General features: G+C 64.2%; 59 protein-coding genes (2 of these 59 only partly in view). 39 read left to right on the top strand and 20 right to left on the bottom strand.

Features of this window, described 5'->3' with window-relative positions; translation table 11 throughout:
- Together LZ012_RS02980 and LZ012_RS02975 are read left to right on the top strand one after the other, a co-directional pair.
- Window positions 1-795: the 3' portion of an ABC transporter substrate-binding protein gene (locus LZ012_RS02980; protein WP_275707399.1), read on the top strand. It extends 108 nt beyond the left edge of the window; 795 of the gene's 903 nt are visible here — the last part of the coding sequence; its start codon lies off the left edge, out of view; its stop codon occupies window positions 793-795.
- Window positions 792-2,882, top strand: coding sequence for a diguanylate cyclase (locus tag LZ012_RS02975; protein WP_275707397.1), 2,091 nt, complete (start codon window positions 792-794; stop codon window positions 2,880-2,882). The genes LZ012_RS02980 and LZ012_RS02975 overlap by 4 nt, the downstream gene beginning before the upstream one ends.
- Before the next feature lie 14 nt (window positions 2,883-2,896).
- Here the strand turns inward: LZ012_RS02975 and LZ012_RS02970 are convergent, their stop codons facing one another.
- The 3 genes from LZ012_RS02970 to LZ012_RS02960 are packed head-to-tail and all read right to left on the bottom strand — an operon-like array spanning window position 2,897 to window position 5,825.
- Complete coding sequence (locus LZ012_RS02970) at window positions 2,897-4,975, bottom strand: TonB-dependent receptor plug domain-containing protein (RefSeq protein ID WP_275707395.1); 2,079 nt, start codon at window positions 4,973-4,975, stop codon at window positions 2,897-2,899.
- A complete protein-coding gene (locus tag LZ012_RS02965; RefSeq protein ID WP_275707393.1) occupies window positions 4,975-5,580 on the bottom strand; it encodes a PilZ domain-containing protein in 606 nt (201 codons plus the stop codon). The genes LZ012_RS02970 and LZ012_RS02965 overlap by 1 nt, the downstream gene beginning before the upstream one ends.
- Before the next feature lie 59 nt (window positions 5,581-5,639).
- The gene (locus tag LZ012_RS02960; protein WP_275707391.1) at window positions 5,640-5,825 is read right to left on the bottom strand and encodes a hypothetical protein; all 186 of its coding nucleotides are present in this window, start codon (window positions 5,823-5,825) and stop codon (window positions 5,640-5,642) included.
- Between LZ012_RS02960 and metX the strand changes: the two genes are divergently transcribed.
- The 3 genes from metX (at window position 5,824) to LZ012_RS02945 (ending at window position 9,081) form a co-directional block, all read left to right on the top strand.
- Window positions 5,824-6,954, top strand: coding sequence for a homoserine O-succinyltransferase MetX (gene metX, locus LZ012_RS02955; protein WP_275707389.1), 1,131 nt, complete (start codon window positions 5,824-5,826; stop codon window positions 6,952-6,954). The genes LZ012_RS02960 and metX overlap by 2 nt on opposite strands.
- Window positions 6,951-7,565 carry a methionine biosynthesis protein MetW gene (gene metW / locus LZ012_RS02950; protein ID WP_275707387.1) on the top strand — a complete coding sequence of 205 codons (615 nt, stop codon included), beginning with the start codon at window positions 6,951-6,953 and terminating at the stop codon, window positions 7,563-7,565. Before metX ends, metW begins: the two co-directional genes overlap by 4 nt.
- Before the next feature lie 235 nt (window positions 7,566-7,800).
- Window positions 7,801-9,081, top strand: coding sequence for an AmpG family muropeptide MFS transporter (locus LZ012_RS02945; protein WP_338033135.1), 1,281 nt, complete (start codon window positions 7,801-7,803; stop codon window positions 9,079-9,081).
- Here LZ012_RS02945 and LZ012_RS02940 read toward each other — a convergent pair.
- From LZ012_RS02940 to LZ012_RS02920, 5 genes are all read right to left on the bottom strand, one after another.
- The gene (locus LZ012_RS02940) at window positions 9,065-9,373 is read right to left on the bottom strand and encodes a hypothetical protein (protein ID WP_275707385.1); all 309 of its coding nucleotides are present in this window, start codon (window positions 9,371-9,373) and stop codon (window positions 9,065-9,067) included. The genes LZ012_RS02945 and LZ012_RS02940 overlap by 17 nt on opposite strands.
- Window positions 9,373-9,669, bottom strand: coding sequence for a YqjK-like family protein (locus tag LZ012_RS02935; protein WP_275707383.1), 297 nt, complete (start codon window positions 9,667-9,669; stop codon window positions 9,373-9,375). Before LZ012_RS02935 ends, LZ012_RS02940 begins: the two co-directional genes overlap by 1 nt.
- A complete protein-coding gene (locus tag LZ012_RS02930; protein WP_275707381.1) occupies window positions 9,666-10,061 on the bottom strand; it encodes a phage holin family protein in 396 nt (131 codons plus the stop codon). The genes LZ012_RS02935 and LZ012_RS02930 overlap by 4 nt, the downstream gene beginning before the upstream one ends.
- Window positions 10,062-10,065: 4 nt before the next feature.
- The gene (locus LZ012_RS02925; protein ID WP_275707379.1) at window positions 10,066-10,380 is read right to left on the bottom strand and encodes an ElaB/YgaM/YqjD family protein; all 315 of its coding nucleotides are present in this window, start codon (window positions 10,378-10,380) and stop codon (window positions 10,066-10,068) included.
- An 82-nt stretch (window positions 10,381-10,462) separates the two neighbouring features.
- A complete protein-coding gene (locus tag LZ012_RS02920; RefSeq protein ID WP_275707377.1) occupies window positions 10,463-11,242 on the bottom strand; it encodes an exodeoxyribonuclease III in 780 nt (259 codons plus the stop codon).
- A 45-nt stretch (window positions 11,243-11,287) separates the two neighbouring features.
- On the opposite strand from LZ012_RS02920, the gene pyrE reads away from it, so the two are divergent.
- The gene (gene pyrE, locus LZ012_RS02915; protein WP_275707375.1) at window positions 11,288-11,929 is read left to right on the top strand and encodes an orotate phosphoribosyltransferase; all 642 of its coding nucleotides are present in this window, start codon (window positions 11,288-11,290) and stop codon (window positions 11,927-11,929) included.
- A complete protein-coding gene (locus LZ012_RS02910; protein ID WP_275707373.1) occupies window positions 11,922-12,563 on the top strand; it encodes a hypothetical protein in 642 nt (213 codons plus the stop codon). The genes pyrE and LZ012_RS02910 overlap by 8 nt, the downstream gene beginning before the upstream one ends.
- Here LZ012_RS02910 and gatB read toward each other — a convergent pair whose 3' ends face one another.
- The 4 genes from gatB to gatC are packed head-to-tail and all read right to left on the bottom strand — an operon-like array spanning window position 12,564 to window position 16,309.
- A complete protein-coding gene (gene gatB, locus LZ012_RS02905; RefSeq protein ID WP_275707370.1) occupies window positions 12,564-14,018 on the bottom strand; it encodes an Asp-tRNA(Asn)/Glu-tRNA(Gln) amidotransferase subunit GatB in 1,455 nt (484 codons plus the stop codon).
- A 13-nt stretch (window positions 14,019-14,031) separates the two neighbouring features.
- Entirely contained in the window at window positions 14,032-14,565 is a 534-nt protein-coding gene (locus tag LZ012_RS02900) for a hypothetical protein (protein WP_275707368.1), read from the bottom strand.
- 2 nt (window positions 14,566-14,567) lie between these two features.
- Window positions 14,568-16,025 carry an Asp-tRNA(Asn)/Glu-tRNA(Gln) amidotransferase subunit GatA gene (gatA, locus tag LZ012_RS02895; RefSeq protein ID WP_275707366.1) on the bottom strand — a complete coding sequence of 486 codons (1,458 nt, stop codon included), beginning with the start codon at window positions 16,023-16,025 and terminating at the stop codon, window positions 14,568-14,570.
- Window positions 16,022-16,309 (bottom strand): Asp-tRNA(Asn)/Glu-tRNA(Gln) amidotransferase subunit GatC, encoded by a 288-nt coding sequence (gatC, locus tag LZ012_RS02890; RefSeq protein ID WP_275707364.1) that lies wholly within the window; start codon window positions 16,307-16,309, stop codon window positions 16,022-16,024. The genes gatA and gatC overlap by 4 nt, the downstream gene beginning before the upstream one ends.
- Before the next feature lie 104 nt (window positions 16,310-16,413).
- Between gatC and LZ012_RS02885 the strand changes: the two genes are divergently transcribed.
- The 6 genes from LZ012_RS02885 to LZ012_RS02860 are packed head-to-tail and all read left to right on the top strand — an operon-like array spanning window position 16,414 to window position 22,962.
- On the top strand, window positions 16,414-17,457 hold the full coding sequence (locus LZ012_RS02885; RefSeq protein WP_275707362.1) for a rod shape-determining protein: 1,044 nt from the start codon (window positions 16,414-16,416) through the stop codon (window positions 17,455-17,457).
- A gap of 30 nt (window positions 17,458-17,487) precedes the next feature.
- Window positions 17,488-18,414: a rod shape-determining protein MreC gene (gene mreC / locus LZ012_RS02880; RefSeq protein ID WP_275707360.1), complete on the top strand. Its 927-nt coding sequence runs from the start codon at window positions 17,488-17,490 to the stop codon at window positions 18,412-18,414.
- Window positions 18,414-18,935 carry a rod shape-determining protein MreD gene (gene mreD / locus LZ012_RS02875; RefSeq protein ID WP_275707358.1) on the top strand — a complete coding sequence of 174 codons (522 nt, stop codon included), beginning with the start codon at window positions 18,414-18,416 and terminating at the stop codon, window positions 18,933-18,935. Before mreC ends, mreD begins: the two co-directional genes overlap by 1 nt.
- A 12-nt stretch (window positions 18,936-18,947) precedes the next feature.
- Complete coding sequence (gene mrdA / locus LZ012_RS02870) at window positions 18,948-20,858, top strand: penicillin-binding protein 2 (protein WP_275707356.1); 1,911 nt, start codon at window positions 18,948-18,950, stop codon at window positions 20,856-20,858.
- Complete coding sequence (gene rodA, locus LZ012_RS02865) at window positions 20,855-21,967, top strand: rod shape-determining protein RodA (RefSeq protein WP_275707354.1); 1,113 nt, start codon at window positions 20,855-20,857, stop codon at window positions 21,965-21,967. Before mrdA ends, rodA begins: the two co-directional genes overlap by 4 nt.
- Window positions 21,964-22,962, top strand: coding sequence for a septal ring lytic transglycosylase RlpA family protein (locus LZ012_RS02860; protein WP_275707352.1), 999 nt, complete (start codon window positions 21,964-21,966; stop codon window positions 22,960-22,962). The genes rodA and LZ012_RS02860 overlap by 4 nt, the downstream gene beginning before the upstream one ends.
- Before the next feature lie 13 nt (window positions 22,963-22,975).
- Here LZ012_RS02860 and LZ012_RS02855 read toward each other — a convergent pair whose 3' ends face one another.
- Window positions 22,976-23,866 (bottom strand): ATP-binding response regulator, encoded by an 891-nt coding sequence (locus tag LZ012_RS02855; RefSeq protein ID WP_275707350.1) that lies wholly within the window; start codon window positions 23,864-23,866, stop codon window positions 22,976-22,978.
- 267 nt (window positions 23,867-24,133) lie between these two features.
- Between LZ012_RS02855 and ubiU the strand changes: the two genes are divergently transcribed.
- Genes ubiU through ubiT form a run of 3 tightly spaced genes read left to right on the top strand, consistent with a single transcriptional unit; the run spans window position 24,134 to window position 26,509 of the window.
- Window positions 24,134-25,141, top strand: coding sequence for a ubiquinone anaerobic biosynthesis protein UbiU (ubiU, locus tag LZ012_RS02850; RefSeq protein WP_275707348.1), 1,008 nt, complete (start codon window positions 24,134-24,136; stop codon window positions 25,139-25,141).
- A gap of 10 nt (window positions 25,142-25,151) precedes the next feature.
- The gene (locus LZ012_RS02845; protein ID WP_275707346.1) at window positions 25,152-26,054 is read left to right on the top strand and encodes a U32 family peptidase; all 903 of its coding nucleotides are present in this window, start codon (window positions 25,152-25,154) and stop codon (window positions 26,052-26,054) included.
- A 2-nt stretch (window positions 26,055-26,056) separates the two neighbouring features.
- Window positions 26,057-26,509: a ubiquinone anaerobic biosynthesis accessory factor UbiT gene (gene ubiT / locus LZ012_RS02840; RefSeq protein WP_275707344.1), complete on the top strand. Its 453-nt coding sequence runs from the start codon at window positions 26,057-26,059 to the stop codon at window positions 26,507-26,509.
- A gap of 48 nt (window positions 26,510-26,557) precedes the next feature.
- On the opposite strand, the gene LZ012_RS02835 is transcribed toward ubiT, so the two are convergent.
- The 3 genes from LZ012_RS02835 to LZ012_RS02825 form a co-directional block, all read right to left on the bottom strand.
- Window positions 26,558-26,911: a ubiquitin family protein gene (locus tag LZ012_RS02835; protein WP_275707341.1), complete on the bottom strand. Its 354-nt coding sequence runs from the start codon at window positions 26,909-26,911 to the stop codon at window positions 26,558-26,560.
- Between the two features lie 113 nt (window positions 26,912-27,024).
- Window positions 27,025-28,860 carry a PHA/PHB synthase family protein gene (locus LZ012_RS02830; RefSeq protein WP_275707339.1) on the bottom strand — a complete coding sequence of 612 codons (1,836 nt, stop codon included), beginning with the start codon at window positions 28,858-28,860 and terminating at the stop codon, window positions 27,025-27,027.
- Window positions 28,861-28,893: 33 nt separating this feature from the next.
- The gene (locus LZ012_RS02825; RefSeq protein ID WP_275707337.1) at window positions 28,894-29,919 is read right to left on the bottom strand and encodes an MBL fold metallo-hydrolase; all 1,026 of its coding nucleotides are present in this window, start codon (window positions 29,917-29,919) and stop codon (window positions 28,894-28,896) included.
- A 99-nt stretch (window positions 29,920-30,018) separates the two neighbouring features.
- On the opposite strand from LZ012_RS02825, the gene LZ012_RS02820 reads away from it, so the two are divergent.
- The gene (locus LZ012_RS02820) at window positions 30,019-30,411 is read left to right on the top strand and encodes a MerR family transcriptional regulator (protein WP_275707335.1); all 393 of its coding nucleotides are present in this window, start codon (window positions 30,019-30,021) and stop codon (window positions 30,409-30,411) included.
- 10 nt (window positions 30,412-30,421) lie between these two features.
- Here the strand turns inward: LZ012_RS02820 and LZ012_RS02815 are convergent, their stop codons facing one another.
- Window positions 30,422-31,900 (bottom strand): ATP-binding cassette domain-containing protein, encoded by a 1,479-nt coding sequence (locus LZ012_RS02815; protein WP_275707333.1) that lies wholly within the window; start codon window positions 31,898-31,900, stop codon window positions 30,422-30,424.
- Between the two features lie 249 nt (window positions 31,901-32,149).
- Here LZ012_RS02815 and LZ012_RS02810 point away from each other — a divergent pair, with 249 nt between their 5' ends.
- The 17 genes from LZ012_RS02810 to LZ012_RS02730 all read left to right on the top strand — a co-directional run bounded on the left by LZ012_RS02810 (window position 32,150) and on the right by LZ012_RS02730 (window position 48,813).
- Window positions 32,150-32,593, top strand: a complete 444-nt coding sequence (locus LZ012_RS02810; RefSeq protein WP_275707331.1) for a PaaI family thioesterase — start codon at window positions 32,150-32,152, stop codon at window positions 32,591-32,593.
- 86 nt (window positions 32,594-32,679) lie between these two features.
- Window positions 32,680-33,852, top strand: coding sequence for an isovaleryl-CoA dehydrogenase (locus LZ012_RS02805; RefSeq protein WP_275707329.1), 1,173 nt, complete (start codon window positions 32,680-32,682; stop codon window positions 33,850-33,852).
- A gap of 51 nt (window positions 33,853-33,903) precedes the next feature.
- A complete protein-coding gene (gene can / locus LZ012_RS02800) occupies window positions 33,904-35,061 on the top strand; it encodes a carbonate dehydratase (RefSeq protein WP_275707327.1) in 1,158 nt (385 codons plus the stop codon).
- 35 nt (window positions 35,062-35,096) lie between these two features.
- Window positions 35,097-36,287 (top strand): acetyl-CoA C-acyltransferase, encoded by a 1,191-nt coding sequence (locus LZ012_RS02795; protein WP_275707325.1) that lies wholly within the window; start codon window positions 35,097-35,099, stop codon window positions 36,285-36,287.
- The gene (locus LZ012_RS02790; RefSeq protein WP_275707323.1) at window positions 36,288-37,193 is read left to right on the top strand and encodes a DMT family transporter; all 906 of its coding nucleotides are present in this window, start codon (window positions 36,288-36,290) and stop codon (window positions 37,191-37,193) included. It begins immediately after the preceding gene.
- On the top strand, window positions 37,190-38,326 hold the full coding sequence (locus LZ012_RS02785; RefSeq protein WP_275707321.1) for an acyl-CoA dehydrogenase family protein: 1,137 nt from the start codon (window positions 37,190-37,192) through the stop codon (window positions 38,324-38,326). Before LZ012_RS02790 ends, LZ012_RS02785 begins: the two co-directional genes overlap by 4 nt.
- Before the next feature lie 71 nt (window positions 38,327-38,397).
- Complete coding sequence (locus tag LZ012_RS02780) at window positions 38,398-39,015, top strand: 2-hydroxychromene-2-carboxylate isomerase (protein WP_275707319.1); 618 nt, start codon at window positions 38,398-38,400, stop codon at window positions 39,013-39,015.
- 21 nt (window positions 39,016-39,036) lie between these two features.
- Complete coding sequence (locus tag LZ012_RS02775; protein WP_275707317.1) at window positions 39,037-39,636, top strand: LOG family protein; 600 nt, start codon at window positions 39,037-39,039, stop codon at window positions 39,634-39,636.
- Between the two features lie 52 nt (window positions 39,637-39,688).
- On the top strand, window positions 39,689-41,296 hold the full coding sequence (locus tag LZ012_RS02770) for a carboxyl transferase domain-containing protein (protein ID WP_275707315.1): 1,608 nt from the start codon (window positions 39,689-39,691) through the stop codon (window positions 41,294-41,296).
- 601 nt (window positions 41,297-41,897) lie between these two features.
- The gene (locus LZ012_RS02765) at window positions 41,898-42,686 is read left to right on the top strand and encodes an enoyl-CoA hydratase/isomerase family protein (protein ID WP_275707313.1); all 789 of its coding nucleotides are present in this window, start codon (window positions 41,898-41,900) and stop codon (window positions 42,684-42,686) included.
- Window positions 42,687-42,807: 121 nt separating this feature from the next.
- A complete protein-coding gene (locus LZ012_RS02760; RefSeq protein ID WP_275707311.1) occupies window positions 42,808-44,808 on the top strand; it encodes an acetyl/propionyl/methylcrotonyl-CoA carboxylase subunit alpha in 2,001 nt (666 codons plus the stop codon).
- Window positions 44,809-44,939: 131 nt separating this feature from the next.
- Window positions 44,940-45,575: a hypothetical protein gene (locus LZ012_RS02755; RefSeq protein WP_275707309.1), complete on the top strand. Its 636-nt coding sequence runs from the start codon at window positions 44,940-44,942 to the stop codon at window positions 45,573-45,575.
- An 18-nt stretch (window positions 45,576-45,593) separates the two neighbouring features.
- On the top strand, window positions 45,594-46,499 hold the full coding sequence (locus tag LZ012_RS02750; RefSeq protein ID WP_275707307.1) for a hydroxymethylglutaryl-CoA lyase: 906 nt from the start codon (window positions 45,594-45,596) through the stop codon (window positions 46,497-46,499).
- A 31-nt stretch (window positions 46,500-46,530) separates the two neighbouring features.
- Entirely contained in the window at window positions 46,531-47,520 is a 990-nt protein-coding gene (locus LZ012_RS02745; protein ID WP_275707305.1) for a hypothetical protein, read from the top strand.
- Window positions 47,520-47,726 carry a DUF1289 domain-containing protein gene (locus LZ012_RS02740; protein WP_420839463.1) on the top strand — a complete coding sequence of 69 codons (207 nt, stop codon included), beginning with the start codon at window positions 47,520-47,522 and terminating at the stop codon, window positions 47,724-47,726. Before LZ012_RS02745 ends, LZ012_RS02740 begins: the two co-directional genes overlap by 1 nt.
- Window positions 47,723-47,899, top strand: a complete 177-nt coding sequence (locus tag LZ012_RS02735; protein WP_275707303.1) for a DUF1289 domain-containing protein — start codon at window positions 47,723-47,725, stop codon at window positions 47,897-47,899. Before LZ012_RS02740 ends, LZ012_RS02735 begins: the two co-directional genes overlap by 4 nt.
- Window positions 47,896-48,813, top strand: a complete 918-nt coding sequence (locus LZ012_RS02730) for an MBL fold metallo-hydrolase (RefSeq protein WP_275707301.1) — start codon at window positions 47,896-47,898, stop codon at window positions 48,811-48,813. The genes LZ012_RS02735 and LZ012_RS02730 overlap by 4 nt, the downstream gene beginning before the upstream one ends.
- Before the next feature lie 58 nt (window positions 48,814-48,871).
- Here the strand turns inward: LZ012_RS02730 and LZ012_RS02725 are convergent, their stop codons facing one another.
- Window positions 48,872-50,041, bottom strand: coding sequence for a M20 aminoacylase family protein (locus LZ012_RS02725; protein ID WP_275707299.1), 1,170 nt, complete (start codon window positions 50,039-50,041; stop codon window positions 48,872-48,874).
- Between the two features lie 153 nt (window positions 50,042-50,194).
- Between LZ012_RS02725 and rapZ the strand changes: the two genes are divergently transcribed.
- The 5 genes from rapZ to LZ012_RS02700 all read left to right on the top strand — a co-directional run bounded on the left by rapZ (window position 50,195) and on the right by LZ012_RS02700 (window position 53,293).
- Complete coding sequence (gene rapZ, locus LZ012_RS02720) at window positions 50,195-51,040, top strand: RNase adapter RapZ (protein WP_275709609.1); 846 nt, start codon at window positions 50,195-50,197, stop codon at window positions 51,038-51,040.
- Window positions 51,041-51,081: 41 nt separating this feature from the next.
- On the top strand, window positions 51,082-51,414 hold the full coding sequence (locus LZ012_RS02715; RefSeq protein WP_275709607.1) for a NusG domain II-containing protein: 333 nt from the start codon (window positions 51,082-51,084) through the stop codon (window positions 51,412-51,414).
- A 160-nt stretch (window positions 51,415-51,574) separates the two neighbouring features.
- A complete protein-coding gene (locus LZ012_RS02710; RefSeq protein ID WP_275709605.1) occupies window positions 51,575-52,051 on the top strand; it encodes a Gx transporter family protein in 477 nt (158 codons plus the stop codon).
- Entirely contained in the window at window positions 52,048-52,659 is a 612-nt protein-coding gene (locus tag LZ012_RS02705; protein ID WP_275707297.1) for a flavin prenyltransferase UbiX, read from the top strand. The genes LZ012_RS02710 and LZ012_RS02705 overlap by 4 nt, the downstream gene beginning before the upstream one ends.
- 1 nt (window position 52,660) lies before the next feature.
- Window positions 52,661-53,293 carry an LON peptidase substrate-binding domain-containing protein gene (locus LZ012_RS02700; protein ID WP_275707295.1) on the top strand — a complete coding sequence of 211 codons (633 nt, stop codon included), beginning with the start codon at window positions 52,661-52,663 and terminating at the stop codon, window positions 53,291-53,293.
- A gap of 62 nt (window positions 53,294-53,355) precedes the next feature.
- Here LZ012_RS02700 and LZ012_RS02695 read toward each other — a convergent pair whose 3' ends face one another.
- Together LZ012_RS02695 and LZ012_RS02690 are read right to left on the bottom strand one after the other, a co-directional pair.
- Window positions 53,356-53,949: a nucleotidyltransferase family protein gene (locus tag LZ012_RS02695; protein ID WP_275707293.1), complete on the bottom strand. Its 594-nt coding sequence runs from the start codon at window positions 53,947-53,949 to the stop codon at window positions 53,356-53,358.
- A 5-nt stretch (window positions 53,950-53,954) separates the two neighbouring features.
- A protein-coding gene (locus LZ012_RS02690) for an XdhC family protein (RefSeq protein ID WP_275707291.1) crosses the window boundary here: on the bottom strand, window positions 53,955-54,256 show its 3' end. Its footprint extends 697 nt past the window's final position; 302 of the gene's 999 nt are visible here — the last part of the coding sequence; the start codon falls outside the window, past its right edge; it ends in the stop codon at window positions 53,955-53,957.

Here is a 54,256-nt window from a genome sequence, read left to right as displayed (position 1 = left end):
GAGTTTGCCGGCACCCTGGAAGAAACGCTGAGCGGTTCCAGCTGGAACATCGTGTCGACCACCCTGGCCGACGCCCCGCCATCTGTCCCCGCCCCGTCCGACCTCGTCGTCGCCGTCGGCAGCGAAGCCCTGCGCAAGGCCCTGAGCCGCGTCGATAGCCCGCCCATCATCGCCACGCTGATACCTCGCCAAAGCTACGAGCGCATCCTCGGCGAATATCGTCGGCCGAGCCGCATTACCGCCATTTATCTCGATCAGCCGGCCGCCCGGCAGGCGGCGTTTTTCCGCCAGCTGTTCCCCGACCAGAAGCGATTCGGCCTGCTCGCCAGCCCGGAAACTCGCGGCCAGCTGGGCCCGTACCGGCAAGCGTTCAGCAATGCCGGCCTGGTCCTTGATATCGAAGACGCCGATACCGACAAGGCGCTGCTGCCTGCCCTCAACGCCGTGCTCGACCGTTCGGCCGCCCTGCTCGCCCTGCCCGACAACACCATCTACCGGCGCAACAACATCAAGGCCATCCTGATCACGGCCTTCCGCCATCAGCGGCCGATCATCGGCTACTCGGCGGCCTTCGTCACGGCCGGCGCGCTGGCGGCGCTGCACACCACCCCACCGCAAATCGCCCGCCAGACGGCCGACCTGATTATCAGCAACGGGACCAATCTGCCGCCGCCGAGCGGCCCCCACCTGTTCGCTATCGCTATCAATCCCAATGTCGCTCAGGCATTGGGCCTCAAGATTCCTGACGAAGCCGCCATCCGGCGTGCCCTGCTCGCCGACCGGGAGAGCCGATGAACCGTCTCACCTTGCGCCATCGCCTGCTGCTCCTGACGCTGCTCCCCAGCGCCTTGATCGCCATCGCGCTGGTCGCCTATTTCACCTTCAGCGGCATCCGCACCCTGGAAGGCGAGCTGCGCGTCAAGGGGATGGCCACCGTGCGCTACCTTGCGCCGATCAGCGAATACGGCATCATCGCCGGCCAGGTCGAAAGCCTGCATGGCCTGGCCCAGGCCACCGTTCAGGAGTCCGGCGTCAAGGCTGCCGTGGTGGTCAATCAGAAAGGCCGGACGATCGCGGTCAGTGGTCGGGTTTCTCTGTCGGCCGAGGAACTCCGCCAGCAACTGGGCGAACCGCGGCAGGTCAGCGAGACGGATCAGTGGATCGCCTTCGGCGCACCGGTCAAGCGCTCGATGACCGAAACCGACCTGCTGTTCGAACCGACTTCGGCCACCAGCAAACCAAGCACCCCGGAAATCATCGGCTACATCTTCGTCGAATACGACAAGAGCGAACTGGCCGACAAGCAGCGCGAACTGGTGCAGCGCGGCCTGATGATCGTTCTCTTCGGGATGCTGGTCATCGCTGCTCTGGCTATCGCCATGGCCGACAACCTGGCGCGCCCGGTGATGCGGCTGGTCCAGGCCGTCAATGACATGTCCTCCGGCAAACTGGATACCCGCGTGCCGGCCAGTTCGAGCGGCGAACTTGGGGTCCTCGAAAACGGCTTCAACCAGATGGCTTCGCGCATCGAAGAAGTCCATCTGTCGATGCAGTCGCGCATCGAGGAAGCCACCGCCCAGCTCGCCTTCCAAGCCCGCCACGATGCACTGACCGGCCTGCTCAACCGGCGCGAATTCGAGCATCGCCTGGAAAAGGCGCTTGCCAGCGTACATGCCGGCGACGACGATTTCGCCGTCCTGTTCCTCGACCTTGACCGCTTCAAGCAGGTCAACGATACCTGCGGCTACCTGGCCGGTGACGAACTGCTACGCCAGATGGGGCTGCTGTTCCAGGGGCGCCTGCGCGACGAGGACACCCTGGCCCGCCTGGGCGGCGACGAATTCAGCATCATCCTGGCCAACTGCGGCGGCCCGCGCGCGCTGCAGGTGGCCGAGGACATCTGCGGCCTGGCCGCCGCCTACCGCTTCATCTGGCAGGACAAGGTCTTTGCCATCGGGGCCAGCATCGGCGTCACGACCGTCAGCCGCAAGGTGCACAACATCAACGAAATCCTCGCCGCCGGCGATGCCGCCTGCCATCGCGCCAAGGAAAGCGGCCGTAACCGGGTCTGCGAGTGCGAAGTCACCCCCGCCCAGGAACGCCGCCAGGAGAGCAGCAACTGGGCGAGCCGGATCGCCACTGCCCTGGCCGAAGATCGCCTGCTGGTCGAAGCCATTCCGCTACGCCCCCTGCAGACACCGAGCGGCGGCCATATGGCTGAATTGACTGCCCGCCTCGCCGAGCCGGGCCAATCTCCGGTCGCCCTGTCTGCCCTGATCGACGCCGCCGAACGCTACGATCTGGCGCCGGCCATCGACCGCCGCCTGATCGATGCCGCCATCAAGGCGCTGGCCCGTGCCAAGCAGCGGCAGCGCAACCTGTATTGCCTGGTGCCGCTGTCGCGTGGCTCGATCAGTAGCCGCGAAACGGTCGAATACATCGCCCGCAGCCTGAACAGCCACAATCTGTCCGGCGACAAGCTGTGTTTCGTCTTCTCGGAAGATATCCTGACCCACCTGACCAGCCAGGCCATGGATTTTTCGCGCCAGATGCGCACCCTCGGCTGCGAAATCGGTCTCGAGGACTTCGGCGGCGGGCTGTCGTCCTTCAGCCATCTGCGCAGCGTCTACCCTAGCCACGTCAAGCTCAGCCAAAGCCTGACCCGCGACCTCGGGGGCAGCCGGGCATCCACCGCCCTGCTCCGCGCCGTCCAGGAAATCACCGCCGACCAGAACATCCATTCCATCGCCGAGGACATCGACGATCTGGAAACGCTGGAGCAATTGCGCGACCTCGGTATCGACTACGCACAGGGCAAGGCCGTCGCTCCCAACGAGCCGTTCGAAGTGTGGTTCGAGGGAGCGGTGATGCGCTCGGCCTGAGCGGAACGATTACCTCAGAAATCGAGGCGCAGCGCCACCCACTGCCGGCGATCGACTATGCGCCCCGAACCGTCGGGGTCGGTACCGCTGCCGTCGTAGGTCTTGTATTCGCCATGGGCGCCGTTCAAGGACTGGACGACGTAGGCCACTTCGCCGCCGATCGCGCCCACCCGGAACGGGTAAGCCAGGCGGGCGTCGAAACGACGGTATTTGGCCGACCAGGAATTGGAGGTCCACTTCATCTTGTCCTGCCAGTAGCCGGCCAGCGAGAACTGCAGACCGTAAGGCAGACCCTGCATCCACAGCAATGACGTAGACCGGCGCGGTGCCGAGCGTTCGGTCAACTCGTCGACATTGCGATTGGCCGTCGCCTGGCTGAGCGTCCCGCGGGGGTAGGACAGCGCCGATGGCAGGTAATCACTGCTTATTCTCGGGAACGACTGGGTCAACACCAGACGGGTCGGCTCGAAGGGCTGCCACTTGAGCTGGTATTCCAGACCGTGGATATGCACGTCCTGAATCGGCGTCGTCAAGGACGGCACGGTGTCGCTATTCACGTTGCGGTCGATGGTATAGAGACGATCCTTGATTGTCTCATCGTACAGACGCACATCCAGGCTGGCCCGCCAGGCGCGCCAGTCGCCGAGGTAACCGAGTTCCCAGGTATCCAGTTGTTCCGGCTTCAGATCGCGGTCGGCCGCAAACAAGTAGCGGTCGTAGAGGACGATCGCGCCACTCTGCACGCGGAGCCGATAGTCGGCCCGGTAATCGTAGGTGCTGCCCGAGCGATACGCCCGGGAATAGCCCACCCGAACCGTGTTTTCAGGACTCAGGTGGAAATTGGTGCTGGCCCGCGGCGACCAATGGAAACCGGCCAGGGAATCGTTCTCGCCGGCCAGCCCGAGGTTGGTCGTCAGCCAGCTGGTCGGCTTGGCCTCCCAGTTGCCGAATATGCGCCCCGTGTCTCGATGTACCGTACCCTGCCCGGGCAGGACCCAGGCCGAGCGCATGGCGTCCTCGCGCCAGCTTGCCCCCCACGCCAGGCGGCCGGCCGAGGCAAGGTGAAGATTGTGCAGAAACTCGAATTCGTGACGGGTTCCCTCGTCGCCCGACTGGTTAATATGGAAAGTCTGCACCGGCACCAGCGGAACGACAATGTTGAAGGCATCATCGGAGCGGTCCGCGACGTAGGCATAGCGGATCTGGAAATCGTTCGTCGCCGAAACGACATGGCGCCAGGTAAGCTGGGCATAGGTATCCGTCTGCCGCATGCTGCGAATCGGGTTGGTCGACTGGCCGAAAAAACTACTGCTGCTGAGCCGCCCGACCCCACTGATACCTTCCGAACGGCCGGCGTTCACTTGCAGCGTATTTCTTTCATCCAGCGTTGCGTCGAAGCGCAAATCGAACAGGCGCGACCGGAAATCGTCTATCCAGTCATAGCGATTGGCCAGCGCATCGTCGTTCTGCTGGCGGTAGGTGAAGCGGAAATCGCCGATCTCGCCGACGCGCCCCCCGACGCGCAGGCCGTAGTCGCGGACGTTCTGGCTACCGTAGTTGGTCGACACGGAAACGCCGCGCGTCAGCGACGGATCGATCGTAATGATGTTGATAACGCCGAGGAAGGCGTTGCTACCGTAGGAAACGCTGTTGCTTCCGCGCACGACTTCGATGCGCTCGATGTCCTCCAGCGCTACCGGCAAGGTTGCCCAGTTGACCCCGTTGCCAAACAGCGGGGAATACATCGAGCGGCCGTCGATCAGCACCTGCACGCGCGGCGAGTAGTCCTCGTCGTTCAGGCCATGGTAGCTGACGCGGGCCGGCTCGGTGCTGTGCGGATAGGTCTGGAAACCGGGGACCAGGCGAAACACGTCGCTCAGTTCGCGCGCACCAGAGGCCTTAATCATGTCGCGATCGATCACCGTCACCGCCGTCGGCGCATCGGCCAGGCGCTGCGGCAGGCGGCTGACCGAGGCGACGACCGGCAGATCGCTGAAATACGCCCCCTCGTCAGCCGACCACGACTGAGCGCTCATGACCGCGAGCGTGGCGGCCGCCCACCAGGTCGGCGACAACTGCTGTACTTCGCTCATTACACCCCGGCTTCCATCCTCTCCAGGCCACCGGGCACGGCCAGTGCGGATTCCCAGGCCTCGGCGAAACACGAAGACTGCGCGCCAATCGCCACGCCGTGCCGCTTGGTCGCTACCAGGCACAGCGCCAGACCGGCCTGCTCGACCGCCGTGACCCCTTCGAGATCGATTTCATCGACCCCCATGCGCGTCAGGGCATGCATGAAATCACTGCGCAATACGGCGGACAGACCGCCGGTAATGCGCATGGTTTTGCGTCCCCCCAACTCATGCACCGACAGAATGGAGGCTTGGCCTTTGGTCAGCGCCGAGTTGATCGCATCCTCAATCAGGATCTGGCTGATCGGACCGGGCTGGAAGCGCACGCCGTACAGATCGCAGACCCGGCTGACCACCGCGGCCGGCACGTCGATGACAGGTGAATCGAAGACGCTGAATTCGCAGCCGATGTTGTGCGAGATGTCGAGTGACATCGTCGTCCGCATCATCAGCCCGGACAGCGACAGATTCTCGATGACGCCCTCGCCGATCACCCCGCCATAGCCGATCCGGATGGTCTGCGGCACCCCGAAACGGATACGTTGATGCCTTCGTTGATCCAACATGGTCGGGATCTTTCCAAAGATTTAATCGGTACGATTTTAACAAAACTTGATGACGGGCATCAGCCCGATAAGGGACTCGTTTCATTGACTTTTCGCTGCCTGCTCGGTATCGTCTGCAGACGCTGGAAGGCCTCCAGCCGCGCCGATTTGAGCTCTGATTGCGGGCGCTTATAAATACAGCTAAAACGGGAACCACCCAGTTCGCGTTTTCGGCCAACTGGGTTTTTTGTTTTCAGGAACAGCATGCCAGGACAATCCGTCGGCGCCGTCACGTCGCAGCGCGCCCACTTCGATCAGCCGCTCCACTTGCGCAGTGGCGGCGTTCTGCCGGCCTACGATCTGGTCTACGAGACCTATGGCACACTCAACGCCGCCAAATCGAACGCCATTCTCGTCTGCCACGCCCTGTCCGGCCACCACCACGTCGCCGGCCATTACGCCGACGCACCGAACAACGTCGGCTGGTGGGACAACATCGTCGGTCCCGGCCGACCGCTCGATACCGACAAATTCTTCATCGTCGGCCTGAACAATCCCGGCGGCTGCCACGGCTCGACCGGCCCGTCGTCGATCAATCCGGCCACCGGCAAACCCTGGGGCGCCGACTTCCCCATCGTCGCCGTCAGCGACTGGGTCGAAGCCCAGGCCCGCCTCGCCGACTATCTCGGCATCGATGCCTGGGCCGCCGTCATCGGCGGCAGCCTGGGCGGCATGCAGGCCATGCGATGGACCATCAGCCAGCCGGAACGCGTCCGCCACGCCATCATCATCGCCTCGGCGCCCAAGCTGTCGGCGCAGAACATCGCGTTCAACGACGTCGCCCGTCAGGCCATCCTGACCGACCCGGATTTCCACGGCGGCAACTACTACGAACACAACACCCGTCCGGTGCGCGGCCTGCGTCTGGCACGCATGCTCGGCCATATCACCTACCTGTCCGACGACCAGATGGGCGAGAAATTCGGCCGCGAACTGCGCAACGGTTCCTTCGGCTTCGATTTCGACGTCGAATTCGAAGTCGAGTCCTACCTGCGCTACCAGGGCGACAAGTTCGCCGGCTATTTCGACGCCAACACCTACCTGCTGATGACCAAGGCGCTCGATTACTTCGACCCGGCCCGCCTCGACGGCGGCGACCTGACCAAGGCCATGGCCCGCAGCAACCCGAACACCGGCTTCCTGATCGCCTCCTTCACCACCGACTGGCGCTTCACACCAGCCCGCTCGAAGGAGATCGTCGCCGCCCTGCTCGCCTGCAACCGCAACGTGTCGTACGCCGAAATCGATCTCAACTTCGGCCACGACTCCTTCCTGATGGATGACGCCCACTACCACGGCGTCGTCGCTGCCTACCTGCGGAACATCAAGCTATGACGGCACACACGCTGGGACGCCCCGATTTCGACATCATTTCCGCCTGGATCGAGCCCGGTCATCGCGTGCTCGACCTCGGCTGCGGCGACGGCACGCTGCTCAAGCACCTGATCGACACGCGCGGCGTGCGCGGGGTCGGCGTCGAGATCGACGATGCCAACATCCTTGCCGCCATCAAGAACGGCATCAACGTGCTGCAGGGCAACCTGGAAAAAGGCCTCGACGAATTTACCGACCAGTCCTTCGACCATGTCGTGCTGTCGCGTACCCTGCAGACGGTGCGCCACACCGAAGGTATCCTGCGCGAAATGCTGCGCGTCGGCCGCGAGGCGGTCATCTCCTTCCCCAACTTCGCCTACTGGAAGAACCTGCGCTCGGTCCTCGACGGCCGCATGCCGGTATCGGAAGACCTGCCCTACCAGTGGTACGACTCGCCCAACGTCCGCTTCTTCACGCTGCTCGACTTCGAGGCGCTGTGCACACGGATGGGTCTCATCATCCGCGAACGCCACGTCCTCGACGAGGGCGGCAACATGGTCGAGAACGACGACGAACGCGAACTGAATTTCCTCGGCAGCCTGGCGGTCTATCGCCTGACCCAAGCACGTTGAACCTAGAAACCGCAGTTGACCGCTTGTTCACACCCTGAAAGCTCGATGAACACAAGCTTTGGCTCCTTGGTGACGGCTCTCCCGCCAGTTGATACCGCTACGCATCCGTCGGCACTGCCGGGCAGGCCGCCGGCTTTATCGCCCCGCCTTGCAGGCATGAGCCTGCCGCGTCGTCGCTTCGCGCCGCCAACCTCCCCAACCGCACCCACGGGTGCGTCCAACGACGGTTTTTAGGATGATGCCAGCCTGGCTCGCCGCCCTGCTTACCCGGAAGATGCTGATCTGCATCTTCACCGGGTTCTCGTCGGGCCTGCCGCTCTACCTGCTGCTTAACCTGCTGCCCGCCTGGCTGCGCAGCGAAGGCGTGGACCTGAAGACCATCGGTTTCTTCGCCCTCATCCAGTTTCCCTACACCTGGAAATTTTTGTGGGCGCCGCTGCTCGACCGTTTCACCCTGCCTGGCTTCGGCCGCCGGCGCGGCTGGATGCTGCTCACCCAGATCGGCCTGCTGTTCGCCATCGGCTCGCTCGGTGGCCTCAGCCCGAAGGACAACATCTGGCCCATCCTGTGGCTGGCGACCCTGCTATCGCTGCTCTCGGCCACCCAGGACATCGCCGTCGACGCCTTCCGCCGCGAAATCCTGGCAGACAACGAACTCGGCCTCGGCAACGCCGTGCATGTGAACGCCTACCGCATCGCCGGCCTGATTCCCGGCTCGCTGTCGCTAATCCTGGCCGACCGCCTGCCGTGGAACGAAGTATTCTGGATCACCGGCGCCTTCATGCTGCCCGGCATGGCCATGGCCTGGCTGGTCAGCGAACCGAGCGTCAAGGGCGCACCGAAAACCCTGCGCCAGGCGGTCACCGAACCCTTTCACGAATTCATGGGTCGCCAAGGCTGGCGTGGCGCCGTACTGGTCCTCGGTTTCATCTTCCTGTACAAGCTCGGCGACAGCCTGAGCACCGCCCTGGCCACCCCCTTCTACCTCGACATGGGCTTCACCAAGACCGACATCGGCCTGATCGCCAAGCATGCCGGCCTGTGGCCGGCGGTGATCGGCGCCCTGCTCGGCGGGCTGTGGATGGTCAAACTGGGCATCAACCGGGCCCTCTGGCTGTTCGGCGTGGTGCAGCTGGTGTCGATCTTCGGCTTCGCCTGGCTCGCCGCCCAAGGGCACTACGACAGCATCGGCGCCGGCGAGCGCTTCGCGTTGGCTTTCGTCATCGGACTCGAAGCCCTCGGTGTCGGCCTGGGTACCGCCGCCTTCGTCGCCTTCATCGCCCGCGCCACGCATCCAGCCTACACGGCAACCCAGATGGCGCTGTTCACCAGCCTGGCCGCCGTACCGCGCACCTTCATCAATGCCTCGGCCGGCTGGCTGGTCGAGCAACTGGGCTGGCTGAATTTCTTCTGGCTGTGTTCGGTCCTCGCCGTGCCGGGCATGGTCCTGCTCTTGAAGGTCGCACCCTGGGGTGCCAGCCGGGCGGGAGCCAATGAGGCTAGTCGCCCCGCTTGAGGCGCCGCCGGTCCAGCCACCAGGCATAGATGGGCAGCAACAGGACGGAACCCGGCAACAGCAGCGCAATCAGGTAAGGCGACAGATGCGCCACCCGCCGCAAGTGGGCCAGCAACTGATCTTTCTCGGCCGGCGTCCACGACTCGCCGTTGCGGGCTTTCATCAGCAGCGGCATGAGACCCCGAGCCTGCATCAGTTCGGCCAGTATCCGCCGCACCTCGCGTCGCTGCGACGAGACGACCTGGCGCCACCAGACCGGCAGTACCGCCTCCCGGTTGATGCCGCCAGCCACTAGCCGCGCTCTCCGAGTATTGTGCTCTTGGCAGCCTGCCAGCCGCGCCACAGGAAAACGCCGCGCCGTGCCCAGCGCCAGGCGCGTTTCGGCTTGGCGATGACAATCGCAACCACAGCCGCACCGACCGCCGCAGGATGATGCTTGAGCCAGTCGACACCCTTGAGCACCGTGTCGCCCTTGGCCAAGGCAGCCTCGAGCGGTAGCGCATGCTGCGCCAACTGGCGGCGTTGCTGATCGATGCGCACCTTGAGCGCACCGTGGCGAGTCGCCAGTTCGAGCAGCTTGGGGTTCATTCCGGCTTGTTGCGATAGCGCCGCAACTGCGCCATGTCGGCTTCGAGTTCGGACAGGCTGGCCTTGAACATCTTGCTCGGCTGGCCCGCCTGGCGTTTCAGCGAACCGACGAGAGCCAGCCCGCCGCCGACAAACAGCACGGCAAAAACGCCGAAAACGACCACCCGCTGTTCCCAGAAGGCCAGCGCCACGCAGCAGACCGTCATGACCACGCCCAGCGCGAGCAAGAACAGCGCGCCGAGCGCCTTGGCACAGAGCGACAGGAAGCGGAGTTTCTCCTCCTCCAGCTCGGTGACCAGAAGTTCAGCACGCGTCTTGCCGATCGCCAGCAAGGTCGCGACGAAATTTTTCAAGGCGGTGAACAAGCCTTCACCGCCCGCCTGTCCGGACATTCGCTTAGCGACGGCCGATCAGCACGCCGAGCGCCAGGCCCAGCGCAGCGGCAACGCCCACAGCCTTCCACGGCTCTTCGTGCACGAAATCGTCGGTGGCGCGAGCCGCCGCCTTGGTCTTGTCGATGACCGCAGCTTCCAGGTCAAGCAGACGTTCCTTAGCATCGCGCAGACGGACACCCAGACGCTCGCGCAGTTCGCCCACCTTGTCGCCGGCAGCACCGGCCGTGGCACGCAGCAGTTCTTCCGTATCAGAGATCACGACCTTCAGATCGGAAACCAGCTTTTCCTTATTGGCAACAGACATTTGCTCAGACATTTTCAACCTCATGGTTAGTCGGTTAATGGGGACGATTCAAGGTTATCCCTTGGCCGCGTCGAAATCAATTCACTCTGAATACTTATTTGTCAGCGTAATCGACGATCAGCGGCGCATGGTCGGAAAAACGCGCCGCCTTGAAGATTTCCGCCCGCGATGCTGCCGCTGCCATGCCCGGCGTGGCAATCTGGTAATCGATCCGCCACCCAACGTTCTTGGCCCACGCCTGGCCCCGATTGCTCCACCACGTATAGGCCTCGCCGGTGGTGTCAGGATGCAAGCGACGATAGACATCGACCCAGCCCTGCTCGTCGAACACCTTGCTCATCCAGGCCCGCTCTTCTGGCAGAAACCCAGAATTTTTCTGATTTGATTTCCAGTTCTTCAGGTCGATTTCCTTGTGAGCGATGTTCCAGTCGCCGCACAGCACGATTTCCCGACCTTCAGCCCGCAACGCCAGCATATGCGGGAAAAACACATCGAGAAATCGGAATTTGGCTTGCTGACGGTCAGAAGAAGACGAACCTGAAGGCAGATAAAGCGAAATCACCGACAGATTGCCAAAATCTGCGCGGATATAGCGTCCTTCGGCGTCGAATTCGCCGCCATCGAAGCCTTCGACCACCCGGTCCGGTTGCTGGCGGCTCCAGATGCCGACCCCGCTGTAGCCTTTTTTCTCGGCGCAGTGGTAGAACGAATGCATACCATCCGGCGCCAGCATTTCCGGCGTCAAATCGGAGCGCTGGGCTTTCAGTTCCTGCAGACAAATGACATCGGCTTTTTGCTCGGCAGCCCACGGCAGCACATTTTTGCTCCACGCGGAGCGGATACCATTGAGATTCAGGGAGATGATGCGTAACATTGCTTGGAATAGACCGTATATTTAGGTCGTTATAATTAGGAAACCATGGATTTTCGTCAGGACTTCATCGAATTCGCGCTGGGCTGCCAAGTATTGCGCTTTGGCGAATTCAAGACCAAGGCGGGGCGGATGTCGCCCTACTTTTTCAATGCCGGGCTGTTCAACGACGGCAATTCGCTCGGCCGACTCGCTGAATTCTACGCCAAAGCTGCCGAAGCGGGCGGCATCCAGTTCGACATGCTGTTCGGGCCGGCCTACAAGGGGATTCCCTTGGTCGCCACGATCGCCATGGCGCTCGCCCAACGTGGCCGCAATTTCCCGTTTGCCTATAACCGCAAGGAAGCCAAGGACCACGGCGAAGGCGGGAACATCGTCGGCGCGCCGCTGCAAGGCCGCGTGCTGATCGTCGACGACGTCATTTCGGCCGGCACCTCGGTGCGCGAATCGGTCGAAATGATCCGTTCGGCCGGTGCCACACCGGCCGGCGTACTGATCGCCCTCGACCGCCAGGAACGTGGCCAGGGCGAGTTGTCGGCTGTGCAGGAAGTGCAGCGCGACTATGGCATTCCGGTCATTGCCGTCGCCGGACTGAAGGACCTGATGACCTTCCTGGCCGAACGCCCGGACTTTGCGGCCCATCGCGATGCCGTCAGCCGCTATCGCGAGCAGTACGGCGTCGATGCGTAAGGCCGTCCTTCCGCTCCTCGCGCTGCTGCTGACCGGCTCGGCCCAGGCGGCCGGCGAGTTCTATTGTTGCCAGGATCCGGCCAGTGGCCGCCGCGTCTGCGGCGACACCCTGCCCGATCAATGCCGCGGCCGTGCCTACCGGGTGCTGGACAGTGGTGGCAACGTCGTCAAGGAAGTCGGCGCGCCGCTGACGCCGGAACAGAAGGCTGAGCAGATTCTGGAAAACAAGCGCCGCAAGCAGCTTGAAGATGCCGGACGCGAGCAACGGCGCCGCGACCAGGCGCTGCTCGACACCTACACGACGACGGAAGACATCGATCTGGCGCAGAAAAAAGCCGAAGCTGACGTCAATGTCGCCATTCAGGCGACCAATGATCGCATCGCGACCGCCCAGAAAAAACGCAAAAAACTGGCCGACGAAGCGGAGTTCTACAAGAAAAAGACCCTGCCGCCCGAACTCGAGAAAGACCTGCGCGCCATCGATCACGAGATCAAGCTGCAGCAGGAACTCGTCGAACTCAAGAAGAAGGAGTTCGATACGATCAAGGCCAAGTACGACGCTGATCGCAAGCGTTACTTCGAACTGACCCGCCGCTCCCCAGCCGCACCGGGCAGCGGCCTGGCGCCGCGCTGATCAGCCGGCCAGTTTCTTCTTCAGCAGGTCGTTGACCTGCTGCGGGTTGGCCTTGCCCTTGGCCGCCTTCATCACCTGACCGACCAGCGCATTGAAGGCCTTTTCCTTGCCGGCCTTGAATTCGGCAACGTTGGCGGCATTGGCGGCGAGCACCTCGTCGACCAGCGCCTCGATGGCGCCGCTGTCGGTAATCTGCTTCAGGCCCTGCTTAGCGATGACCTCGTCGGCCGTCGCCCCTTCGCCATTCCACAGCGCCTCGAACACCTTCTTGGCGATATTGTTGGAAATGGTGTTGTCGGCGATACGCTGGATCAGGCCACCAAGTTGCTGGGCGGAAACCGGCGCTTCGGCGATATCCTTGCCATCCTTATTCAGGCGGGCAGCCAGATCGACCATGACCCAGTTGGCGCAGGGCTTGGCGTTAGCCTGACCGGCAACGGCGACGGTTGCCTCGAAATAGGCGGCAATTTCCTGGCTGGCGGTCAGGGTGCCGGCATCGTAGGCCGACAACCCCAGAGCGCTCATGAAGCGCTCGCGCTTCTGGCCGGGCAGTTCAGGCAACTCGCCCTGGACACGGGCGATCCAGTCGGCGCCGATAACCAGCGGCAGCAGGTCGGGATCGGGGAAGTAACGGTAGTCGTGTGCGTCTTCCTTGGTCCGCATGGTGCGCGTTTCGCCGGTATCCGGGTCGAACAGCACAGTGGCCTGCTGGATCTTGCGGCCTTCCTCGATTTCGTTGATCTGCCACTGGACTTCGTAGTCGATGGCTTCCTTCAGAAAACGGAAGGAGTTCAGATTCTTGATTTCGCGCCGGGTGCCGAACTCGGCCTGACCTTTCGGGCGCACCGAGACGTTGGCATCGCAGCGGAAGGAGCCTTCCTGCATGTTGCCGTCGCAAATGCCGATCCAGCGCACCAGGCCGTGCAGCACCTTGGCGTAGGCGACGGCTTCATCGGAAGAACGCATGTCCGGCTCGGAAACGATTTCGAGCAGCGGCGTGCCGGCACGGTTAAGGTCGATGCCGGATTTGCCCTGGAAATCCTCGTGCAGCGACTTGCCGGCATCCTCCTCGAGGTGGGCACGGGTCAGGCGGACTACTTTCTCGTAGGCCTTGTCGCCACTGCCGACCTGCAGGGTCAGGTTGCCGCCGACCACTACCGGCAGTTCGAACTGGCTGATCTGGTAGCCCTTGGGCAGATCAGGATAGAAGTAATTCTTGCGGGCGAAGACCGATTTTTTCGCCACCTCGGCGCCGATGGCCAAGCCGAAGCGGATGGCGCAATCGACGGCTTTCTTGTTCAGCACGGGCAGGACGCCGGGCAACGCGAGATCGACGGCGCAGGCCTGGGTATTAGGCTCGGCGCCGAAGGCGGTCGAGGCACCCGAGAATATCTTCGAAACCGTCGCCAGCTGCGCGTGCGTTTCGATGCCAATGACGACTTCCCACTGATTCATAGCTTCATCCGTTTCAGAAACAACGCCCACTCTTCGCCTCGACCATGATCGGCCAGAGGTAGTCGAAAGCCTGGCCTTCGCAGGACTTGGGGCAACTGTTGAAGGCAATCGTGACTTTGGGGCCTTGCTCCCACATGCGGACCAGGCAGTCGGACTGCTTCTTGTGGCGCAGCAGGGCCTGCGGCAGTTTTTCTACCTGCTCGAATTCGTTCAGGTTGAAGCGGCAGGCGCCGTAGCCCTTCATGCTGACCTGGGCATCGAAGGTTTTGACCTCCGCTTCCTTGACCAGCAGGTCGAGGCGCGTCTGCGTACCGATGGCGTCCTTGTGCGTACAGCGCGAGCGGACATTGAGCGGTCGCGTCGGCTGCGGCTTCAGGTTGCGCCCGGCCAGGTATTTCAGGGTCGAGTTCTTGAACTTCGGCGTTTCCTCGACCACTGCCGCCGGTGCTTCAGCCTTCACCTCGGCAACCGGCTCCTCCGGCGGCACCGGCTTTTCGGCGCAACCGGCCGCCAGCAGGGCGACCAGCAGGAGCGGCGCAAAGCGCATCGTCAGGCGATATCGGCCGGCCGGCGGCTATGCCAGTCGGTCGCCTGCTGGTAACGATGGGCGACATTGAGCAGTTGCCCTTCGGCGAAGTAGCTGCCGATCAGTTGCAGGCCGACCGGCAAGCCGCCGGCGAAACCGCAGGGAATCGACATGCCGGGCAGGCCGGCCAGGTTGACGGCGATGGTGTAGATGTCCGACAGATACATCTGGACGGGATCGGCAGCCTTTTCGCCGAGCTTGAACGCCGTCGACGGCGAGGTCGGCCCCATGATCACGTCGCAGGACTTGAAGGCCTCGACGAAATCGTTGGCGATCAGCCGGCGGATACGCTGGGCCTGCAGGTAGTAGGCATCGTAGTAGCCGTGCGACAGCACGTACGCGCCAATCAGGATGCGCCGCTTGACCTCGGCACCGAAGCCCTGGGCGCGGGTCTTCATGTACATGTCGTCGAGGTTGCCGTATTGCGGCGCGCGATAGCCGTAGCGCACGCCGTCGAAGCGGCTCAGGTTGGAACTGGCCTCGGCCGGCGCAATGACGTAATAGGCCGGCACCGACAGGTGCGAATTGGGCAGCGACACCTCGACGCAGGTGGCGCCAAGTTTTTCGTATTCGGCGATGGCGGCGCGCACGGCGGCCATCACCTCGGCATCGCAACCTTCGCCGAAGAATTCCTTGGGCAGGCCGATGCGCAGGCCAGCCAGCGGTTTGTCCAGATCGCGGGTGTAGTCCTCGGCCGGGCGCTCGAGCGAGGTCGAATCGCGCTCGTCGAAGCCGACCATGGTGTTGAGCAGCAGCGCGCAGTCCTCAGCGCTGGCCGCCATCGGGCCGCCCTGGTCGAGCGACGAGGCGAAGGCGATCATGCCGTAGCGCGACACGACGCCGTAGGTCGGCTTCAGGCCGGTCAGGTTGCACAGCGCGGCCGGCTGGCGGATCGAGCCGCCGGTGTCGGTGCCGGTCGCCGCCGGCGCCAGGCGGGCCGCCACGGCCGCCGCCGAACCGCCGGACGAGCCGCCCGGCACGCGGGCGCGACCCCACGGGTTCTTGACCGGGCCGAAGAACGAGGTTTCGTTGGACGAACCCATGGCAAATTCGTCCATGTTGGTCTTGCCCAGCGAGACCATACCGCCTTCGGCGTGCATCTTGCGGATCACCGTCGCGTCATAGGGCGACACGAAATTGGCCAGCATCTTCGAGCCGCAGGTCGTCGTCCACCCTTCGGCACAGAAGATGTCCTTCTGGGCGACCGGGATGCCGGTCAGCGGGCCGGCCGTGCCGGCGGCGATGCGGGCATCGGCGGCACGCGCCATGGCCAGGCTCTTCTCGCGGTCAACCGTGACGAAGGCGTTGATATCCGGATTCAGCCGCTCGATACGATCGAGGAACAGCGTGGACAGCTCGACGCTGGAAATCTTCTTCGCGGCCAGGGCCTGCGACAGTTCTTTCAGGCTGGCGTGGATCATTCGATCACCTTCGGCACGAGATAAAGACCGGCTTCGGTTTCCGGCGCCACGGCCTGGTAGGCAGCGCGGCGATCGGCTTCGCTGACAACGTCTTCGCGCAGGCGCTGGCCGAGGTCCTGAGCATGCGCCATCGGCTCGACGCCGGTGGTGTCGACCGCCTGCATCTGCTCGATCAACTGGAAGATACCGTTGAGGTGGCCCTGCGTGGAAAGTGCCTCGGCATCGCTGGTCTCGATACGAGCCAAATGGGCGATGCGCTTAACCTGTTCTAATGTGAGCGACATGGGTGCCAAAGACTTTTTTGCAGTGCACAAAGTCTTAAAATGGAAAGCGTTATAAGGTATCATAAAAGTTTTCCCTACCGCACCCCCCCAACGCGGAGCTATAGATGTTCGGTTTCCTCAGCAAATACTTTTCAAACGACCTTGCCATCGACCTCGGCACGGCCAATACGCTCATTTACGTGCGCGGCCGCTCCATCGTTCTCGATGAACCCTCCGTCGTCGCCATCCGCCTCGAAGGCGGCCCCAATGCCAAAAAAACCATCCAGGCTGTCGGCAAGGAAGCCAAAGAGATGTTGGGCAAGGCGCCGGGCACGATCACTGTCATCCGCCCGATGAAGGACGGCGTGATCGCCGACTTCACCGTCACCGAGCAGATGCTCAAGCAGTTCATCAAGAAGGTGCATGACTCCAAGCTGTTCAGCCCGAGCCCGCGCATCATCATCTGCGTGCCGTCTGGCTCGACCCAGGTCGAACGCCGTGCCATCCGCGAATCCGCCCTCGGCGCCGGCGCCAGCCAGGTGTACCTGATCGAGGAACCGATGGCTGCCGCCATCGGTGCCGGCCTGCCGGTCGCTGACGCAACCGGTTCCATGGTTGTCGATATCGGCGGCGGCACCACCGAAGTTGGCGTCATTTCGCTCGGCGGCATGGTCTATGCCGGCTCGGTGCGCGTCGGCGGCGACAAGCTGGACGAAGCGATCATCAATTACATCAGCCGCAACTACGGCATGATGATCGGCGAGAACACCGCCGAGAACATCAAGAAGAGCATCGGCTCCGCCTTCCCGGGCGCCGAGGTCAAGGAAATGGAAGTCTCCGGCATCAACAAGGCCGAAGGCATCCCGCGCAAGTTCACGATTTCCTCCAACGAAATCCTCGAAGCGCTGACCGACCCGCTCAACCAGGTCGTTTCCGCCGTCAAGTCGGCGCTGGAAAAGACGCCGCCCGAACTCGGCGCCGACATTGCCGAAAAGGGCATGGTCCTGACCGGCGGCGGCGCCCTGCTGCGCGACCTCGACCGTCTGCTGATGGAAGAGACCGGCCTGCCGGTAATCGTCGCCGACGAGCCGCTGACCTGCGTCGCCCGCGGTTGCGGCATGGCGCTGGAAAAGATGGACAAGCTGGGCAGCATTTTCGCCTCGGACTGAACCTTGACCACTGCTCGGCAGGAGTGAGCGATGGCCGGCATGGATCACGCGCCACCACCGTTCTTCAAGCGAGGGCCAGCACCGCTGGCCCTTCTGACTTTCTATATCGCCGTTTCGGTGGCGATTTTCGTGGTCGACCTGCGTTTCAAGAGCCTCGAACTATTGCGCCAGAGTATCGCCCTAGTCGTCGATCCGGTGCAGCGGGTAGCGCAGACGCCGGGCAGCCTGGTCGACTACGCCGCCACCTACCTGCAGGGCATGCGCGCCATGCAGCAGGAAAATCTGGAACTGAAGAACGCGCAGCTGGCCACCGCCCCCAACCTGCAGCGCCTGGCGCAGCTGGAAGTGGAAAACGAGCGCCTGCGCAAGCTGCTCTCGGTCAAGGAGCGCGAAAAGGCCAACGGCCAGGTCACGCAAATTCTCTACACCGCCCGCGACCCATTCTCCCGTAAGGTCATCGTCGACAAGGGCCAGCAGGCGGGCATCATCGCCGGCCAGCCGGCCATCGACGAAGCCGGCGTCGTCGGCCAGGTGACGCGCGTCTTCCCGTTCTCGGCCGAAATCACGTTGATCACCGACAAGGACCAGGTCGTTCCGGTGCAGGTGGTGCGCACCGGACAGCGCTCGGTCGTCTTCGGTCTCGGCAACGGCCAGCTCGAACTGCGCTACATGCCGGCCAACGCCGACATCCAGCCCGGTGACGTGCTGGTCACCTCCGGCCTCGACGGCATCTACCTGCCCGGCTTCCCGGTCGCCAAGGTGGTGAATATCGAGCGCGACAGCGCCTACTCCTTCGCCCGCATCTTCTGCGTGCCGGTTGCCGGCGTCGAGAACTTCGGCGAGGTGATGGTGTTGACGCCGCGCCAGGCCCTGCCCGACCGGCCGCCGGAAAGTGCCAGCCGGGCGACGGCCAATGACGGCCAGCGCGTCAAGAAAAAACGGATGGCCAAGAACTGATGCAACCGACCTTTTCTTCATCCCGCATCCTGCTGCCGGTTCGCCCGTGGTTCATTTTCCTGAGCCTGATCGCCGCCGCCGTGCTCAACTTCCTGCCCACCGCGCACTGGCCCGGCATGCCGGACTGGGTCGCCCTGGTGCTGTGCTTCTGGAGCGTGCGCGAATTCCGCCGGGTCGGCATGGGCTGGGGCTTCGTCCTCGGCCTGCTGATGGACGTCGCCGACGGCGCGGTGCTCGGCCAGCATTGCTTCGCTTATGTGCTGCTTGCCTTTGCCGCCTCGTCGCTGTCGCGCCGCATCCTGTGGTTCCCGCTGGCCCAGCAGGCCTTGCAGATCATGCCCCTGCTTCTCGGGGCGCAAGTCCTGCAGGCCGTGATGCGCCTGCTCGTCGGTGCCGACTTCCCCGGCTGGGGCTATTTCGCCGGCCCCTTCGTAGCCACGCTGCTGTGGATTCCGGCCACCTTCATCCTGCTGCTGCCGCAATACCGACCGGTCGAGCAGGACCCGAACCGTCCGATCTGAGGCTGACCGTTCGTGGGCGATTTCAACAACCCGGAAGCCGATCTCGACCGGTTCCGTTTCCGGCTCGGCTTCGCTGCCGTCGTCGTCCTGATCTGCTTCGGCATCCTGATCGGCCGCTTCGTCTGGCTACAGGTCTTGCAGCATGAGTTCTACCAGACGCGGGCCGAAGACAACCGTATTGCGCTGATTCCCATCGTCCCCAACCGCGGCGTCATCACCGACCGCAACGGCGTGGTGCTAGCCCACAACTACTCGGCCTTCACGCTGGAAATCACGCCGGCTCAAGCCGGCAACCTCGACGAGACCATCGATGCGCTGGCCGAAGTCATCGACATCCAGCCCAAGGACCGTAAGCGCTTCAAGCGCCTGATGGACGAGGCCAAGAACTTCGAGTCCATCCCGATCCGCACCCGGCTGTCCGATACGGAAGTCGCCAAGTTCTCGGCCCACCGTTACCGCTTCCCCGGCGTCGAGGTGAAGGCCCGGCTGTTCCGGCAATACCCGCTCGCCGATATTGCCTCGCATGCCATCGGCTATATCGGCCGGATTACCGATCGCGACCTGAAATGGATCGAGGAGTCCGAACGCCAGGCCAACTACAAGGGTACCGATCACATCGGCAAAACCGGCCTCGAGCAGCACTACGAATTCGAACTGCACGGCGAAACCGGTTACGAGGAAGTGGAAATCGATGCCGGCGGCCGCGCCCTGCGCAGCCTGAAGCGCATTCCGCCGGTTTCCGGCAACAATCTGGCGCTGACCCTGGATTCCAAGCTGCAGCAGATCACCGAGCAGGCCTTCGGCGACCGCAAGGGCGCCCTGGTCGCCATCGAGCCGTCGACCGGGGGCATCCTGGCCCTGGTGTCGGCCCCGACCTACGATCCCAACCTGTTCGTCGATGGCATCACGCCGGAAAACTGGAAGGATCTGAACGATCACCCGAGCAAACCGATGGTGAACCGGGCGATAAACGGCGCCTACCCGCCGGGTTCGACCTTCAAGCCCTTCATGGCACTGGCCGCGCTGGAGACGGGCAAGCGCACCCCCGGCCAGGCGATCAGCGACCCCGGCTACTTCAATTTCGGCAACCACCAGTTCCGCGACGACAAGAAGGGCGGCCACGGCAGCGTGGACATGTACAAATCCATCGTCCATTCCTGCGACACCTACTACTACATGCTGGCCAACGACATGGGGATCGACGCGATCTCCAAGTTCATGGGCTCGCTGGGCCTCGGCCAGCGCACCGGGGTCGACCTGGGCAAGGACGACGCCGGCGAATCGAAAGGCGTGCTGCCGTCGCAGGAATGGAAGAAACAGCGATTCAAGAAGCCCGAGCAACAGAAATGGTATGCCGGTGAGACGATTTCCATCGGCATCGGCCAGGGTTACAACGCCTACACCCCGATCCAGCTGGCTTCGGCGGTCGCCACGCTGGCCAATAACGGCGTCATGTTCAAGCCGCACCTGGTACGCCACATCGTCGACACCAAGAGCGGCGAAAAACGCTTGATCGAACCGCAGCCGATCCGCGACCTGAACCTCAAACCACAAAACATCGAAGTCATCAAGCGCGCCATGGTCGGCGTCAACAAGGAAGGCACCGGTGCCCGCGCCTTTGCCGGCGCCCCCTACGAAGCCGCCGGCAAGACCGGGACGGCGCAGGTCTTCTCGCTGAAGGGCGCCCAGTACAAGGAAGGCGGCACCAAGAAGGAACTGCGCGACCACGCCCTGTTCATCGCCTATGCCCCGGCCGACAATCCGAAAATCGCCCTCGCCGTGCTGGTCGAAAACGGCGGCTTCGGTGCCCAGTCGGCGGCGCCGATCGCCCGTATGGTCATCGACTACTACCTGCTTGGCAAGCTGCCGGCGGGCGCGGCCAAGGACGATCCGGCCGCCATCGAGGAGGACAGCGAAGAATGATCGACGTCGTCGGCACCCTGCGGCGCGGCTGGCAGCAGCTGATCGCCCATATCGACTTCCCGCTGCTCTTTATCACCCTGGCGATCATGGCGGTCGGCCTGGGCACCGTTTATTCGGCAACCTTCGACGGCAATCAGCGGGTGCTTTCCCAGCTCGGCAACATGGGCGTGGCGATGACCATCATGTGGTTCGTCTCCCGGCTGCCGCCGCAAAAGCTGATGAGTTTCGCCATCCCGCTCTACGTGCTGGGCGTCATCCTGCTCATTGCCGTCTTCCTGTTCGGGATCAAGGTCAATGGCGCCAAACGCTGGCTGTCGCTGGGCTTCACCCGCATCCAGCCATCCGAGATCATGAAGATCGCCATGCCGCTGATGCTGGCCTGGTATTTCCAGAAATATGAAGCGACGCTCAAATTCAAGCACTACATCGTCGCCGCCCTGCTGCTGCTCGTGCCCTTCGCGCTGATCGCCAAGCAGCCCGACCTCGGCACCGCCCTGCTGGTCGGTGCCGCCGGCTTCTACGTCATCTTCTTCGCCGGCCTGCCGTGGAAGGTCATCGTCGGCCTGATCGCCGCCGGCGCCTCGGCTGCGCCGCTGATCTGGAGCATGATGCACGACTACCAGCGCAAGCGCATCCTGACCCTGCTCGACCCAACCACCGACCCGCTCGGCGCCGGCTATCACATCATCCAGGCGACCATCGCCATCGGCTCCGGCGGTGCCATCGGCAAGGGCTACCTGAACGGCACGCAGACCCACCTCGAATTCATTCCGGAAAAGCACACCGACTTCATCTTCGCGGTCTATTCCGAGGAATGGGGCCTGATCGGCAATGCCACGCTGGTCTTCCTGTACACCCTGCTCATCGGCCGCGGCCTGATGATCGCCTCGGGCGCCCCGACCACCTTCTCGCGCCTGCTGGCCGGCGCCATCACCCTCGGCTTCTTCACCTACGCCTTCATCAACATGGGCATGGTCAGCGGCATCCTGCCCGTCGTCGGCGTCCCACTGCCCTTCATGAGCTACGGCGGCACGGCGCTGGTCACGCTATTCCTCGGCGTCGGCATGCTGATGTCGATCCATACGCACCGCATGCTGGTCAAAAAATGAAGCGCCTGCTGGCCCCGCTCACGGTTGCCTTGCTGCTGGCCGCTTGCGGCGGGCCTTCAACGGTGCGCGAACCCGGCGCCGACAGCCCGAAGGGGCCGGCCGCCAAGACGCCGACCCCGACCAGGAAACCGACCGCCGTCCTCAAGCGCGGCGGCGGCTTCTACAAGGACGATGGCCCGGCCGACGACATCCCGGACGGCCTCGACGACATCCCGGACGCCGAACCGAAGTGGGAACCACTGCACAAGCCGGCGACCAAACCCTACGTCGTGCTCGGCAAGGAATACGTGCCGAATACCGCGGTCAAGCCGTACAAGGTGCGCGGCATCGCCAGCTGGTACGGCAAGAAATTCCACGGCCAGAAAACCTCGATCGGCGAACCTTACGACATGTTCGCGATGACCGCCGCCCACCCGACTCTGGCCCTGCCCTCCTACGTTCGCGTCACCAGCGTGCAGTCCGGCAAGTCGGTGGTGGTGCGCATCACCGATCGTGGCCCCTTCCATGCCGACCGGGTCATCGATCTGTCCTATACCGCTGCCTACAAGCTCGGCCTGATCAACGGGGGCAGCGGGCAGGTCGAGGTCGAGGCGATCATTCCGGGCGAAATGACAACGGCCACCTATGCCCAGGTCACACCGCCGGCCCGCCCGGTGGCCGGCGACAACGACGACATCGCGCAACTCGCCCGCCGCATGGCCATGGAGGAAAAGCCGGTGCAGACCGCGGCGGCAGCTGGCATGAGCGGCGATGCGGAATTTCCGAAAGGGGTTTATCTGCAGTTGGGCGCCTTCTCCAGCGCCGAAAACGCCGAGAGCCTGAAGAACCACCTGCTGCGCGAGCTGGACTGGGTCAGCGAACCGATGCGGATCAATGCCGGCAGCGGCATCCACCGCCTGCATCTCGGCCCCTACGCCAGCCGCGGCGATGCCGAGAAAATCGCCGAGAAAATCCGCTCCGCCCTCGGTTTTCGCCCGACCTTCGTGACCCGCTGACGGGGTCTCCTAGTCAGCGCCCCACCTGGGCGACCACCACGTTGCCCTTGCCTTGGTATTCCAGCGCAGCAAAGCTCATCATCTTGGCCATTGCGATGCCGCGACCGTTCGGATCGAAGGCACGGTCGGGATCGAAGCTCAGGAATTTGGCCCATTCGAAACCATCGCCCTGGTCGGCGATGGTGAATACGATGCTGTCGTCCGTGCGCTCGACGCGCACCGAGGCGAAACGCCCGGCGAACTGCGGCAGGACCAGGCGGCGTTTGATCTCAGCCTCCCAATCGCCCTCCCACTTGAGCAGCGATTTTTCCTGGTAGGTCACCCCCAGGTTGCCGTGTTCGACGGCATTGACCATCAGGTCCGACAAGCCGGGCGCCACGACGTCCGGTGCCGGGCACATGCCGGCAAGAACGGGAACCAGCGAATTCACGTCCTCCAGCGTCACGAAACGATACTCGACGCTGTGGATCAGCGCCTGCGCGTCCTCCAGGTGCGCTGCCCGGCTGCGCAGCTGGCTACGCGCCCGGCGGTCCTCCAGAGCGGCCCGGACGATGGAAATCAGCGCTTCCGGTTCGTAGGGCTTGGTCAGATAGTAGTAGGCGCCGGCCTCCAACCCCTCGCGCACCTGGTCGGGCGACGATGCGGCCGTCTGCATGATGACCGGAATATCGGCAAAGCGGGCCTCGCGCTTCATGCGGCGCAGCAGTTCCATGCCGTCCAGCCCGGGCATCATCCGGTCGAGCACGACGAGCGAGAAATCGCTATCCGCGGCACTCAGGCTGGCCCATGCCGCCAGAGGATCGCTGTGCATCTCCAGTTCGATGTCTTCCTGCTCGAGAAACTCCTCGATGATGAACAGGTTGAGCTGTTCGTCATCGACCACGAGGACACGTCCCTTATTCATCGTTCAGTCTTTCCCCTTCGCCAGGCATCTCACCCAGTGCTCGTCACGCCGAAGCACCGTTAAACAGGCACCCCTGTTCGGCCGATCGTGAGCGTAGATCATACCCCAACGCCGGCGAATGATTTCCCGGCAAATGGCGTGGCCGAGCCGACTGCCGGTTGGTTGTCGGTCGCTTCCCGGCCTGCAACGCACCCCACGTTTGACCAGGATCAATGGCCGGAAAAATGGTCTGGCTATACTTTTGCCCTTGATATTCTGGAGTCCTCCATGAGCTCCCTGCCCGATCTCGTCTGTCCCGCCGGCAGCCTGCCGGCACTCAAGGCAGCCGTCGACAACGGCGCCGACGCCGTCTATCTCGGCTACAAGAACGACACCAACGCCCGCAATTTCGCCGGTCTGAATTTCGACGCCAAGACCATGGCCGAAGGCATCCGCTATGCCCACGCCAAGGGCCGCGAAGTGCTGATGGCCATCAACACCTTCCCGCAGGCCGGCCGCATCTCCGACTGGCACAAGGCGGTCGACGGCGCCGTCGACCAGGGCGTCGACGCCATCATCCTGGCCGACATCGGCCTGCTCGACTACTCGCGCCAGCGCCATCCGCAACAGCGGCTGCACCTGTCGGTGCAGGGTTCGGCTACCAGCTACGAGGCGATCAATTTCTGCCAGCGCGAATTCGGCGTCCACCGCGCCGTGCTGCCGCGGGTGCTGACCCTGGCCCAGGTCGAGCACGTGATCAAGAACACCAGTGTCGAAATCGAGGTTTTCGGTTTCGGCAGCCTGTGCGTCATGAACGAAGGGCGTTGCTGGCTCTCCTCCTACGCCTGCGGCGAATCGCCGAACACCGTCGGCGCCTGCTCGCCGGCCAAGTACGTCAAGTGGGACAAGAAGCCGGGGACCATGGAAACCCGGCTCAACGGCATCCTGATCGACCGTTTCGGCGACGACGAGCCGGCCGGCTATCCGACCCTGTGCAAGGGCCGCTTCGAGGTCCAGGGCGAGACCTATTACGCCCTGGAGGAACCGACCAGCCTCAACGTGCTGGAACTGCTGCCCGAGATCATCAAGATCGGCGTCAAGGCAATCAAGGTAGAAGGCCGCCAGCGCAGCCCGACCTATGTCGCCCAGGTCACCCGCACGCTGCGCGCCGCCCTCGATGCGGCCGGCGGCAGCGCCGAACGCTTCCACGTCAAACCGGCCTGGCAGGCCGAACTGGCCAAGGTTTCCGAAGGCAGCCAAGCGACGCTCGGCGCCTACAACCGGCCATGGCGCTAACGAGGACCGCATGAAACTTTCGCTCGGACCCCTGCTCTATTTCTGGCCCAAGGCCGAAGTCATGGAGTTCTACGCCGAAATGGCGCAGAACCCCGCCCTGGACATCGTTTACGTCGGCGAAGTCGTCTGCTCGCGGCGCCAGCAGTTGCGCACCGCCGACTGGATTGGCCTGGCCCGCGACCTGACCGATGCCGGCAAGGAAGTCGTCGTTTCCGCCCAGGCCCTGCTCGAATCAGAAAGCGACCTCAAGGCCCTGCGTCGGCTGATCGACGAGGCCGGTTGCAAGGTCGAGGCCAACGACCTCGGCGCGGTCAATCTGGTGGCCGGCCGCGACTTCGTCGCCGGACCGCACCTGAACATCTACAACGAGTCGGCTCTGGCCACCTTCGCCCGCTTTGGTCTGAAGCGCTGGGTGCCGCCGCTGGAAGCGACGCGGACGCTGGTCGACACCCTGCACCGCAGCAAGCCGGCCGGCGTCGAAACCGAAGTCTTCGTTTTCGGCAAGATCCCGCTCGCCTTCTCGGCCCGCTGTTTCACTGCCCGCCATTACGGCCTGAACAAGGACGACTGCCAGTTCAAATGCCTCGACCACGCCGAGGGCCTGACGCTGAAGACCCGCGAAGGACAGGAGTTCCTGACTATCAACGGCATCCAGACCATGTCGGCGCAAAGCTACAATCTGCTGCACGAGATTCCCGACATGCTGGCCATGGGCATCGACGCCGTGCGCATCAGCCCGCAGAAGGAGCACATCGCCGAGATCATCGCCGCCTTCGATGCCGCCCGGAACGGCAAGCCCATAGCGGCCGACAGCCGGAACTGGAGCGACAGCGGCCTGGTCGACGGCTACTGGTTCGGCGATGCCGGCATCCGCCAGCACCATACACAAGCCCTCGCCACCTTGGGAGCATGACCATGAACGGCAACTTCACCATCCCCAAATTCAAACTGCCCGGCTTCGTCGCCAGCCTCGGCCACAAGCTGCCGCAGTGGCCGCACGCGCTGGCCCTGGTCGGCGTCCTCAACACCGCACTGAAAATGAAGCTGCTGCCAGAAAGCGAACTGGCGTTGCTCGAAGACAAGCTGTTTCGCGTCCGCGTGCTGGATACCGGCGGCGAAGCCAGCTACACCTACCGCAACGGCCTGTTTCGCCCGGTTTTCCGCCCGCAGCGCGAGCCGGACCTGGCCTTTGCCGCCAACCTATCAGCCTTTCTGCAGTTGCTGGCCCGCCAGGAAGACCCGGACACCCTGTTCTTCAACCGCGAACTGGAAATCACCGGCGACACCGAACTGGGGCTGATCGTCAAGAATATGCTCGACGCCGTCGAGTGGCCCAAGCTGCCCCAACTGCCGCTGGCCAGCAGCTAGACCGGCTGCAGCTCAGACTGGCCGCCAGCCAATGTCCTCCCGGCGGCTTCAGTCACCGATGGAAATCAGCGCCTCGACGGGCGCTCCCGCCTGACGCGCTTTTTCCGGCGCCGGCACGGCACAGGCCACCACGCCGGTGGCGACGATAGTGAGCACTTCTTCCTGGCCGACTGGCGAAGAAAAATCCTGGGGTTGGGTACAACCGCCCAGACAGACACTCAGCCCTTCCGCCAGACGACCGTCGCCACACAGAACGCGGACGGCAAATTCGGGATAGGTATTGCCCACGGCGCGCAACACGTCGCCCACCGTTTCGCCACTAGCCATCACCTCGTCGTGCCCCCCCACCAAGGTTCGCAATTCCATGGGAATGTGAACCGATACCACAGGCAATTCGCTCATCAACATGGCGTACCTCCTTGCTTGCTGTTCTCTTTTGACAAGCCTGCAAACGGAAGTTCGAAAAAAACGGGAGGCCGCAGCCTCCCGTTCCGGTGATCGAATCGCGTCGGCGATCAATGCTTTTTCTGGGCATCCAGACGGAATTTGACGTAGGCCCCCGGCGCGTCCTCGATGACCTTCAGCGTGCCGTCGGCCGGCTGGCGTGCCTTGACCTTGGCGGAACCGCCCGGCAGGCTGGTCACCCACTGGTGCCAGTGCGTCCACCACGAACCGGCATTCTGCGTGGCGCCGGCCAGGAAGTCGTCCGGGCTTTCCGGAAGGTCGCCGTCAGTGGCGTCATTGGTCCAGAAACCGTACTTGTTGGCTGCCGGCGGATTGACGATACCGGCGATGTGGCCGGAGCCGCCGAGCACGAACTTGGTCTTGCCGGACGGCAGGCGGGCGCCCATGTAAGTGCTCTTCCACGGTGCGATGTGGTCTTCGATGGTCGAGATGAAGTAGCACGGGGTCTTGACCTTGGTGATGTCGATCTTGACGCCACCCAGCGAGACGCCGCCGGCATCCTTCAGCTTGTTGCCGAGGTACATGTTGCGCAGGTAGAAGCTGTGCATCGCGGCCGGCATGCGAGTCGAGTCGGAGTTCCAGTAGAGAAGGTCGAAGGGGAACGGATCCTTGCCCATCAGGTAGTTATTGACCACGAAGGACCAGATCAGGTCGTTGGCGCGCAGCATGTTGAAGGTGCCGGCCATTTCCGAACCTTCGAGGAAGCCGCGTTCGGCCATCTTCTTTTCCAGGCCGGCAACGGCGCCTTCATCGAGGAAGACACCCAGTTCGCCCGGCTCGGAGAAGTCGAGCATGGTGGTGAAGAAGGTGGCGGAATTGGCGCGCTTGTCCTTCTTGGCGGCCATGTAGGCCAGCGTGGTCATGGTCAGCGTGCCGCCCAGGCAGTAGCCGGCCAGATTGACGCTATCTTCGCCGGTGTGGGCGCAAACCTGGTTGATGGCTTCCAGCGAGCCTTCGAGCAGGTAGTTCTCGAAGGACTTCTGGGCCAGCTTCTCGTCCGGGTTGATCCACGACATGATGAAGGTGGTGTGGCCCTGACTGGTCGCCCAGTTGACCATCGAGTTCTTCTCGCGCAGGTCGAGGATGTAGTACTTGTTGATCCACGGCGGCACGATCAGGAAGGGCTTCTTGTACTGGTCCGGGGTCTTCGGATCGTACTGGATGAGCTGGAACAGTTCGTTCTGGAAGACGACCTTGCCCGGCGTCGTGGCGACGTTCTTGCCCATCTCGAAGGCCGAGGTGTCGGTCATGCGGATGCGCAATTGGCCATCGCCGGACTCGACGTCGTGCAGCAGGTTGTTGAGGCCCTTGATCAGGTTCTGGCCGTGGCTCTTGACCGTTTCGCGGAAGACTTCCGGGTTGGTCAGCGCGAAGTTGGACGGCGACAGGGCGTCGATGTACTGGCGGGTGAAGAAATTGACCTTCTGCTGGGTCGCTTCGTCGAGGCCGTCGGTGCCGGCCACGGTGTCATGGATGTGACGAGCGGCGATAAGGTAGGACTGCTTGACGAAGTCGAACAGGAAATGCTGTTCCCAGTCCTCGTCGCGGAAGCGGTTATCGCCCTTCTTCGGAGCGGCAACCGGGGCAGCCCCGGGCATGCCCATCATCTTCATCATGGAACCCTGCCACAGCGAGAAGTAGTCCCACATCATGTTCATCTGGGTCTGGGCCATCTTGTACGGATTGGCCATCAGGCGGGCGGACAGGTCCATGAAGGCCTTGGCCACGCCCAGTTCGTCTGCCGGGGCGTCCACGCCTTCCTTGGCCTTCTTTTCCATGAACTGGGTGATCACGCGGGAGGCGCGCTGGGCGACTTCGGCGTAGGTCTTGGCCATTTCGGCCGGATTGGGCAAATTGATGCCCTGCTCTTCGGTTTGCTGCGACATCTTCAAACTCCCTCTCTGTCAGTGCGCGACGGCTCAGTGTCCCGTCCGCGTATAGCGAATCACCCCTTCGGCATCGCAGTGACGCAAAAGCCGACCATCTTGCTCAAGGTAGTTCAGATGAGCGATTGCCTCGCCCATCGCGAACATGGTTTGGTGTGTATCGAGTTGGCGGTTGAACAATGTCTCCAGCAACTCTGCGGCGCTCTTTGGCGCTTGCTCACAACTTGCTTCCAGGGCCTGCAGTCGCTCCTCATGATGCGCATGCAAGGCTCCGACCCTCTCCTGCACCCCGGTGAAGGGAAGCCCGTGCGAGGGCAGCACGAGCGTTTCTGCCGGAATTTCCTGCGCCATCACGTCCAGCGAATCCAGATACCAGCGCAGCGCGTCAGCTTCGGGAGTTGCCGCAAAAACGCTGATATTGGTGGAAATTCTCGGCAAAAGCATGTCTCCGGAAATTAACACGCCGAGTTCGACACAGTAAAGCGCGACATGTTCCGGGGCGTGGCCATAGCCGATCAATATTTTCCAGTTGCGGCCGTCGATGCAAACGGAATCCCCGGCCAGCAGGCGGTTGTAGTAGTCGGGCAGGGCCGGGACCGCCTTGCGGTAGCCCGAACCGCGCTTTTCGAACTTGGCCAGATGCTCGGCATCCAGCCCATGCTGGCGGAACTGTTCGACCATGAACCGCGCCCCGTGGCCGCCGACCTCGTTCCACACCACGTGCGCGGTCAGGAACTCGCCGCTGCTCATCCACAGCGGTGCGCCGGTCTGTTCCTGCAGCCAGGTTGCGAGGCCGAGGTGATCGGGATGGAAGTGGGTGACGATCAGCTTGTTGACCGGTCCGTCCAGCTTGTCGAGGATGGCCGACCAAGTTTCGCGGACGTGGTCCTCGGGAAACCCGGTATCTACGATGACCCAGCCGTCGCCGTCACGCAGCAGCCACAGGTTGATGTGGTCGAGCTGGAAGGGCAGCGGCATGCGCAGCCAGTAGACACCGGGTGCCAGCTCTGTCATCTCGCCGGCAGCCGGCGGATGGGAATGGGGAAAATGCAGGGCCATAAATTGTTCTTGTATGATGAAACGGCAACTTACCATACGGTAGCGGATTGAAAAAAGCCCCTGCTTCTGATTTACTTCGCCGCACCATCAGGAGACAAAATGAGCCAGACGGCGACGACCTTCGGCATTTCAGACCTAGCCCGCGAATTCGGCATCACCCCGCGCACCATCCGATTCTGGGAGGATCAGGGCATCCTGTCACCGCAGCGCGAGGGCAACAAGCGGGTTTTTGCCCGCCGCGACCGGGCCCGGCTGAAAATGGCCTTGCGCGGCAAGCGCCTCGGCCTGTCGCTGGCCGAGATCAAGGACCTGATCGGCATGTACGAATCGACCGAGGACGAGACGCCGCAATTGCTCGAATGCCTGCGCATCATGGAAAAGCGCCGCGTGGCACTGGTCCAGCAGCGCGAGGACATCGAGGCCATGCTAAGCGAAATCGGCCAGTTCGAATCGCAGTGCCAGGAAGAACTGCGCCGGCGCGGCGCCGCCTGAACGCTTCGCCTCACGCCGCGTCGCGGTGTGAAATCTCGACCACCAGGGCGCGCGCGGCGAGCTGCTCGACCAGGGCACGAGCCTTGGACCGGTTGTCGGCGTCGAGATTGGCGTCCCACTCGTCGAGCAGATAAATGGGGCGATCGGTTTCCGCCACCACTTCGCGCAGGACCTGCAACTGCCGTTCGCCGGACGAGTAGCCGGATTTTTCCTGGTCCAGTTCCTCGGCGTTCAGATCTTCCGGTTCCTCCGCCTCGCCGTCCGGATCGCATTCGGCACTGGGCTGCGGCAGGCCGGTATTGAAACGGAAGCTCAGCCGGTCGTGGGCCGGCCAGTAGTAGGCCTGGCCGCGGAAGGCGGCCTTCAGGGCGATGAGCAGGGTCGATTTGCCGGCGCCGTTGCCGCCGCGCACGGAAACCAAACCGTTCGGAACGGCCGCAATGGTGCGCAGGGCATCGGCCAGGTCGCGGCAAGTCGTCTCCCGACGCCCCACCCTGAGCACCAGACGGCCGAATTCGATACGCTCGCCGACCGCCTTCGGCTCCGGCTGCATATGTTCGCAGACGCCCTTAATGCGCGTCCAGATGGCGAGCAGGTCGGTCATGCCGGCGGTCAGCTGGTGCATGTCGAGGGTCATTTCGATCTGCCGCGGCAAGGTCGCCGCCAGGGCGATGAGCAGCGCAGTGTTGCCGGCATCGTGCATCGCCACCCAGGCGGTGGCGGCCAAGACAATGACCAGGGCGATAATGCCGCTCACCGCGCTCCACCCCTCGCGCGCCATGATGGCTTTGATCTGCGCGCTCAGCGCGCCCTGCAGCCGGTCACGGAAATCGCGGTGCCACAGCCCGAAGTTGTAGCGGTTGCCGCTGAAGATGTTGTCCCAGGCGTTGTAGGTGCGGGCCATCATCCGGTTGGTCATGCGCTGGTTGTGCAGGTAGGCGGCGGCCAGCGGCTTGCGCAGCGACCACTGGAGCACGACGAGCAGCGCAAAGGCGGCGCCATAGGCTACCGGCAAGTCGCTGTCGATGGCCAGGCCGAGTACCGCGGCGTTGAAGATCAGATTGAACAACAGCCGCAGGTAAAACTGCAGGTCGTACATCAGGTCGAAACAGACGCGGAAGGTTTCGTTGGTCAGGAAAGGCTCGGCGCTTTCCCGCGCCTCGCTGTCGCCAAGCAGTGCCGTCTGGAAGCGATTGCTGCGGGCGAAGTGCAGCAGGTATTTGCCGAAAGCGCCGAAGCCGGCCCGTTCGGCGTAGATCCAGCTCGCCGCCCCGGCCAGGTAGGACAGGGTCTGGGTGACGATGATCCACAGGAAATCGCCCGCCGTCAGCTGTGCTTCGGTGATTTCCCGGGCCACCTGGATGACCAGCCAGGTCGTGGCCGCCCCGAACAGTTCCTGCAGCATGACCAGGGCGAGCATGGCGACAAAGGCGCCGCCGAGCAGGAAGCGCAGGAAATCCTGGCGCTGGAAGGGAAGGGGAACGGGCATCGGGGACATCAGGGCAACGCGGAAATGAAAAAAGCAGACTTGCGCCTGCTTTTTTTGTCGAACACGATACAGCGATTACTTCTTCTTTTTCTTCTTGGCCATTTGAATCTCCTCGTGAGCGGTTGGTTAAAGGCGGCGCAACGCCGCAGTGCTCAGTCTATTCCATAAATCCTGACGCGAAACTGTCGAGCGTAACAATTTCTCGCAGACGAGTTGACGTTAACGTAAACGTCAATACAATCACACTTTATGAGCCGAATATCCGACCCCCATTTTGCCGAACGTGTCCGGGCCAGTTTTGCCAAACAACACGCCATGGACCTGATCCACGCCACCTTGCCGGTGGTCGAGCACGGCCGCACCGAAATCCACCTGCCGCACTGGTCGGGCGTCGAGCAGCAGCACGGCTTCGTGCATGGCGGCGTGGTCAGCATGATCGCCGACTCGGCGGCCGGCTATGCGGCGATGACCATGGTGCCGGCATCCGCTTCGGTACTGACCGTGGAATACAAGATGAACCTGGTCGCCCCGGCCGACGGCGACAAGCTGATCGCCCGCGGCAAGGTGGTGCGCCCGGGCAAAACCCTGATCGTCACCCAGGCCGAAGTCTTCGCCGTCAAGGATGGCGAGGAAAAGCTGTGCGCCCTGATGCAGCAGACCATCATGGTCATGCACGGCAAGGACGAGAAATAGGATCGAGTTGCCTAGGGACTCGAACTGTCAGCAAACTACGCTAGCTTCTGGACGACCAGGCAACCAATAACCAAACGGAGACAACCATGAACATACCCAGCCTCGACTTCGGACTCGGCGAAGACATCAATATGCTGCGCGATGCAGTGAAGGCGTTTGCCGATGCCGAGATCGCTCCGCGCGCCGCCGAGATCGACCGCGTCAACGAATTCCCGGCCGACCTGTGGAGGAAATTCGGCGACATGGGCCTGCTCGGCATGACCGCCGGCGAGGAATACGGTGGCACCAACATGGGCTACCTGGCCCACATCGTCGCCCTTGAGGAAATCTCGCGCGCCTCGGCGTCGGTCGGCCTGTCCTATGGCGCCCACTCCAACCTGTGCGTAAATCAGATCCGCCGCAACGGCAGCGAAGCCCAGCGCCAGAAATACCTGCCCAAGCTGATTTCCGGCGAACACGTCGGCGCGCTGGCCATGTCCGAGCCGAACGCCGGCTCCGACGTCGTGTCGATGAAGCTCAAAGCCGACAAGAAGGGCGACCGCTACGTGCTGAACGGCGCCAAGATGTGGATCACCAACGGCGGCGACGCCGACACTCTGGTCGTCTATGCCAAGACTGACCTCAACGCCGGCGCCAAGGGCATGACCGCCTTCATCGTCGAAAAGGGCATGAAGGGCTTCACCCACGGCACCCACCTCGACAAGCTGGGCATGCGCGGCTCGAACACCTTCCCGCTGTTCTTCGACGACTGCGAAATTCCGGAAGAAAACGTGCTGGGCGGTGTGGGCAACGGAACCAAAGTGCTGATGTCCGGTCTGGACTACGAGCGGGCAGTCCTCTGCGGTGGCCCGCTCGGCATCATGGCGGCCTGCATGGACGTCGTCGTCCCCTACCTGCACGAGCGCAAGCAGTTCGGCCAGTCCATCGGCGAATTCCAGTTGATGCAGGGCAAGGTCGCCGACATGTATTCGACCTGGCAGGCCACCCGCGCCTACGTCTATGCCGTGGGCCGCGCCTGCGATGCCGCCGATCACGCCCGCACCCTGCGCAAGGATGCGGCCGGGGCAATTCTCTACTCTGCTGAAAAGGCGACCTGGATGGCCGGTGAGGCGATCCAGACGCTGGGTGGTGTCGGTTATACCAACGAATATCCGACGGGCCGCCTGTGGCGAGACGCTAAACTATATGAGATTGGCGCCGGCACTTCCGAGATCCGCCGCATGCTGATCGGCCGCGAACTGTTCGCGGAAACCGCATAACTCGCTCCCGCCGGACTTCCGACGGGAGTCCGGCAACTGGAGCAAAACTTCATGACCGTTACCCTTCGTACCCTCACCGCCAACGACACCGAAGCCCTGGAGCAGGTGCGCCAGTACTTCCGCAATTACGCGGCCTGGCTCGGTGTCGACCTGTCGTACCAGAACTTCGACCAGGAAATGGCCTCCCTGCCCGGCGCCTATGCGCCGCCGCAGGGCCGTCTGTTCTTCGCCGAAGTCGACGGTCGGCCGGCCGGTTGCGTCGGGGTGCGCCCGCTGCCGGACAGCGACGGCGTGTGCGAGATGAAGCGCCTCTATGTCGAGCCGGAGGAGCGCGGCCATGGCGTCGGCGCCGCGCTGGCCCTGGCTGCAATCAAGGCGGCCAAGGAAATCGGCTATCGCAAGCTGATGATCGACACCCTGCCCAATATGCGCATGGCCGTGAAGCTGTACCGCGAACTGGGCTTCACCGAGGCGCCGAACTACTACCAGACGCCGGTCGAAGGCACCATGTTCATGGCGCTCGACCTCGACAACTGGTCGGAAGAGGAAGTACGCAGCGAAAACCTGTCGCACCTGTTCGACTTCAACCGTGCCTGGGCCCGCCAGATGAGCGAAGTCGACCCGACCTACTTCGACAAGCTGGCCAAGATCCAGACCCCGGAATTCCTGTGGATCGGCTGTTCCGACTCCCGTGTGCCGGCCAACCAGATCGTCGGCCTGCTGCCGGGCGAGGTCTTCGTGCACCGCAACGTCGCCAACCTGGTACTGCACACCGACATGAACTGCCTGTCGGTGATCCAGTACGCCGTCGATGTCCTGAAGGTCAAGCACATCATGGTCGTCGGCCACTACGGCTGCGGCGGCGTGCTGGCGGCGCTGCAGAAGGCACGCGTCGGCCTGGTCGATTTCTGGCTCGACAACGTCAAGCGCGTCCATGACAAGTACCTGGAACAGGTCAACAGCCTGCCGGAAGACCAGCGCCACGACCGCCTGTGCGAACTGAACGTGCTCGAGCAGGTGTCCAGCCTGTGCAACACCCCAGTCGTCAAGGACGCCTGGGCCCGCGGCCAGGACCTGACCGTCCACGGCTGGGTCTATGGCCTGAAGGACGGCCTGGTGCACGACCTCGGCATTACCGTCGACTGCCCCCAAGATTTGCATACCCGCTACGACGCCGCCCTCAAGGCGCTGGAGTGCCGGGATTGTTGAATGACTAAACCCTAACTCACTAAGGAGAGCCTCCCATGTCCGATCCCATCGTTATCGTTTCTGCCGCCCGTACCGCCATGGGCAGCTTCCAGGGAGGCTTTTCCAGCCTGAGCGCGCCGCAGCTCGGCGCCGCCGCGATCAAGGCCGCCGTCGAGCGTGCCGGTATCGACGCCGCGCTGGTCGAGGAAGTGCTGATGGGCTGCGTGTTGCCGGCCGGCCTCGGCCAGGCACCGGTTCGCCAGGCTGCCCTGCTCGCCGGCCTGCCGCTGTCGGCCGGTTGCGCCATGGTCAGCAAGGTCTGCGGTTCTGGCATGAAGGCGACCATGATCGGCCACGACGGCATCCTCGCCGGCTCGTCAGCCATCACCGTGGTCGGCGGCATGGAGTCGATGACCAACGCCCCCTACCTGCTGCCCAAGGCGCGCGGCGGCTATCGTCTGGGCCACGGCCAGATGCTCGACCACATGTTCTTCGACGGCCTGGAAGATTCCTACAGCAAGGAAACCAAGGGCCGACTGATGGGCACCTTCGCCGAAGACTGCGCCGGCAGCTACGGCTTCACCCGTGAAGACCAGGACGCCTACGCCATCCGCTCGACCAACCGTGCCATCGAGGCTTCCAACAACGGTGCCTTCGCTTGGGAAATCGCCCCGGTCACCGTCGCCGGACGCAAGGGCGATGTCGTGGTCGACAAGGACGAAGGCCCGTTCGCCGTCAATGTCGACAAGATCCCGACCCTCAAGCCGGCCTTCAAGAAGGACGGCACGGTCACCGCCGCCAACTCCTCGTCGATTTCCGACGGTGCCGCCGCGCTGGTCCTGATGCGCGCCTCCAAGGCGGCCGAACTGGGCCTCAAGCCGATCGCCAAGATAGTCGGCCACACCACCAACGCCAACACCCCGGCCCTGTTCCCGACCGCGCCGGTCGGCGCCATGCAGAAGATGCTGGCCAAGGCCGGGTGGACGGTGAACGACGTCGATCTGTGGGAAATCAACGAAGCCTTCGCCGTCGTCACCATGGCGGGCATCCATGACATGAAGCTCGACCCGGCCAAGGTCAACGTCAATGGCGGCGCCTGTGCGCTGGGCCACCCGATCGGCGCTTCCGGCGCCCGTATCCTGGTCACCCTGCTCGGCGCGCTGAAGGCCCGCGGCGGCAAGCGCGGCATCGCCTCGCTGTGCATCGGCGGCGGCGAAGCGACTGCACTGGCTGTGGAAATGCTGTAAGTGCCGCAGCAGGCCGGCTCACTCACCTATCTCAAGCTGATCGGCGCTATGTTCATGTGGGGAGGAACCTGGATTGCGGGGCGTATCGTGGCGCAGGAACTGACTGCGCCGCTAGCCGCCCCCGCCATCCGTTTCCTGCTCGCCGGACTGGCGCTGGCCGGCTTCGCGCTGGCGACCGAGGGGCGCATCCCGCGCCCGCAAACCGGCCGCGAATGGGGGGTGGTGACTGGCCTGGCCATGACCGGGATTTACATCTACGCCCTGTGTTTCTTTTACGGCCTCAAGCACATCGGCGCCGGCCACGGCGCGCTGGTCGTCGCCCTGAACCCGGTGCTGGTCGCCCTTAGCGCCTGGTTCCTCGGCCAGGAGCGGATGACGCCGCTCAAGCTGGCCGGTATCGCCATCGCCAGCCTGGGTTGCCTGACCGTCATCGGCCACGGTAATCCGCTCGCCCTGCTGCGCGGTTGGGTCGGCATCGGCGAATGGCTGATCCTCGGGTGCGCGCTGTGCTGGACGGCCTACACCTTCATCGGCCGGCAGGCCACCAAATCCCTGTCGCCGTTGGCGGCGACGCTCTACGCCAGCCTGATCGGCGCGCTGCTGCTCGGCATCACCGCCCTGCTGCAAGGCGGCACCGACCTCAGCGCCTGGTCGTGGCGCGTCTGGGCCAGCGTGGTCTTCCTGGCCATCGGCGGTACGGCGCTCGCCTTCACCTGGTTTGCCGACGGCGTGCGCCGCATCGGCGCCGCCAAGGCCTCGGTTTTCGTCAACCTGGTCCCGGTCTTCGCCGTGCTGCAAGCCGCCGTCCTGCTTGACGAACGGCTCGGCCTGGCCGTGCTCGGCGGTGGCCTGCTGGTCATCGCCGGTGTCTGGCTGACAACAAATTTTTCGGAGAGAACTGCATGATCCTCACACAAGAACAGGAAATGATCCGCGACTCGATGCGCGCCTTCGCGCAGGAGCGCCTTGCCCCCTTCGCCGCCGAATGGGACAAGCACCACACCTTCCCGGCCGCAGCGCTGAAGGAACTGGGCGAACTGGGCGCCATGGGCATGTGCGTGCCCGAGGAATGGGACGGTGCCGGCATGGATTACATGTCGCTGGTGCTGACACTGGAAGAAATCGCCGCCGGCGACGGCGCCACCTCGACCATCGTCTCGGTGCAGAACTCGCTGGCCTGCGGCATCACGCAGAAGTACGGGACCGACGCCCAGAAGGAAGAATGGCTGAAGCCGCTGGCCCGTGGCGAGAAGTGGGGCTGCTTCTGCCTGACCGAGCCGCACACCGGTTCCGACGCCGCGGCGATCACCACCCGCGCCGACCGCGACGGTGACCATTTCGTGCTCAACGGCGTCAAGCAGTTCATCACCACCGGCAAGCACGCCCACATGGCCATCGTCTTCGCGGTGACCGACAAGGCGGCCGGCAAGAAGGGCATTTCCTGCTTCCTGATCCCGACTGCCACGCCGGGCTTCGTCGTCGGCCGCACCGAAGACAAGATGGGCCAGCATGCTTCCGACACCGTGCAGATCATCCTCGAGAACTGCCGCGTGCCGGCTTCCGCCCTGCTCGGCAAGGAAGGCGAAGGCTACAAGATCGCCCTCTCCAACCTCGAAGCCGGCCGCATCGGCATCGCCGCCCAGAGCATCGGCATGGCCCGCGCCGCCTTTGAAGCTGCCGTGCGCTACGCCAAGGAGCGCGTCACTTTCGGCGTGCCCATCATCGAGCACCAGGCGGTCAATTTCCGCCTCGCCGACATGAATACCCTGCTCGACGCCGCCCGCCTGATGGTCTGGCGCGCCGCGCAGTTGAAGGACGCCGGCAAGCCCTGCCTGAAGGAAGCCTCGATGGCCAAGATGTTCGCCTCGGAAGCCGCCGAGAAGATCGCCTCGGATGCTATCCAGATCCACGGCGGCGTCGGCTACACCAGCGACTTCCCGGTCGAGCGCATCTATCGCGACGTGCGCATTTCGCAGATATACGAGGGCGCCAACGACATCCAGCGCCTGGTCATCGGGCGCAGCATCGCCAGCGAATAAGCCTCAGCACGGCCGACCGGAACAGCCAAGAAATTCCGGCGGCCGCTGCCCCACAGAGAAGGAGACAAGACGTGACCGATAGCGACAAGAGCCCGATCGACTTCTGGTTCGATTTTTCCAGCCCCTACGGCTATCTGATGAGCGAGCAGATCGATGCCCTCGCCGCCAAGTACGGCCGCAAGGTGCGCTGGCACCCGGTGCTGCTCGGCGTCATTTTCCAGGCCACCGGTTCGCGCCCGCCGGCCGACGGCGTGTCGGCCAAGGGGAAGTACATGTTCACGGACTTCCACCGCTCGGCCCGCCACCTGGGCATTCCCTACAACCCGCCGAGCCGTTTCCCGCTGCCGACGCAGAATGCCGCCCGCGCCTACTACTGGCTACACAGCCAGGATTGTGGTCTGGCCCGCCGCTTCGCCCATGCCGTCTATCGCGGCTTCTTCGTGGACGACCTGGATATTTCTTCGCCCGACACGGTGCTCGATATCGCCGCCGGGCTGGAAATCGACCGTGCATCACTGGCAGCGGCACTGCAGACGCCCGAGGTCAAGGCCCGCCTCAAGGACGAATGCGAGCGAGCGCTGGCCGCCGGTGTCTTCGGTTCGCCACATGTGGTCATCGACGGCGAAGCCTTCTTCGGCGCCGACCGCCTCGGGCAGATCGAGCACTGGCTGCAAACGGGCGGTTTTTAAGCGGCGCTTATTGAACGAATCATGAAACGACTCTGCGTCTTCTGCGGCTCCAATGCCGGCAACCATCCGATCTACCGGGCCGAGGCCGAAAAGCTCGGCCGCCTGCTCGCCACCCGCGGCATTGAGCTGGTCTACGGCGCCGGCAACATCGGCCTGATGGGCGCCGTTGCCGATGCCTGCCTGGAAGCCGGCGGCACGGTCATCGGCGTCATCCCGGAAGCGTTGATGGGCAAGGAAGTCGCCGGCCGCGCCGTCGATCACCGGGCGCTGACGCGCATCGAGGTCGTTGACTCCATGCACACCCGCAAGGCCCGCATGGCCGAGCTGGCCGACGGCTTCATCGCCCTGCCCGGCGGCTTCGGCACCTTCGAGGAATTCTGCGAAATCCTCACCTGGGGCCAGCTCGGCTTCCACGCCAAGCCGATGGGCCTGCTCAATGTGAACGGCTTCTACGACCCGCTGTTGGCCATGTTCGACCGGGCGGTCAACGACGGCTTCCTGCGCGCCCAGAACCGCGCCATGGCGCTGGCCGATACCGATATCGAGCGCCTGCTCGACCAGATGACGGCCTACCAGCCGGAGCCGGTCAGCAAGTGGCTGAAAGAGGAAAAGCAGTTGTAGCGCTTTCGACATTCAAATTCAGGTAACGCACACATAAAAGAAGCGAGGAGACATGACTACCCTGAAAACCCAACTGAATCCGCGGTCGGCCGATTTCCAGGCCAATGCGGCGGCCATGGAGACGGTCGTTGCCGACCTGCATGACAAGGTCGACAAGATCGCCCTCGGTGGCCCGGAAGCGGCCCGCCAGAAGCACCTGGCGCGCGGCAAGCTGCTGCCGCGCGAGCGGGTCAATGGCCTGCTCGACCCCGGCACGCCCTTCCTCGAGATCGGCCAGTTCGCCGCCTACGGCATGTACGGCGGCGACGTGCCGGCGGCTTCGGTGATCGCCGGCATCGGCCGCGTCGAGGGCGTCGAATGCATGATCGTCGCTAATGACGCGACGGTGAAGGGCGGCACCTACTACCCGCTGACCGTCAAGAAGCACCTGCGCGCCCAGGAAATCGCCCTGGAAAACCGACTGCCCTGCGTCTACCTGGTCGATTCCGGCGGCGCCTTCCTGCCCATGCAGGACGAGGTCTTCCCGGACAAGGAGCATTTCGGCCGCATCTTCTTCAACCAGGCCAACCTGTCGGCAGAGGGCATTCCGCAGATCGCCGCCGTGCTCGGCTCCTGTACCGCCGGCGGCGCCTACGTGCCGGCCATGTGCGACGAGTCGATCATAGTCAAGAACCAGGGCACCATCTTTCTCGGCGGCCCGCCGCTAGTGAAGGCGGCGACCGGTGAAGTGGTGTCGGCAGAAGACCTCGGCGGTGCCGACGTGCATACCCGCATCTCCGGCGTCGTCGACCATCTGGCCGAGAACGATGCCCACGCGCTGGCCATCGCCCGCCGCATCATCAAGGACCTGAACTGGCAAAAGGCGCCGCCCGTCACCCTGACCCAGCCGCTAGCACCGCGCTACCCGGCGCAGGAGCTGTACGGCGTCATCCCGACCGACTCGAAAAAACCCTTCGACGTGCGCGAAATCATCGCCCGCATCGTCGACGACTCCGATTTCGACGAATTCAAGGCGCGCTACGGCACGACGCTGGTCTGCGGCTTCGCCCGCATCTGGGGATACCCGGTCGGCATCGTCGCCAACAACGGCATCCTGTTCAGCGAATCGGCGCTCAAGGGTGCCCACTTCATCGAACTGTGCGCCCAGCGCGGCATCCCGCTCGTCTTCCTGCAGAACATCACCGGCTTCATGGTCGGCCGCAAGTACGAAAACGGCGGCATCGCCCGCGACGGCGCCAAGATGGTCACCGCCGTCGCCACCGCCAAGGTGCCGAAATTCACTGTCGTCATCGGCGGCTCGTTCGGCGCCGGCAACTACGGCATGTGCGGCCGTGCCTACTCGCCGCGCTTCCTGTGGATGTGGCCGAATGCCCGCATCTCGGTGATGGGCGGCGAACAGGCGGCCGGGGTGCTGGCTACCGTCAAGCGGGATGGTATGGAGGCTTCCGGCAAGACGTGGTCGGCCGAAGAGGAAGCGGCGTTCAAGGCGCCGATTCGGGAGCAGTATGAGACGCAGGGGCATCCGTATTACGCCTCGGCGCGCTTGTGGGATGACGGGATTATTGATCCGGCGGATACGCGACGGGTGCTGGGGCTGGGGTTGTCGGCTTCGATGAATGCGCCGGCGGAAGAAACGAAGTTCGGTATTTTCCGGATGTGATGGTTGTGCTGGATATGCGTACTTATCGGTCGCTGGCAGTGCATTCCGCCTTGAGGGCGGGCGTACTTTCTTTTGCTTCGCCAAAAGAAAGTAGCCAAAGAAAAGGCGACCCCTGGGGCGGCGCCCCTTCGGGGTTCCTTGCGCTACTCGGTGAGCCGGGCGGCTTGCCTGAACTCGCCTGCGGCTCAGACAAGGCAAGCCGACTGCCCCCGGCCCGCCTGCGTTGCTCAGCGCCTCTCAAGGGTGCCGGGAAGGCGTCTCGGGCTCAAGCGCTGCCCAAAACATCGGGTGCCAAGTTTGGCCGAAAAGAATGCACGAACACCAACCCATTGCTAGCAGCCGGCCGGTTTACCGGGCCCCTTGATAGGTGCCGAGCAACGCAGGCTGGCGCGGAAAAAGGGCGAGCACTGTTTGAGGGCGCAGCCCGAGTTGCGCAGCCCCCGCGTCAGCCGAGTAGCGCAGGGAACCCCGCGCAGCGGGGCACCGACCCAGGGTCGCCTTTTCTTTGCTTACTTTCTTTTGGCGAAGCAAAAGAAGGTAAGGCGCCCCACAAGGGCGGAACCCACCGCTAAAACAACGAAAACGCAGGAGACAAACAAAAATGCCCTTCACCACCCTAGAAATCGAACTACAAGGCCCGGTCGCCACCATCTGGATGAACCGCCCCGACCTCCACAACGCCTTCGACGAAACCCTGATAACCGAGCTGACTGCCGCCTGCATGGCGCTAGACGATGACAACGACGTCCGCGTAGTAATCCTCGCCGGCCGCGGCAAGAGCTTCTCCGCCGGCGCCGACCTCAACTGGATGAAGCGCGCCGCCAACAACGGCCTCGACGACAATCTCAACGGTGCCCGCGCCCTGGCCCACATGCTGCGCACGCTGGCCGAGATGAAGAAGCCGACCATCGCCCGCGTCCAGGGCGCCGCGCTGGGCGGCGGCATGGGTCTGGCCTCGGCCTGCGATGTCGCCGTCGCCTCGACCAAGGCCGTGTTCGCCACGTCCGAGGTCAAGTTCGGCATCATCCCGTCGGCCATTTCGCCCTATGTGCTACGCGCCATCGGCGCCCGCCAGGCGACCCGCTACTTCCAGTCGGCCGAACGCATCGATGCCGTCCGTGCCCGTGAAATCGGCCTGGTCCATGAGATGGTGGAGCCGGATGCGCTCGACGCCAAGGTGCAGGAAATCGTCGCCTGCCTGCTGCAGGGCGGCCCGCTCGCCCAGGCCGCAGCCAAAGACCTGATCCGCGCGGTGAACAACCAGCCGATCAACAACACGCTGGTCGAGGAAACCGCCCACCGCATCGCCCACCTGCGCGCCACGCCGGAAGCCCGCGAAGGTATTTCCGCCTTCCTCGATAAACGTCAGCCCAACTGGATTGGGGAATAAGCCATGTTTACGAAAATCCTGATCGCCAACCGCGGCGACCAGTCCCTCAGGGACGCAGCGACGAAGTCAAACCGCCTGCGTGCGAAGCACGCTCAGGCTATTTCTCCGCGGGAGACCCAGCATGTTTAACAAAATCCTCATTGCCAACCGCGGAGAAATAGCCTGCCGGGTCATCAAGACTGCCCGCCGCATGGGCATCCGCACCGTCGCCGTTTATTCCGAAGCCGATGCCAACGCCCGCCATGTCCGTCTTGCCGACGAGGCCGTGCTGCTCGGCCCGGCCGCCGCCCGCGAGTCCTACCTGGTCGCCGACAAGATCATCGACGCCTGTAAGCGCACTGGCGCCCAGGCCGTTCATCCCGGCTACGGCTTCCTGTCCGAGAACGAGGAATTCGCCGAGGCACTGGCCGCCAACGGCATCACCTTCATCGGCCCGCCGGCCTCGGCCATTCGTGCCATGGGTTCGAAATCGGAAGCCAAGAAGCTGATGGGCAAGGCGGCCGTGCCGCTCACCCCGGGCTACCACGGTGACGACCAGACGCCGGATCTGCTGCACAAGGAAGCCGACCAGATCGGCTACCCGGTGCTGATCAAGGCAGCGGCCGGCGGTGGCGGCAAGGGCATGCGCCTGGTCGAGAAATCGGCCGATTTCCCCGATGCGCTGGCCTCCTGCAAGCGTGAGGCGATTTCCAGCTTCGGCGACGACCATGTACTGATCGAGAAATACATCACCAAGCCGCGCCACGTCGAAATCCAGGTCTTTGCCGACACGCTGGGCAACTGCGTCTACCTGTTCGAGCGCGACTGCTCGGTGCAACGCCGCCACCAGAAGGTGCTCGAGGAAGCGCCCGCCCCCGGCATGCCGGAGGAACGCCGCCGGCAGATGGGCGAAGCCGCCGTCGCTGCGGCCAAGGCGGTCGGTTATGTCGGCGCCGGCACAGTCGAGTTCATCGCCATGCAGGACGGCACCTTCTACTTCATGGAGATGAACACCCGCCTGCAGGTCGAGCACCCGGTCACCGAAATGATCACCGGCCAGGATCTGGTCGAATGGCAGCTGCGCGTCGCCGCCGGCCAGCCGCTGCCGTTGCGCCAGGAACAGTTGGCCATCCGCGGCCATGCGCTGGAAGCGCGCATCTACGCCGAGGACGCCAACAAGGGCTTCCTGCCCGCCACCGGCAAGCTGATCCGCCTCGCCCCGCCGGCCGAGTCGATCAACGTGCGGGTCGATACCGGCGTCGAGGAAGGCGATGAAATCACGCCCTTCTACGACCCGATGATCGCCAAACTCATCGTCTGGGACGAAAACCGCGACGGCGCCCTGGCCCGCATGCGCAAAGCCCTGGCCGACTACCAGGTGGCCGGCCTGACCACCAATATCGATTTCCTGTCCCGCCTGGTCGCCTGCCCGGCCTTTGCCGGCGCCGACCTCGACACCGGGCTGATCGAACGCCAGAAGGACTTCCTGTTCCCCGAAGCCCAGCCGGTGCCCCGCGATGCGCTGCTCGTCGCCACGGTCGGCGAACTGCTGTGGGAGCAGCGCGCCGCCAAGCAGGCGGCCAAAGCCAGCGGCGATCCGTGGTCGCCATGGCATGCCCGCGACGGCTGGCGGATGAACCTGTCGTCGGCACGCACCATCAGCTTCCGCGATGGCGAGGCGCTGGTCGATGCCCAGGTCCGCTATCAGGGCGACCAGTGGCAGATCACGCTGGCCGGCCAGACCACCGTCGCCCGCGGCAAAAAGCTGGACGGCGATCGCTTCGCCGTCGAACTGGACGACCGCCGCCTGATGGCCAGCGTCGTTGCCGTCGACGACAAGCGCAGCGTCTTCCTGCAGGGCAGCACCTACTCGCTATTGCGCGACGATCCGCTGCACCGCGTCGATGCCGGCGACAGCCACGGCGGCGGGCTGACCGCGCCGATGCCCGGCAAGGTCGTCGCCCTGCTCGCCCAGGCCGGCCAGAAGGTCGACAAGGGCACGCCGCTGCTCATCCTCGAGGCGATGAAGATGGAGCACACCATCACCGCCCCCGCCGCCGGCGTGGTCAAGGCCTTCTGCTACGCTGCCGGCGAGCAGGTCAGCGACGGCGCACCGCTGGTCGAGTTCGAAGCGGCCAACTAGAAGTCATGATCCACCAGGCGATGAAGGATGAATTCAAACTCAAGGAAGCGCAGTATGCCTGAGCAATGCCTCCCGGCTGTCATGGCGAGGCATAGAATGACGAGCATCTTTTCCGGACCGCTCACATCGCCATGAATACCTTGCGCAGGGCCCTGATACTCCTCGGCGGCGCCGCCGCCATCCCGATGTCCATGGGCTGCATCACCGCGGCCGTGATGTCGGGCGGCGACCGCGAAACCTACACGGAAACCGTGGACTCGGTGCTCGTCTCGGCCGACGGCAAGACGCTGGCCGTCCTCGGCAAGGACTATCACTACCTGTTCGAGGCGCCGCCGGCCATCAAGCTGCTGCTGGAATCGGACCTGCGCGAGGTGGTGGACGCCAGTTTCCACACCTTCATGGTCGATGCCAACCAGCACATTTCGGGCGGCTATTTCCTGCGCCTGGGCAAGAACGCCTCGCCGGAACAGAAGGACAAGGCGCTTGCCGCCGGTTTCAAGCCCCAGCCCTCGGGCGGCACGCTGACCTACAACGGCACCCTGAGCGGGACGCGCTATGCCGCCAACGGCATTCAGGCCACGGCGGCTTCGCAAAAACTGCGCAAGACCTACACGATCACCATTTCCGCCGAAAAATCCGCCGGATCGAAGGCGGCATCGACCGCCGGCAAGCTGCTGCTCACCCCCATCACGCTCGCCGCCGACGGCGTGCTGATCCTGCTGGCCGCGCCCTTGCTGCTGATCTTCGTGATCTCCTCTAACCACTAACATTCGACTGCCCGCACCATGACCCTACCTTCCCGCGTCAAAATCGTCGAAGTCGGTCCGCGCGACGGACTGCAGAACGAAAAGCAGGTCGTCCCGACCGAAGTCAAGATTGAGCTGATCGAGCGCCTGGCCGAGGCCGGCGTACGCGTCATCGAGGCCACCTCCTTCGTGTCGCCGAAATGGGTACCGCAGATGGGCGACAATGCCGCCATCCTGCAGGGCATCAAGCGCCATCCGCAAACGATTTACACGGCGCTGACCCCCAATCTGCAGGGTTTTGACGGCGCAGTGCAGGCTGGCGCCAACGAAGTGGCCATTTTTGGTGCCGCATCGGAGAGTTTTTCCCGGAAAAACATCAATTGCTCCATCGCCGAGAGCCTGAAACGCTTCGAACCCGTCGTTTCCGCCGCTTCGGCGCTGGAAATCCCGGTCCGCGGCTACGTTTCCTGCGTCGTCGGCTGCCCCTACGAGGGGGCCATCGCGCCGGAACAGGTGGCCAGCGTGGCCAAAACGCTGTTCGACATGGGCTGCTACGAAGTCTCGCTCGGCGACACCATAGGCGTCGGCAATCCGGATACCGTCCGGCGCATGATCGATGCCTGCGCCAAGGCCATCCCCATAGCCAAGCTGGCCGGCCACTACCACGACACCTACGGCATGGCCATCGCCAATATCCACGCCTCGCTGCAGGCCGGCATGGCCGTTTTCGACGCCTCGGTGGCCGGCCTCGGCGGCTGCCCGTACGCCAAGGGCGCCTCCGGCAACGTGGCGACCGAAGACGTGGTCTATCTGCTCGACGGCCTGGGCATTGAAACCGGCATCGATCTGGCTAAACTGGCGGCTATCGGCGACTGGATTTCCACCGCCCTCAATCGTCCGAACGGCGCCAAGGCCGGACGGGCGCTGTGCGCCAAGACCGAATAGCCGGCGTCGCACGTAACGAAACCGACCTCTCGTGAGCCTTCTTTCCGCCGTTGCCGATTTCCTGAAGCCCGCGCCGCCCCCGGACCCGGCGCTGCGCAAGGCACTGGCGCGGGTCGGCGAACTGGTCGATCCGCTGCTCAGGCTCGCCCCGGGCTTCGAACACCGGCTCGGCGGGCCGCTTGAACATGCGTTGGGTTATTGCGACGGACTGGTTGCCGCCCTGCCCGGGCCGATCGACATCAATCGCCATGCCTTCGCCAACGACCCGCTGGTCCATGCCCTGTTCGCCACGGCCGACGATATCGACCAGATGCTCGGCCGTAGCCAGGCGGTACGCGATTTCCTGGCCGAGCCATGCAGCTGGGACAGCGACCATTTCTACGCCATGTTTGCCGCCCGCCGCCAGCAGAAGAAGCAGCTGGGCATGGAACAGCAGGGCGAGGTCATCCGCAACGACGTGCCGCAGCTGGTGCTCTATTTTTCCGGGCAAACCCTGATCGAACCGAGCTGCGAACTGGATAACACGCTGCATGGCCTGCGTAGCAAGGCGTTCGAGAGCCTGTTGCACACCTTCCAGGCACATCTCCAAGTCCTGCGCCACGAACGTGAAGGGCTGCGCAACGACGTGTCGGTCGAACGCGCCCACCTGACGGTTCTGCGCGGCAGCTCGGGCGGCCCGGCCTACGAGGTCGGCACCCGCCACCTGGCCGAACTCGATGCCCAACTGCGCCAATGCGCCGAAGCGCTGCTGCCTGAACATCTGCTCGACGCGCTGGCCGACTATCTGCAGGCGCCGGAAGCGGCTCTCCACCTGACGCCGGTCACCATCACGGTGGACCGCCTCGGCGTCGTCCGCGACGAAGGGGCCGACGACCTGAACGCCCACACCCTCAAATTCCCGGAACTTACCGCCCGCGACCGCCGTCTGCATCTCGCCATGCTGGCCCGCATCAGCCGCGACGAAGCCCTCGAGGCAGTCGAACGGGTCCGCGATCAACAACACCGTTTCATGCTCATCTGATGGTTTCCTCACCCTGCATCAACGTCTGCAAGATGGATGCGACCAGCGGCCTGTGCGTCGGCTGCTTCCGCACCCTCGACGAAATCACCGCCTGGTCGCGCTGCGACGACACCGCCCGGAACGAAATCCTGGCTGCTGTTGCCCAACGACGCCAGGGCAATGCTCCACAGGCAGGAAAAGCGGTCAGCAACGGCAAATCGACATGACTGAACAAGAAGAACTCTACCAATGCGTCGGCGTCTGCATGTCCGACCCGGAAACCGGCTACTGCATGGGCTGCGGCCGCCCTCCGCTGGGCGGCCCGGAAGTTAACGTCGAAATCGCTCTGAGCGTGCCGGAATTGCAAAAGCCGGCCGGCGACCCGGATAGCCCGGAATGAACCCGCAACTGCCGGACAGCCTGCTCGTCCTCGAACGCGGCTGGCTCTCGGCCAACAATATCCTGTGCCTCGACGGCAGCGACCGCGCCACGCTGGTCGACAGCGGCTATGTCAGCCACGCCGGGCAGACCGTAGACCTGGTCGGCCACGCATTGGCGGGCCGCCGACTGGCCCGCCTCATCAACACCCATTCGCACTCCGACCACATCGGCGGCAATGCCGCGCTGAAGGCCGCCTTCGACTGCGAAATCATCGTCCCGGCCGGGCTGCATGCGGCCATTGCGGACTGGGACGAGGACGCCCTGCTGCTTTCGCCGCTCGGCCAGCAGAATGCCCGTTTCCAGCACGACAGCCTGATCGGCGCCGGCAGCGAAATCGAAATGGGCGGCCTCAACTGGCAGGCGCTGGCCGTCCCCGGCCACGACATGGAAGCGCTGGCCTACTACAACCCGGAAAAGCGCATCCTGATCTCCGGCGACGCGCTGTGGGAAAACGGCTTCGGCGTCATCTTCCCCGAACTGCTCGGCGAAGCCGACGGCCTGGCCCACACCCGGGCGACGCTGGAAATGCTCTCCCGCCTGCCTATCGACATCGTCATCCCTGGCCACGGCCGGCCTTTCGACACCGTCGACGCCGCCTTCGAACGCGCCTTCCGCCGCGTAGACCAGTTCACCAGCAACATCCAGCAACTGGCCTGGCACGCCATCAAGGTCATCGTTTCCTTCGCCATGCTGGAAAGGCGGCAGATTGCCCGCGACGACTTCCCCGCCTTCGTCCTCGGCCTGCCCTTCGCCGTCGACGTCAATGCGCGCTTCCTCGACCTGCCTGCCGAGCAATGGGTGGCCAAGGTCGAGCGCGACCTGCTGCTGGTCAATGCCCTGCGCCTGGAGGACGGCCGGCTGGTCGCCGGCTGAACCGGCTACACGGTCATTCCCTTCTTCCGTTGGTCGAAAGCGGGAATGATGGAGCGTTTCAGGCCAGCCAGCGGCGAACCAGATGGACCCAGTAGCTGGCGCCCAGGGTCAGCAGTTCGTCGTTGAAGTCGTAGTGCGGGTTGTGCAGCGTGCAGCCGCCGGTGCCCGGGCCATTGCCCAGCCAGACGTAGCAGCCCGGCTTCTCGCGCAGCATGTAGGCGAAGTCCTCGGCGCCCATCGACGGCAGGATGTCGGTCAGCACCTTGGCCTGGCCGAACACCTCGGCGGCGACCTGCTGGCAGAACTTGGCCTCGGCCGCGCTATTCACCGTCGGCGGGTAGCGATGGTCGAAAACGACGCTGATCTGCGCCCCGTTGGCCGCTGCAATGCCGCTGCACAGGCGCTCGATGGCGCGTTCGACCGCTTCCTGGACCTCCGGCTTGAAGGTGCGGATGGTGCCGCGCAGTACCACCTCTTCCGGGATGATGTTCCACGCTTCGCCGGCATGGAACTGCGTGACGCTAACTACTGCCGATTCGCAGGGATGCAGCGTGCGCGCCACCACCGTCTGCAACGCCTGTACCAGCTGCGCGCCGGCGACGATGGAATCGACGCCCTGGTGCGGCATGGCGGCATGGCAGCCGTGGCCGCGCACGACGATCTCGAAGGCACAGGTGCCGGCCATCACCGGCCCCGGCATGGCCATCATCTCGCCGACCGGAATCCCCGGCCAGTTGTGCAGGCCGAACACCGCCTCGACCGGGAAGCGCTCGAACAGACCGTCCTCGATCATCACCGCCGCCCCGCCCTCCGATTCCTCGGCCGGCTGGAAAATGAACACGGCGATGCCGTCGAAATCCGGGTGCGCCGCCAGGTGACGTGCCGCGCCGAGCAGCATGGCGGTGTGCCCGTCGTGGCCGCAGGCGTGCATCTTGCCGTGGTGTTTGGAGTGATGCGGGAATTCGTTCAGTTCGGCCAGGGGCAAGGCATCCATGTCGGCGCGCAGGCCGACCATCCGTGGCGAGGTGCCGGCGCGCAGCACGCCGACGACGCCGGTCTTTGCGATGCCGCGATGCACTTCCAGGCCGTAGCGCTCCAGTTCGCGCGCCACGATATCGGCCGTGCGGTTCTCGTCGAAAGCCAACTCCGGGTGGGCGTGGATGTCGCGGCGCAGCGCCGTCAGTTCGGACAGAAAAGGTAGATCGAGCAGAGGTAATGTCGGGGGCATGGTCGTCTCCTGCTTTTTTCATTGGACCGGCACGGTCCGGCATCATTCCCGCAGCGGGGAAATCCCGCTTCTTGCGGGGCGGGACGCCGGATTGCCGACCCATCATTATGCCGCGGGTTGCTGCGGCGCGCCGCCTTGATTATGCTTTACATGATGGAACTCATTCTGATCAGCGGCCTGTCCGGTTCCGGCAAGTCGGTTGCCCTCAATTTGCTGGAAGATTCCGGCTACTACTGCGTGGACAACCTGCCGGTGATCATGCTGACCGTGCTCGTCCGCATGCTCAAGGAAGAGAACGTGCGCAAGGTCGCGGTCGCGATCGACGCCCGCTCCGGCCACGGCATCGACCTGCTGGCGACCAAGATGAAAAGCCTGAAGGATTCAGGCATCAACCTGACCTTCCTGTTCCTGCACTCGACCGAGGAAACGCTGCTCAAGCGGTATTCCGAATCGCGCCGCCGCCATCCGCTGGCCACCGCCGACCAGACTCTGCTCGAAGCCATCCGCGCCGAGCGCGACACGCTGGAGCCGATTTCCGGCCTCGGCCACCGCATCGACACCAGTGGCATGAAGGCTGCCGGCCTGCGCGAGTGGGTGCGCCAGTTCATCGAGGCCGAACCGAGCCACGGCCTGACCCTGATGTTCGAATCCTTCGGCTTCAAGCACGGCATCCCGCTCGACGCCGACCTCGTCTTCGACGTGCGCTGCCTGCCCAACCCCCACTACGACCCCGACCTGCGCCCGCTGACCGGCAAGGACCAGCCGGTCATCGCCTTCCTCGAAGCCGAGGAGGAAGTCCGCCGCATGCGCGACGACATCGCCCGCTTCGTCGCCACCTGGCTGCCCTGCTACATCCGCGACAACCGCAATTACCTGACGGTGGCCATCGGCTGCACCGGCGGCCAGCATCGCTCCGTCTACATCGCCGAGTGGCTGGCCGAGGAATTCTCCAACCGGGCCCGGGTCCTGGTCCGCCACCGTACGCTGGCCGGCGCTTGAAGGCTTGGTTGCCCCTGATCCGGCCGGGCGACTGGCTGGTCATGCTCGGCAGCGCCGCGCTGGTCGGCGCCAGCGTCCCGGTTTTCTGGCAGGGCGGCATGGCCGACCGGGCCATCATCCGCCAGGAAGGCCGCGTCTTCGCCGAGGTCGATCTCAAGGCGCGCAAGCAATTCGAAGTATCCGGTCCGCTCGGCACCACGCTGATCGCCGTCGAGCCGGGCCGCGCCCGCGTCGTGGCCGACCCCAGCCCGCGCCAGTATTGCGTCAAGCAGGGCTGGCTGATGCGCCCCGGCGAAATCGCCATCTGCGCCCCCAACCGCGTCAGCGTCCAGATCACTGGCCGGACCAAGGTCTATGACTCGATCAGTTACTGAACACAAGTCTGGCGCCAGTGCTGCCATTCGCGGCGAAGCGAGCAGCGATACCGGCAACCCCGGCGCCCAAGGCGCGGCAAACTCGTGGCGAGAAGGCACCGGCCCTGAGCCCGAGGTGACTCAACTCGCGGTCACCGAGGAAGACCGCCGCGTCGCCTGGCTGGCCACCGCGGCGGTTGCCCTGTCGCTGGTCGATGCCGCCATCCCGTCGCCGCTGCCCGGCGTCAAGCCGGGGCTGGCCAACATCGTCACCCTGGTCGTGCTGGCCCGCTACGGCTGGGGTACCGCGGTGTGGGTCAGCGGCCTGCGGGTGCTGGCCGGCAGCCTGCTGCTCGGCTACTTCCTCGCCCCCGGCTTCTTCCTGTCGCTGACCGGCACCACCCTCAGCCTGCTCACCCTCGGCCTCGCCCGCCACCTGCCAAAGCGCTGGTTCGGTCCAGTCAGCCTGTCCATCTTCGCCGCCTTCGCCCACATCGGCGGCCAGCTGCTGCTGGCCCGCGCCTGGCTGATCCCGCACGACGGCGTCTTCCTGCTCACCCCGGTGTTCGCCGGCGCGGCGCTGGTATTCGGCACCATCAACGGCCTGATCGCGGCTAAACTGCTAGCTGAAACGGAGTCTGCGGAACCCGCCCCATGACCAAGACCATCTGCCTCGCCCTGACCGGTGCCTCCGGCATGCCTTACGGCCTGCGCCTGCTCGACTGCCTGCTCGCCGCCGGCTGCAAGGTGCAATTGCTCTATTCGCAGGCCGCCCAGGTCGTCGCCAAGCAGGAAATGGACGTCGACCTGCCGTCGCGCCCGGCCGATGCCAAGGCCGCCCTGCTCGCCCGTTTGCCCGCCGCCGATCCCGACAAGCTGGCCGTCTACGGCCGCGAGGAATGGTTCGCCCCGGTTGCATCCGGCTCCAATCCGCCGGATGCCATGATCGTCTGCCCGTGCAGCATGGGCACCCTCGCCGCCATCGCCCAGGGCCTGGCCGACAACCTGATCGAACGTGCCGCCGACGTCGTGCTCAAGGAAGGCCGCAAGCTGGTCCTCGTGCCGCGCGAAACCCCCTTCTCGGCCATCCACCTTGAGAACATGTTGCGCCTCTCCCGCGCCGGCGCCGTCATCCTGCCGCCCAGCCCGGGCTTCTACCAGCACCCGCAAAGCGTGCAGGACATCGTCGATTTCGTCGTCGCCCGCGTCCTTGACCAGGTCGGCGTGCCGCACACCCTGATGCAGCGCTGGGGCGAGGCGCGCTGACATGGGCTGGTTCGATTTCGTCCGCTCGCCCGGCGGCACTTCGGTCGAAACCCTGCGCCTGCCGCTCTTTCCGCTCAACACCGTGCTGTTCCCGGGCGGCCTGCAGCCGCTGAAGATCTTCGAGCAGCGCTACCTCGACATGGCCGCCGCCTGCCTGAAGGAGAACACGCCTTTCGGCATCTGCCTGATCGACAAGGGCGGCGAGGTCGGCGAAACGGCCGTGCCGCACGGCGTCGGCACCTTGGCCACCATCGCCAGCTGGGAAATGGAGCAGCTCGGCATCCTGATGATCACTGCCCGCGGCGGCCGGCGCTTCCGCATCATCGACACCAAGCTCGGCCCGGCCAACCTGCTCGAAGGCACCGTCGAACTGCTGCCGGAAACCGGCCACACCGCCTTGCCGCAGGAACGCGAACGCCTGCTGCCGCTGCTCCAGCGCATCGTCGGCGACCTCGGCCCGGAACGCATCCCGGAACCGCACCGCTACGACGACGCGGAGTGGGTCGGCTACCGGATCACCGAAGTGCTGCCCATCCAGAACCTGGCCAAGCAGAAGCTGCTCGAATTGGACGATCCGCTGGCACGGCTGGAAATCCTGGAAAAGTACCTGAGCCAGCGGAAGTTGCTGGGGTAATTTGATTTGTCGTTCCCGCGCCCGTAGGAAGTGCCCTTGGGGTGCGGAGGCGGGAACGACGCTTAACCGGCTGGTAGCTTCTCGCCACTGCGCTCCAGATCTTCAGGCCGATCGACATCGGCCAATATCCCCGCATCGTCCATCGCCAATAGATCCACCAAGTCCGGGTTATTGCGCAGGATATGGCGCGCCCCGACATCGCCGTCGAGCCCGCTCAATTCTGATAGCCACTCCCGCGAGAAACCGACCGGATGGCCGCGTTGCCCGCGATAGGCCGGGACGACCAGCGAAGCGCCGGCCAGCAGGCGGTCGTGCACGGCGCGATGGCTGGTGCTGGCGATGAAGGGCATGTCGGCGAGCGCCACCAGCCAGCCGGCGGCATCGGCCGAGGCGCGCACGCCGGCGGCCAGACTACTGCCGAGCCCGGCTTCCGCCTGCGCATTGACCACCACGCGGCAACCCAAGTCCTGCAAACGCTCGGACAGGGCTGCATCGTCCGGGCGCAGTACCGCCAGCACGTCGGGGCATGCTGCCCGCAAACGCATGGCGCTGGCCAGCACCATCGGCATACCGTCGGCCAGCGGCTGCCAGCGCTTGTCGGCGCCGAAACGCCGGCCTTGTCCGGCCGCCAGCAACAAGCCGACGATGCCGCGCATGCGCGTCAGGCTCGGCAGGCCAGCGGGTCGGCCACGGCCTCTGCCGCGCTTTCGCGGGCCATCGCCGCGTTCTTGACCGCCGTCATCTCGGCCAGGATGGACACCGCAATCTCGGGCGGCGTCCGGCTACCGATGGGCAGGCCGACCGGGCCGTGCAGGCGGTCGAGTTCGGCTTGCGACAGGTCGAAATACTGGTGCAGGCGCTCGCGGCGCTTGGCCGTATTCGCTTTCGAGCCCAGCGCGCCGACATAGAAAGCCGGCGATTTCAGGGCTTCGAGCAGCACCAGGTCGTCGAGCTTGGGATCGT

It is taken from the genome of Dechloromonas hankyongensis (genome assembly GCF_022012295.1).
Taxonomy (GTDB): Bacteria; Pseudomonadota; Gammaproteobacteria; order Burkholderiales; family Rhodocyclaceae; genus Azonexus; species Azonexus hankyongensis.
The sequence above is the reverse complement of the archived record's forward strand: the minus strand, read 5'-3'. Positions and strand labels throughout refer to the sequence as shown.

What these genes read in the sequence shown, in the direction of transcription:
- gatB (WP_275707370.1), bottom strand. Translation starts at nt 14,018, where the DNA reads ATGAATCAGTGGGAAGTCGTCATTGGCATCGAAACGCACGCGCAGCTG.
- LZ012_RS02935 (WP_275707383.1), bottom strand. Translation starts at nt 9,669, where the DNA reads ATGAACCCCAAGCTGCTCGAACTGGCGACTCGCCACGGTGCGCTCAAG.
- LZ012_RS02910 (WP_275707373.1), top strand. Translation starts at nt 11,922, where the DNA reads ATGCGTAAGGCCGTCCTTCCGCTCCTCGCGCTGCTGCTGACCGGCTCG.
- LZ012_RS02960 (WP_275707391.1), bottom strand. Translation starts at nt 5,825, where the DNA reads ATGCTGTTCCTGAAAACAAAAAACCCAGTTGGCCGAAAACGCGAACTG.
- LZ012_RS02730 (WP_275707301.1), top strand. Translation starts at nt 47,896, where the DNA reads ATGAACCCGCAACTGCCGGACAGCCTGCTCGTCCTCGAACGCGGCTGG.
- LZ012_RS02845 (WP_275707346.1), top strand. Translation starts at nt 25,152, where the DNA reads ATGAAACTTTCGCTCGGACCCCTGCTCTATTTCTGGCCCAAGGCCGAA.
- LZ012_RS02860 (WP_275707352.1), top strand. Translation starts at nt 21,964, where the DNA reads ATGAAGCGCCTGCTGGCCCCGCTCACGGTTGCCTTGCTGCTGGCCGCT.
- mreC (WP_275707360.1), top strand. Translation starts at nt 17,488, where the DNA reads ATGGCCGGCATGGATCACGCGCCACCACCGTTCTTCAAGCGAGGGCCA.
- LZ012_RS02900 (WP_275707368.1), bottom strand. Translation starts at nt 14,565, where the DNA reads ATGCGCTTTGCGCCGCTCCTGCTGGTCGCCCTGCTGGCGGCCGGTTGC.
- LZ012_RS02715 (WP_275709607.1), top strand. Translation starts at nt 51,082, where the DNA reads ATGCTCGGCAGCGCCGCGCTGGTCGGCGCCAGCGTCCCGGTTTTCTGG.
- LZ012_RS02830 (WP_275707339.1), bottom strand. Translation starts at nt 28,860, where the DNA reads ATGTCGCAGCAAACCGAAGAGCAGGGCATCAATTTGCCCAATCCGGCC.
- LZ012_RS02740 (WP_420839463.1), top strand. Translation starts at nt 47,520, where the DNA reads ATGGTTTCCTCACCCTGCATCAACGTCTGCAAGATGGATGCGACCAGC.
- LZ012_RS02750 (WP_275707307.1), top strand. Translation starts at nt 45,594, where the DNA reads ATGACCCTACCTTCCCGCGTCAAAATCGTCGAAGTCGGTCCGCGCGAC.
- LZ012_RS02920 (WP_275707377.1), bottom strand. Translation starts at nt 11,242, where the DNA reads ATGTTACGCATCATCTCCCTGAATCTCAATGGTATCCGCTCCGCGTGG.
- LZ012_RS02945 (WP_338033135.1), top strand. Translation starts at nt 7,801, where the DNA reads ATGATGCCAGCCTGGCTCGCCGCCCTGCTTACCCGGAAGATGCTGATC.
- LZ012_RS02820 (WP_275707335.1), top strand. Translation starts at nt 30,019, where the DNA reads ATGAGCCAGACGGCGACGACCTTCGGCATTTCAGACCTAGCCCGCGAA.
- LZ012_RS02930 (WP_275707381.1), bottom strand. Translation starts at nt 10,061, where the DNA reads ATGTCCGGACAGGCGGGCGGTGAAGGCTTGTTCACCGCCTTGAAAAAT.
- metX (WP_275707389.1), top strand. Translation starts at nt 5,824, where the DNA reads ATGCCAGGACAATCCGTCGGCGCCGTCACGTCGCAGCGCGCCCACTTC.
- pyrE (WP_275707375.1), top strand. Translation starts at nt 11,288, where the DNA reads ATGGATTTTCGTCAGGACTTCATCGAATTCGCGCTGGGCTGCCAAGTA.
- LZ012_RS02735 (WP_275707303.1), top strand. Translation starts at nt 47,723, where the DNA reads ATGACTGAACAAGAAGAACTCTACCAATGCGTCGGCGTCTGCATGTCC.
- gatC (WP_275707364.1), bottom strand. Translation starts at nt 16,309, where the DNA reads ATGTCGCTCACATTAGAACAGGTTAAGCGCATCGCCCATTTGGCTCGT.
- LZ012_RS02970 (WP_275707395.1), bottom strand. Translation starts at nt 4,975, where the DNA reads ATGAGCGAAGTACAGCAGTTGTCGCCGACCTGGTGGGCGGCCGCCACG.
- ubiU (WP_275707348.1), top strand. Translation starts at nt 24,134, where the DNA reads ATGAGCTCCCTGCCCGATCTCGTCTGTCCCGCCGGCAGCCTGCCGGCA.
- LZ012_RS02925 (WP_275707379.1), bottom strand. Translation starts at nt 10,380, where the DNA reads ATGTCTGAGCAAATGTCTGTTGCCAATAAGGAAAAGCTGGTTTCCGAT.
- gatA (WP_275707366.1), bottom strand. Translation starts at nt 16,025, where the DNA reads ATGATCCACGCCAGCCTGAAAGAACTGTCGCAGGCCCTGGCCGCGAAG.
- rodA (WP_275707354.1), top strand. Translation starts at nt 20,855, where the DNA reads ATGATCGACGTCGTCGGCACCCTGCGGCGCGGCTGGCAGCAGCTGATC.
- LZ012_RS02725 (WP_275707299.1), bottom strand. Translation starts at nt 50,041, where the DNA reads ATGCCCCCGACATTACCTCTGCTCGATCTACCTTTTCTGTCCGAACTG.
- metW (WP_275707387.1), top strand. Translation starts at nt 6,951, where the DNA reads ATGACGGCACACACGCTGGGACGCCCCGATTTCGACATCATTTCCGCC.
- LZ012_RS02765 (WP_275707313.1), top strand. Translation starts at nt 41,898, where the DNA reads ATGCCCTTCACCACCCTAGAAATCGAACTACAAGGCCCGGTCGCCACC.
- LZ012_RS02700 (WP_275707295.1), top strand. Translation starts at nt 52,661, where the DNA reads ATGGGCTGGTTCGATTTCGTCCGCTCGCCCGGCGGCACTTCGGTCGAA.
- LZ012_RS02705 (WP_275707297.1), top strand. Translation starts at nt 52,048, where the DNA reads ATGACCAAGACCATCTGCCTCGCCCTGACCGGTGCCTCCGGCATGCCT.
- LZ012_RS02805 (WP_275707329.1), top strand. Translation starts at nt 32,680, where the DNA reads ATGAACATACCCAGCCTCGACTTCGGACTCGGCGAAGACATCAATATG.
- mreD (WP_275707358.1), top strand. Translation starts at nt 18,414, where the DNA reads ATGCAACCGACCTTTTCTTCATCCCGCATCCTGCTGCCGGTTCGCCCG.
- LZ012_RS02815 (WP_275707333.1), bottom strand. Translation starts at nt 31,900, where the DNA reads ATGCCCGTTCCCCTTCCCTTCCAGCGCCAGGATTTCCTGCGCTTCCTG.
- LZ012_RS02770 (WP_275707315.1), top strand. Translation starts at nt 39,689, where the DNA reads ATGACTACCCTGAAAACCCAACTGAATCCGCGGTCGGCCGATTTCCAG.
- LZ012_RS02775 (WP_275707317.1), top strand. Translation starts at nt 39,037, where the DNA reads ATGAAACGACTCTGCGTCTTCTGCGGCTCCAATGCCGGCAACCATCCG.
- LZ012_RS02760 (WP_275707311.1), top strand. Translation starts at nt 42,808, where the DNA reads ATGTTTAACAAAATCCTCATTGCCAACCGCGGAGAAATAGCCTGCCGG.
- LZ012_RS02755 (WP_275707309.1), top strand. Translation starts at nt 44,940, where the DNA reads ATGAATACCTTGCGCAGGGCCCTGATACTCCTCGGCGGCGCCGCCGCC.
- can (WP_275707327.1), top strand. Translation starts at nt 33,904, where the DNA reads ATGACCGTTACCCTTCGTACCCTCACCGCCAACGACACCGAAGCCCTG.
- LZ012_RS02810 (WP_275707331.1), top strand. Translation starts at nt 32,150, where the DNA reads ATGAGCCGAATATCCGACCCCCATTTTGCCGAACGTGTCCGGGCCAGT.
- LZ012_RS02885 (WP_275707362.1), top strand. Translation starts at nt 16,414, where the DNA reads ATGTTCGGTTTCCTCAGCAAATACTTTTCAAACGACCTTGCCATCGAC.
- rapZ (WP_275709609.1), top strand. Translation starts at nt 50,195, where the DNA reads ATGGAACTCATTCTGATCAGCGGCCTGTCCGGTTCCGGCAAGTCGGTT.
- LZ012_RS02835 (WP_275707341.1), bottom strand. Translation starts at nt 26,911, where the DNA reads ATGAGCGAATTGCCTGTGGTATCGGTTCACATTCCCATGGAATTGCGA.
- LZ012_RS02795 (WP_275707325.1), top strand. Translation starts at nt 35,097, where the DNA reads ATGTCCGATCCCATCGTTATCGTTTCTGCCGCCCGTACCGCCATGGGC.
- ubiT (WP_275707344.1), top strand. Translation starts at nt 26,057, where the DNA reads ATGAACGGCAACTTCACCATCCCCAAATTCAAACTGCCCGGCTTCGTC.
- LZ012_RS02785 (WP_275707321.1), top strand. Translation starts at nt 37,190, where the DNA reads ATGATCCTCACACAAGAACAGGAAATGATCCGCGACTCGATGCGCGCC.
- LZ012_RS02965 (WP_275707393.1), bottom strand. Translation starts at nt 5,580, where the DNA reads ATGTTGGATCAACGAAGGCATCAACGTATCCGTTTCGGGGTGCCGCAG.
- LZ012_RS02975 (WP_275707397.1), top strand. Translation starts at nt 792, where the DNA reads ATGAACCGTCTCACCTTGCGCCATCGCCTGCTGCTCCTGACGCTGCTC.
- LZ012_RS02695 (WP_275707293.1), bottom strand. Translation starts at nt 53,949, where the DNA reads ATGCGCGGCATCGTCGGCTTGTTGCTGGCGGCCGGACAAGGCCGGCGT.
- LZ012_RS02855 (WP_275707350.1), bottom strand. Translation starts at nt 23,866, where the DNA reads ATGAATAAGGGACGTGTCCTCGTGGTCGATGACGAACAGCTCAACCTG.
- LZ012_RS02825 (WP_275707337.1), bottom strand. Translation starts at nt 29,919, where the DNA reads ATGGCCCTGCATTTTCCCCATTCCCATCCGCCGGCTGCCGGCGAGATG.